General features: G+C 41.1%; 44 protein-coding genes, 3 tRNA genes and 3 pseudogenes (2 of these 50 only partly in view). 22 read left to right on the top strand and 28 right to left on the bottom strand.

What is annotated here, in order from left to right; genetic code table 11:
* Nucleotides 1-1561: the 5' portion of a type IV-A pilus assembly ATPase PilB gene (pilB, locus tag F927_RS09125; RefSeq protein WP_005083851.1), read on the bottom strand. It extends 155 nt beyond the left edge of the window; the window shows 1561 of its 1716 coding nt (coding positions 1-1561); it begins with the start codon at nucleotides 1559-1561; the stop codon falls past the left edge of the window.
* Between the two features lie 375 nt (nucleotides 1562-1936).
* On the opposite strand from pilB, the gene tpiA reads away from it, so the two are divergent.
* The 13 genes and pseudogenes from tpiA to F927_RS17210 all read left to right on the top strand — a co-directional run bounded on the left by tpiA (nucleotide 1937) and on the right by F927_RS17210 (nucleotide 11042).
* The gene (gene tpiA, locus F927_RS09120) at nucleotides 1937-2728 is read left to right on the top strand and encodes a triose-phosphate isomerase (protein ID WP_005083849.1); all 792 of its coding nucleotides are present in this window, start codon (nucleotides 1937-1939) and stop codon (nucleotides 2726-2728) included.
* Between the two features lie 12 nt (nucleotides 2729-2740).
* The gene (secG, locus tag F927_RS09115; RefSeq protein WP_004637686.1) at nucleotides 2741-3070 is read left to right on the top strand and encodes a preprotein translocase subunit SecG; all 330 of its coding nucleotides are present in this window, start codon (nucleotides 2741-2743) and stop codon (nucleotides 3068-3070) included.
* 61 nt (nucleotides 3071-3131) lie between these two features.
* Nucleotides 3132-3216, top strand: a tRNA-Leu gene (locus F927_RS09110).
* Nucleotides 3217-3259: 43 nt separating this feature from the next.
* A tRNA-Met gene (locus F927_RS09105) sits at nucleotides 3260-3336 on the top strand.
* Between the two features lie 87 nt (nucleotides 3337-3423).
* Nucleotides 3424-3500, top strand: a tRNA-Met gene (locus tag F927_RS09100).
* A gap of 205 nt (nucleotides 3501-3705) precedes the next feature.
* Nucleotides 3706-4230, top strand: a complete 525-nt coding sequence (gene rimP, locus F927_RS09095; RefSeq protein WP_005083847.1) for a ribosome maturation factor RimP — start codon at nucleotides 3706-3708, stop codon at nucleotides 4228-4230.
* Between the two features lie 37 nt (nucleotides 4231-4267).
* The gene (nusA, locus tag F927_RS09090) at nucleotides 4268-5752 is read left to right on the top strand and encodes a transcription termination factor NusA (protein ID WP_004637688.1); all 1485 of its coding nucleotides are present in this window, start codon (nucleotides 4268-4270) and stop codon (nucleotides 5750-5752) included.
* A 10-nt stretch (nucleotides 5753-5762) separates the two neighbouring features.
* The gene (infB, locus tag F927_RS09085) at nucleotides 5763-8465 is read left to right on the top strand and encodes a translation initiation factor IF-2 (protein WP_005083845.1); all 2703 of its coding nucleotides are present in this window, start codon (nucleotides 5763-5765) and stop codon (nucleotides 8463-8465) included.
* Entirely contained in the window at nucleotides 8465-8863 is a 399-nt protein-coding gene (locus F927_RS09080; RefSeq protein ID WP_004637691.1) for a ribosome-binding factor A, read from the top strand. The genes infB and F927_RS09080 overlap by 1 nt, the downstream gene beginning before the upstream one ends.
* 195 nt (nucleotides 8864-9058) lie before the next feature.
* Nucleotides 9059-9496, top strand: a pseudogene (locus F927_RS16850) (hypothetical protein); the annotation flags it as partial.
* Between the two features lie 5 nt (nucleotides 9497-9501).
* A complete protein-coding gene (locus F927_RS09070; RefSeq protein ID WP_005083842.1) occupies nucleotides 9502-9843 on the top strand; it encodes a hypothetical protein in 342 nt (113 codons plus the stop codon).
* Between the two features lie 271 nt (nucleotides 9844-10114).
* Nucleotides 10115-10873, top strand: a complete 759-nt coding sequence (locus F927_RS09065) for a hypothetical protein (RefSeq protein WP_017394648.1) — start codon at nucleotides 10115-10117, stop codon at nucleotides 10871-10873.
* Between the two features lie 25 nt (nucleotides 10874-10898).
* Nucleotides 10899-11042 carry a hypothetical protein gene (locus F927_RS17210; RefSeq protein ID WP_004637695.1) on the top strand — a complete coding sequence of 48 codons (144 nt, stop codon included), beginning with the start codon at nucleotides 10899-10901 and terminating at the stop codon, nucleotides 11040-11042.
* A gap of 263 nt (nucleotides 11043-11305) precedes the next feature.
* Here F927_RS17210 and F927_RS09060 read toward each other — a convergent pair whose 3' ends face one another.
* The 18 genes from F927_RS09060 to F927_RS08975 form a co-directional block, all read right to left on the bottom strand.
* Nucleotides 11306-11671: a Na+/H+ antiporter subunit G gene (locus F927_RS09060; protein WP_005083838.1), complete on the bottom strand. Its 366-nt coding sequence runs from the start codon at nucleotides 11669-11671 to the stop codon at nucleotides 11306-11308.
* Nucleotides 11672-11682: 11 nt separating this feature from the next.
* Nucleotides 11683-11958, bottom strand: coding sequence for a monovalent cation/H+ antiporter subunit F (locus F927_RS09055; RefSeq protein ID WP_004637697.1), 276 nt, complete (start codon nucleotides 11956-11958; stop codon nucleotides 11683-11685).
* Nucleotides 11955-12482, bottom strand: a complete 528-nt coding sequence (locus F927_RS09050) for a Na+/H+ antiporter subunit E (RefSeq protein WP_004637698.1) — start codon at nucleotides 12480-12482, stop codon at nucleotides 11955-11957. Before F927_RS09050 ends, F927_RS09055 begins: the two co-directional genes overlap by 4 nt.
* Nucleotides 12482-14293: a monovalent cation/H+ antiporter subunit D gene (locus F927_RS09045; RefSeq protein WP_005083836.1), complete on the bottom strand. Its 1812-nt coding sequence runs from the start codon at nucleotides 14291-14293 to the stop codon at nucleotides 12482-12484. Before F927_RS09045 ends, F927_RS09050 begins: the two co-directional genes overlap by 1 nt.
* A complete protein-coding gene (locus F927_RS09040; RefSeq protein WP_005083834.1) occupies nucleotides 14293-14661 on the bottom strand; it encodes a Na+/H+ antiporter subunit C in 369 nt (122 codons plus the stop codon). Before F927_RS09040 ends, F927_RS09045 begins: the two co-directional genes overlap by 1 nt.
* Nucleotide 14662: 1 nt before the next feature.
* Nucleotides 14663-17506: a monovalent cation/H+ antiporter subunit A gene (locus F927_RS09035; protein WP_005083831.1), complete on the bottom strand. Its 2844-nt coding sequence runs from the start codon at nucleotides 17504-17506 to the stop codon at nucleotides 14663-14665.
* 246 nt (nucleotides 17507-17752) lie between these two features.
* Nucleotides 17753-19135, bottom strand: a complete 1383-nt coding sequence (locus F927_RS09030; RefSeq protein ID WP_005083829.1) for an AAA family ATPase — start codon at nucleotides 19133-19135, stop codon at nucleotides 17753-17755.
* Nucleotides 19136-19249: 114 nt separating this feature from the next.
* Nucleotides 19250-20758, bottom strand: a complete 1509-nt coding sequence (locus F927_RS09025; RefSeq protein WP_005083827.1) for a UvrD-helicase domain-containing protein — start codon at nucleotides 20756-20758, stop codon at nucleotides 19250-19252.
* Nucleotides 20759-20767: 9 nt separating this feature from the next.
* Nucleotides 20768-21535 carry a bifunctional phosphoribosyl-AMP cyclohydrolase/phosphoribosyl-ATP diphosphatase HisIE gene (gene hisIE, locus F927_RS09020; RefSeq protein ID WP_005083825.1) on the bottom strand — a complete coding sequence of 256 codons (768 nt, stop codon included), beginning with the start codon at nucleotides 21533-21535 and terminating at the stop codon, nucleotides 20768-20770.
* Between the two features lie 91 nt (nucleotides 21536-21626).
* Nucleotides 21627-22007, bottom strand: a complete 381-nt coding sequence (locus F927_RS09015) for a VOC family protein (protein ID WP_005083823.1) — start codon at nucleotides 22005-22007, stop codon at nucleotides 21627-21629.
* Nucleotides 22008-22032: 25 nt separating this feature from the next.
* The gene (locus F927_RS09010) at nucleotides 22033-23349 is read right to left on the bottom strand and encodes an FAD-dependent oxidoreductase (RefSeq protein ID WP_005083821.1); all 1317 of its coding nucleotides are present in this window, start codon (nucleotides 23347-23349) and stop codon (nucleotides 22033-22035) included.
* A gap of 210 nt (nucleotides 23350-23559) precedes the next feature.
* Nucleotides 23560-24357 carry an ABC transporter ATP-binding protein gene (locus F927_RS09005; RefSeq protein ID WP_004637708.1) on the bottom strand — a complete coding sequence of 266 codons (798 nt, stop codon included), beginning with the start codon at nucleotides 24355-24357 and terminating at the stop codon, nucleotides 23560-23562.
* 11 nt (nucleotides 24358-24368) lie between these two features.
* On the bottom strand, nucleotides 24369-25277 hold the full coding sequence (locus F927_RS09000; protein ID WP_005083819.1) for an ABC transporter permease: 909 nt from the start codon (nucleotides 25275-25277) through the stop codon (nucleotides 24369-24371).
* Nucleotides 25278-25363: 86 nt separating this feature from the next.
* Nucleotides 25364-26743: a CmpA/NrtA family ABC transporter substrate-binding protein gene (locus F927_RS08995; protein WP_005083817.1), complete on the bottom strand. Its 1380-nt coding sequence runs from the start codon at nucleotides 26741-26743 to the stop codon at nucleotides 25364-25366.
* 304 nt (nucleotides 26744-27047) lie between these two features.
* The gene (locus F927_RS08990) at nucleotides 27048-28667 is read right to left on the bottom strand and encodes an ABC1 kinase family protein (RefSeq protein WP_005083815.1); all 1620 of its coding nucleotides are present in this window, start codon (nucleotides 28665-28667) and stop codon (nucleotides 27048-27050) included.
* A gap of 12 nt (nucleotides 28668-28679) precedes the next feature.
* Nucleotides 28680-29348 (bottom strand): ubiquinone biosynthesis accessory factor UbiJ, encoded by a 669-nt coding sequence (locus F927_RS08985; protein WP_005083813.1) that lies wholly within the window; start codon nucleotides 29346-29348, stop codon nucleotides 28680-28682.
* A gap of 10 nt (nucleotides 29349-29358) precedes the next feature.
* Nucleotides 29359-30300, bottom strand: a complete 942-nt coding sequence (ubiE, locus tag F927_RS08980; RefSeq protein WP_005083811.1) for a bifunctional demethylmenaquinone methyltransferase/2-methoxy-6-polyprenyl-1,4-benzoquinol methylase UbiE — start codon at nucleotides 30298-30300, stop codon at nucleotides 29359-29361.
* Between the two features lie 191 nt (nucleotides 30301-30491).
* Nucleotides 30492-31199, bottom strand: coding sequence for a DUF8198 family protein (locus F927_RS08975; RefSeq protein ID WP_005083809.1), 708 nt, complete (start codon nucleotides 31197-31199; stop codon nucleotides 30492-30494).
* A gap of 205 nt (nucleotides 31200-31404) precedes the next feature.
* On the opposite strand from F927_RS08975, the gene pap reads away from it, so the two are divergent.
* Entirely contained in the window at nucleotides 31405-32823 is a 1419-nt protein-coding gene (gene pap / locus F927_RS08970) for a polyphosphate:AMP phosphotransferase (protein ID WP_005083807.1), read from the top strand.
* A 29-nt stretch (nucleotides 32824-32852) separates the two neighbouring features.
* Here the strand turns inward: pap and tcuC are convergent, their stop codons facing one another.
* Both tcuC and F927_RS08960 read right to left on the bottom strand, forming a co-directional pair.
* Nucleotides 32853-34184, bottom strand: a complete 1332-nt coding sequence (gene tcuC, locus F927_RS08965) for an MFS transporter (RefSeq protein ID WP_005083806.1) — start codon at nucleotides 34182-34184, stop codon at nucleotides 32853-32855.
* Between the two features lie 182 nt (nucleotides 34185-34366).
* Complete coding sequence (locus F927_RS08960; RefSeq protein ID WP_005083804.1) at nucleotides 34367-34867, bottom strand: hypothetical protein; 501 nt, start codon at nucleotides 34865-34867, stop codon at nucleotides 34367-34369.
* 205 nt (nucleotides 34868-35072) lie between these two features.
* Here F927_RS08960 and F927_RS08955 point away from each other — a divergent pair, with 205 nt between their 5' ends.
* From F927_RS08955 to recD, 3 genes are all read left to right on the top strand, one after another.
* Nucleotides 35073-38723 carry an exodeoxyribonuclease V subunit gamma gene (locus tag F927_RS08955; protein WP_017394649.1) on the top strand — a complete coding sequence of 1217 codons (3651 nt, stop codon included), beginning with the start codon at nucleotides 35073-35075 and terminating at the stop codon, nucleotides 38721-38723.
* Nucleotides 38724-38726: 3 nt separating this feature from the next.
* Entirely contained in the window at nucleotides 38727-42440 is a 3714-nt protein-coding gene (locus F927_RS08950; protein WP_005083798.1) for a UvrD-helicase domain-containing protein, read from the top strand.
* A 99-nt stretch (nucleotides 42441-42539) separates the two neighbouring features.
* Complete coding sequence (recD, locus tag F927_RS08945; protein WP_017394650.1) at nucleotides 42540-44285, top strand: exodeoxyribonuclease V subunit alpha; 1746 nt, start codon at nucleotides 42540-42542, stop codon at nucleotides 44283-44285.
* Between the two features lie 702 nt (nucleotides 44286-44987).
* Here recD and F927_RS08940 read toward each other — a convergent pair.
* Entirely contained in the window at nucleotides 44988-46286 is a 1299-nt protein-coding gene (locus tag F927_RS08940) for a serine hydrolase domain-containing protein (protein ID WP_005083794.1), read from the bottom strand.
* 237 nt (nucleotides 46287-46523) lie between these two features.
* Here F927_RS08940 and rpsO point away from each other — a divergent pair, with 237 nt between their 5' ends.
* The 3 genes from rpsO to F927_RS08925 all read left to right on the top strand — a co-directional run bounded on the left by rpsO (nucleotide 46524) and on the right by F927_RS08925 (nucleotide 50442).
* Nucleotides 46524-46793 carry a 30S ribosomal protein S15 gene (rpsO, locus tag F927_RS08935; protein WP_004637724.1) on the top strand — a complete coding sequence of 90 codons (270 nt, stop codon included), beginning with the start codon at nucleotides 46524-46526 and terminating at the stop codon, nucleotides 46791-46793.
* A gap of 253 nt (nucleotides 46794-47046) precedes the next feature.
* Nucleotides 47047-49134, top strand: a complete 2088-nt coding sequence (pnp, locus tag F927_RS08930; protein ID WP_171055766.1) for a polyribonucleotide nucleotidyltransferase — start codon at nucleotides 47047-47049, stop codon at nucleotides 49132-49134.
* 84 nt (nucleotides 49135-49218) lie between these two features.
* A complete protein-coding gene (locus tag F927_RS08925; RefSeq protein ID WP_005083789.1) occupies nucleotides 49219-50442 on the top strand; it encodes a magnesium transporter CorA family protein in 1224 nt (407 codons plus the stop codon).
* Between the two features lie 29 nt (nucleotides 50443-50471).
* Here F927_RS08925 and F927_RS08920 read toward each other — a convergent pair whose 3' ends face one another.
* Nucleotides 50472-50798, bottom strand: coding sequence for a chaperone modulator CbpM (locus F927_RS08920; protein ID WP_004637727.1), 327 nt, complete (start codon nucleotides 50796-50798; stop codon nucleotides 50472-50474).
* A gap of 11 nt (nucleotides 50799-50809) precedes the next feature.
* Nucleotides 50810-51109: pseudogene (locus tag F927_RS16845) on the bottom strand (DnaJ C-terminal domain-containing protein); the annotation flags it as partial.
* 65 nt (nucleotides 51110-51174) lie between these two features.
* On the opposite strand from F927_RS16845, the gene F927_RS08910 reads away from it, so the two are divergent.
* Nucleotides 51175-52340, top strand: a protein-coding gene (locus F927_RS08910) for an IS3 family transposase (protein WP_100223926.1) whose coding sequence is annotated in 2 segments (ribosomal slippage) — nucleotides 51175-51433 and nucleotides 51433-52340 — 1167 coding nt in all. Because the reading frame shifts where the segments join, the coding sequence is not laid out codon by codon here.
* 40 nt (nucleotides 52341-52380) lie between these two features.
* Here F927_RS08910 and F927_RS08905 read toward each other — a convergent pair.
* Nucleotides 52381-53049, bottom strand: a pseudogene (locus tag F927_RS08905) (DnaJ domain-containing protein); the annotation flags it as partial.
* Nucleotides 53050-53212: 163 nt separating this feature from the next.
* Between F927_RS08905 and F927_RS08900 the strand changes: the two are divergent.
* On the top strand, nucleotides 53213-53563 hold the full coding sequence (locus tag F927_RS08900) for a hypothetical protein (protein WP_005083785.1): 351 nt from the start codon (nucleotides 53213-53215) through the stop codon (nucleotides 53561-53563).
* Nucleotides 53564-53673: 110 nt separating this feature from the next.
* Here F927_RS08900 and hslO read toward each other — a convergent pair whose 3' ends face one another.
* The 3 genes from hslO to F927_RS08885 all read right to left on the bottom strand — a co-directional run.
* Nucleotides 53674-54546, bottom strand: a complete 873-nt coding sequence (gene hslO / locus F927_RS08895) for an Hsp33 family molecular chaperone HslO (RefSeq protein WP_005083783.1) — start codon at nucleotides 54544-54546, stop codon at nucleotides 53674-53676.
* A gap of 108 nt (nucleotides 54547-54654) precedes the next feature.
* Nucleotides 54655-56472, bottom strand: a complete 1818-nt coding sequence (locus F927_RS08890) for a cation:proton antiporter domain-containing protein (protein ID WP_005083781.1) — start codon at nucleotides 56470-56472, stop codon at nucleotides 54655-54657.
* 40 nt (nucleotides 56473-56512) lie between these two features.
* Nucleotides 56513-57671: the 3' portion of a primosomal protein N' gene (locus tag F927_RS08885; protein WP_017394557.1), read on the bottom strand. The gene runs 1067 nt beyond the window's last position; only the last 1159 of its 2226 coding nucleotides appear in the window; its start codon lies beyond the right edge, outside the window; the stop codon is at nucleotides 56513-56515.

Genomic DNA, 57671 nt, shown 5'->3' with positions numbered 1-57671 from the left:
CAGGCGTCACCTTCATGACCTCATAGATACCGACACGGCCTTTATAGCCTTCACGACATTCTGAGCAGCCGACTGGTTGAAAGATTTGCAATTCAGGGTCAGCTAAATCCTGTTCAGTAAAGCCGAGTTCTAATAAGCTTTGTTTGGGGATCTCTATGGGTGCTTTACAGTGTGAGCATAAACGACGGGCTAAGCGTTGTGCAATCACAAGATTGACCGAAGTTGCGATATTGAAAGAGGGAACGCCCATATTGCGTAAACGCGTCAGTGTTTCAGGTGCACTATTGGTATGTAGCGTGGACATCACCATATGACCCGTTTGAGCAGCCTTGATTGCAATTTCTGCTGTTTCTAGGTCACGAATCTCACCGACCATGATAATGTCTGGATCTTGACGTAAGAATGCTTTCAGCGCGGCAGAGAAGGTAAGGCCTGTCTTGGTGTTGACGTTAACCTGATTGATTCCTTCTAAGTTAATCTCCACTGGGTCTTCAGCAGTAGAAATATTGGTGTCTTCAGTATTTAGAATGTTGAGACCTGTATATAACGACACAGTTTTACCAGAACCCGTTGGGCCAGTAATTAACAGCATGCCTTGAGGTTTTTCAAGCGCCTCCATAAATAGAGCTTTTTGTTCATCCTCGTAACCGAGTGCCTCAATTCCGAGCATGGCGCTGGAAGGATCCAGAATACGGAGTACTAGCTTTTCACCAAATAGGGTAGGCAGTGAGTTGACACGAAAGTCAATCGCTTTGGTTTTCGAAAGTTTGAGCTTAATACGACCATCTTGCGGCATTCGTTTTTCAGAAATGTCCATTTGAGACATGACTTTTAAACGGGAAGCTAAGCGATTTGCCATTTGCAACGGTGGCGTCGCAATTTGTCTTAAGACACCATCTACGCGATAACGAACACGATAGGTTTTTTCATAGGGTTCAAAATGTAGATCAGACGCACCCATGCGAATGGCATCAATCAGTAACTTGTTGATGTATTTTACAATTGGTGATTCATCCCCTTGAGGCGTTTCATCACTTTCATCTTTCTGCGAATCTTGGCTGACATCAATATCTAAGTCAAAGTCTTCACTGTCACCAAAATCAAAACTTCCAGAGTCACCAAACTGCTGTTCAATCAGTTTTTCAAGTTTACTATGTTCGACGATAATCGGTTCAATATTGAGCTTGGTGTTAAATCGCATCGCATCAAGCGCGTCAATATTGGTTGGATTACTTGTCGCGACATAAAGAATTTGTCCGCGTTGAATGAGAGGGGCAACCCGATGCTTTTGAATTAATTTGCTGTCAGCAAGCTCACGAGGTAATAAAGCAGTATCAAAAACAGCTAAATCAAAAATAGGTTCGCCAAACTCTGCCGAGATTGACTCTGCAATAGTGAGTTGAGAGATACGATGATGTTCAATTAAATATCCAACAATATCTTGTTGTGTTTTTTTTGCTGTATCGATTGCAGTTTGCATTGTCGATGCAGACATATGACCATCTTCGACTAACCGTCGAATAAACCCCGAAAATTTTGGAGACGTATGTAATCCTGACATCTGTCCGCCTTATATCAAAATGTTTATAATATGTATCCTAAAAATTATACTTTTGTTATGCAAAAATACTACTAGAGAAAGTGTCGTTTTTGACTTGATTCATTGCTAAAACTTTGAACTAATCGAGTTTTTTGTCAATTAATTTTGTTTGTTGTATTCGATATTCACAACAAGATAAAAAGCCAAACCTAAAATTTGTGTTTTATTTCAGAGATTCGCCATTAGAAATACTCAAAATGTGTTGTCTCCTTTTAATGGATCAAGAGGAGGTTTTGCTCTGATTTAAATTTAAACAATAGAAAAAAACTGAATTTTATAAAAATCCGTGTAAAATATGCAGCATTTTTGAGAAATTAACATTAAGGTAGGCGAAGTATGTCGAATTCGACTATTACCCCATGGGTTGTCGGTAATTGGAAAATGAATCCAATGCATGCGAATGCTGTCCAATTAGTACAAGAATTTAAGCAGTTATTACAACAGCAAGACATTGATCCTACAAAATGTCATATCGGCGTTGCACCGATTTCAATCGCATTAACTCAAATTCAAACTCAGTTAAAAGATGCTGCTCGACCGATTTATACGGTAGCACAAGATGTTTCTCGTGTTGCTGGAATAGGTGCTTATACGGGTGAAGTCAGTGCCGAGCTTTTAAAAGATAGCGCAATTGAATTTGTGTTGGTTGGGCATTCTGAACGCCGTGAATTATTTGGTGATGATGTTGCAATTTTAAAAGCAAAGTTACAAAACGCTTTGAATGCGGGTTTAACCGTGATTTATTGTGTGGGTGAAAGTTTAGAGCAACGTGAGCAGGGACTTGCTGAGCAAGTGGTATTGCAACAAATCTGTGATATCGCGCCTGTTGTGCAAGCAGAACAGTGGAAAAATGTTGTGATTGCTTATGAGCCGATTTGGGCGATTGGTACGGGTAAAACTGCTTCACCAGCAGATGCGCAGGCCATGCATGCTAAAATTCGTGAAGGTTTGAAGCAAATCACATCGTCGGGTGCAAATATTGCAATCCTATATGGTGGTAGTGTAAAAGCAGAAAATGCGGTTGAGCTTGCGGCTTGCCCAGATATTGACGGTGCTTTGGTGGGTGGTGCATCTTTAAATGCACAGTCTTTTTACCAAATCGCAAAAGCATTTGCACAAAGCAAATAACGAGGAATAGAGATGTATAGTTTTATACTCGTTGTACACATTATTTTAGCAATTCTGATTATTGCTTTGGTCTTAGTACAACAAGGTAAAGGTGCTGAAGCAGGAGCATCATTTGGTGGTGGCGGTGCGGCGACTGTATTTGGCGCTTCTGGCGCTGGAAACTTCTTGACACGTTTGACTGCAATTTTTACGGCTATATTCTTTGTGACCAGTCTTTCATTGGCTGTCATGGCGAAAAAAAGTACGACGGATGCGTATAGCTTAAAAACTGTTCAAAGTTCTAGCTCAGTTCCAGCTGCATCGACTGAAACTTCATCAAATGCACCGAAAACGACAGAATAAGTCGAATTAGCACTTTCCTTTTTTGAATTAAAGGAATAGAATGCGTCCCACAAAGAAAGCTGCGGTGGTGGTGGAATTGGTAGACACGCTACCTTGAGGTGGTAGTGCTTTCGGGCGTGGGGGTTCAAGTCCCCCCTTCCGCACCAAGCTTAATAACCAGTAAGTTTGGTGTATGCAGTGATTTGTTGATGCGGGATGGAGCAGTCTGGTAGCTCGTCGGGCTCATAACCCGAAGGTCGTTGGTTCAAATCCAGCTCCCGCTACCATTTGATTAAGGTGCAACTTAATCAAGCAATGGTGAAGAAAACTCAAATTGACTTTTTTTCATAATTGTATATAATTTTGCACGTTGATGCGGGATGGAGCAGTCTGGTAGCTCGTCGGGCTCATAACCCGAAGGTCGTTGGTTCAAATCCAGCTCCCGCTACCAAGTTTCTAAAAAGAGGCTCACAATAAGGTGGGCCTTTTTGCACAGTGGACTTCAGTTTTCTGTGTAACATAGGGGCGGTTACGCCCTTTTTTATTGGTTGTTTAGCTATCGTGTAGTGTCGATATGAGCCGGATACGGCGCAAGATCAAATTATCGTGTTCACTATACGGTTATTGATTGGCTCGCATGAGAGCAACGAGAGTAAATGAAACTATCAAATAAATCTCAAGCACTATTTGATCTAATCGCACCAGCGGTTGCTGCCTGTGATGTAGATTTGTGGGGAATTGAATTTCTACCACAAGGTAAACGCTCATTACTACGCATTTATATCGATAAAGCGATCGATGAAAATGCAGAACCAGTTCTGAATGAAGATGGCGAAGTTGAAGAAGGGCGAGGTATTGGTGTTCAGGATTGTGTACTTGTGACACAACAAGTGGGTGCTATGCTGGATGTCCATGATCCGATTTCAGGTGAATATGCTTTGGAAGTCTCTTCACCAGGTTGGGATCGTCCATTCTTTCAGTTGTCACAAATGTCTGGGTATATTGGACAACAAGTTGCTTTACGATTAATTGCTGCTGTCGAAAACCGTCGTAAATTCCAAGCGAAGTTACTTTCTGTTGATCTGGAAAATGAAATGATTCAGGTGGAAGTAGAGGGTGGTCAAGTGCTTGAAATTGATAGTCATAATATTGATAAAGCAAATTTAATCTATCAAGACTAATATTAACTTAATTTTATAAGAAATCGGTAGGTGACTTATGGGCCGTGAAATTCTTACCGTTGCAGAGACGGTTAGTAATGAAAAAGGTGTTAGTCGTGAGGCGATCTTCCAAGCATTAGAGCAAGCCCTAGTTGCAGCGACGAAGAAAAAGTTTTACGAAAATACACATGCAGAAGAAGCTCAACTCCGTGTTGAGATTGACCGTAAAACAGGTGATTACCGTACATTCCGTCAATGGACTGTTGTTGCTGATGAAGATCATGAAATGCCTGCATGCCAAGATGCGATTTCTGATGTAGACCCTGCACAGTGGTCGATTGGTGATGTGCGTGAGCTTGAAGTCGAATCGATTGAATTCGGTCGTATTGCTGCACAAATTGCAAAACAAGTGATTGTACAAAAAATTCGTGAAGCTGAACGTGCGTTGGTTGCGGATGCGTATGAGTCAAAAGTTGGCGAATTGATTTATGGTGAAGTGAAAAAGCAAACTAAAGATGGCTTTATCATTGATCTAGGTGACAACGCTGAAGCGTATTTGGCACGTGAAGAAACCATTCACAAAGAAATCTTGCGTCCTAAGCAACGTATCAATGCGATCTTATATAATGTAAATCGTGAAGGTCGTGGTGCACAGTTATTACTGTCACGTGCTCGTCCTGAAATGTTGATCGCGTTGATGAAAAAAGAAATTCCTGAAATTTCTGAAGAGATCATTGAAATCAAAGCGGCTGCACGTCAACCAGGTGTACGTGCTAAAATTGCTGTCAAAACCAATGATCACCGTATTGATCCAGTGGGTGCATGTATTGGTATGCGTGGCACACGTATCCAAGCGGTACAGCAAGAACTCAATGGCGAACGTATTGACGTGGTGGTATGGTCTGACGATCCAGCGCAGTATATTGCAAGTGCTTTAGAGCCGGCAGATGTATCAGGTATCGTGCTTGATGAAGATGCACGCAGTGCAGATATCATTTTCGCGACCAATGATCAGTTAGCGCGTGCGATTGGTTCGCAAGGACAAAATGTTCGTTTAGCATCTGAGTTAACGGGTTATAAACTCGACATGATGTTAGAAGAAGAGTATCGTGCTCGTCAGCAAAATGAAGCACAACAATATCTCGATATGTTTGTATCACGTTTAGATATTGAAGAAGACTTGGCAATGGCGTTGGTTGAAATGGGCTTCACTTCATTAGAAGAGATTGCTTATGTACCAGCAGAAACATTTGATGAGATTGAGCTTGATGCCGATCTAGTTGAATTGTTGCAGAGTCGTGCGAAAGAAGCTGCTTTAACGGATGCGTTGAAACAGCAAGAAAATATTCAAGAGCCAAGCGCAGAACTTCTCGGTATGGATGGTATGACCACTGAGATTGCATATGCATTGGCGGCACGTGGTGTGATTACAGTTGATGACTTGGCTGACCAAGCAACTGACGATATTTCTGATATCGAAGGTTTAGGGCATGACAAAGCGGGTCAATTGATTATGAAAGCACGTGAATCATGGTTTAACTAGGAGATAATAGATGACGGACAAGTCGATTCAAGAGTTAGCGCTCAGCGTAGAACGTCCTGTAGAGAAACTCCTAGAGCAGGTTCGCGAAGCAGGTCTACCACAGCGTAAAGCAGATGACATTATTACCACTGAACAGCAAGATACTTTGGTCAATTATTTGAAAAAAGTTCATGGTCAAGAAAGTGGTAACACAGGAAAGATCGCGTTGAAACGTAAAACAACGAGTACTGCTAAAGTAACCAGTACATCGGGTAAAGCAAAAAGCATTAATGTTGAAGTTCGTAAGAAGCAAGTTTTTGCAAAGCCAAATCCAGAATTAATTGCTGCAGAAGCAAAAGCGCGCGCAGAAGCGGAAGCAAAAGCACGCGTAGAACAGAGTTCACGTGCAGAAGCTGAACAAAAAGCACGTAATCAAGCTGAACAGAAAGCCAATGCAACGCTAGAAGCAATGCGTGCGGCACACACTTCTGATAGCGCTACACAAGCACCTGCTAAAACTGCAGTGGTTGTGAAAAAGCGTAACAGTGATAAAGTAATTAAAGCACCTGTTGTGAAACCAACAGAAACTGCAGAGCAAAAGAAAGCACGTGAAGCACAAGCTGCTCAGTTGAAAGCGACTGAAGAAGCAGTACGTCGCAAAGCGGCTGAAGAAGCTCAACAGCGTACACTTGAACAGATGCGTAAAATGGCATCGAAATATTCAAGTGATGATGCAACGACTACGATTCGTGTGATTGATGATTCACCATTGGCTGCTGGTCTTGTTGGTCAGGCTTATGAAGATTCATTCAATCAAGAAGACCGTGAAATCAAACGTGGTGGCGCGAGCAACACACGTGGTCAAAAGAAAGGTCGTAATAATCAAGAAGAGCAAAGCTTTAACCGTACACATCACAAACGTGGCTTAAAAACCAGTCAGTCAAACAAACATGGTTTTGAAAAACCGGTTAAGAAACAAGTTTATGATGTGGAAATTGGTTCAACGATTGTTGTGGCTGATTTAGCACAGAAAATGGCGGTTAAAGTCCGCGAAGTCATCAAGATGCTCATGAAAATGGGTGAGCTTGTCACTCAGAACCAATCGATTGACCAAGATACAGCAGTATTGGTAGTTGAAGAGTTAGGTCATAACCCAATTCTAGTTTCTGATACGCAAGCAGAAGATAACTTGCTTGAAGCGGCTGAAGAAGCACGTGGCGAGCAAACTACTCGTCCTCCAGTGGTCACCATCATGGGTCACGTCGATCATGGTAAAACGTCATTATTGGATCGTATCCGTCGTTCTAAAGTGGCAGCGGGTGAAGCAGGTGGTATTACGCAGCATATCGGTGCTTATCATGTTGAAACTGAGAAAGGAATTATTACTTTCTTAGATACTCCAGGACACGCGGCGTTTACTTCAATGCGTTCACGTGGTGCCAAAGCGACTGATATCGTTGTTCTTGTTGTCGCTGCTGATGATGGTGTAATGCCACAAACAGCTGAAGCCATTGATCATGCGCGTGCTGCTGGTACGCCAATCATTGTTGCAATCAATAAGATGGATAAAGAGTCTGCTGATCCAGATCGTGTATTAAATGAATTGACCACCAAAGGTATCGTACCTGAAGAGTGGGGCGGTGATGTTCCAATCGCTAAAGTATCAGCACACTCAGGTCAAGGTATTGATGAATTACTTGATTTGATCTTGATTCAATCTGAGTTGATGGAGCTTAAAGCTTCTGCTGAAGGTGCTGCACAAGGTGTCGTCATCGAAGCGCGTGTTGACAAAGGTCGTGGTGCAGTAACTTCGATTCTTGTACAAAACGGTACATTGAACATTGGTGATCTTGTATTGGCTGGTTCATCTTATGGTCGTGTACGTGCGATGTCTGATGAAAATGGTCAACGTATCACGACAGCTGGACCATCTATTCCTGTTGAAATCTTAGGTTTACCAGAAGCGCCAATGGCGGGTGATGAAGTTCTTGTCGTGAATGATGAGAAGAAAGCTCGTGAAGTGGCTGATGCGCGTGCTGACCGTGAGCGTCAAAAACGTCTTGAGCGTGCAAGCGCAATGCGTTTAGAAAACATCATGGCATCGATGGGCAAGAAAGATGTTCCAACTGTGAATGTTGTGCTTAAAACTGATGTACGTGGTACTTTAGAGGCATTGCATGTTGCGCTAGATGAACTTTCTACTGATGAAGTGAAAGTACGCGTAATCGGTTCAGGTGTTGGTGCGATTACTGAGTCTGATGTGACGCTTGCTGAATCTTCAGAAGCAGTATTGTTAGGCTTCAACGTACGTGCAGATAACACAGCACGTCAGAAGTCTGATCAAGATGGTATTGATATTCGTTACTACAGCATCATCTATCAATTGATCGATGATGTAAAAGCGGCAATGAGCGGTAAGCTTGCTCCTGAACATCGTGAAACGATCTTGGGTGTTGCGCAAGTACGTGAAGTGTTCCGTTCTAGCAAGTTTGGTGCAGCGGCAGGCTGTATGGTGATGGAAGGTGTGATTCACCGTAACAAGCCAATCCGTGTCTTACGTGATGACGTGGTTGTGTTCCAAGGTGAACTTGAGTCTCTACGTCGTTATAAGGACGTGGTTGAAGAAGTTCGTGCTGGTATGGAATGTGGTCTTGCTGTGAAAGGTTATAACGACATCAAAGAACTCGATAAGATCGAGGTTTATGATGTCCAATTGGTTAAACGGAGTCTTTAATGGCGGGTAGCCAACGCTTAAAGCGCATGGCGGATTCGGTACAACGTGAGTTGTCTGAGCTGATCCGTCAAGAGCTTAAAGATCCACGTCTGGGTGGTCTAGTGACCATCTCAGCCGTGAAAGTTAGTGCTGATATGGGATATGCTGAAGTTTATGTAACCGTAATGGGACGTGAGCTTGGTGATGATCAAAGTGAAGCAGCGAATAAAGAAACTTTAGATGTATTGAATAAAGCATCAGGTTTCTTGCGTCATGAATTGAGTCGTCGTATTAAAACCCGTATCACACCTCGCTTGCGTTTTCACTATGACAAAACCAATGCTTATGGCAATTATATGTTTGGTTTGATTGCTGAAGCTGTCAAGGATTTGCCGGAACAAGAGCAAGATAAAGAATAAGTTTAAAAAGCCACCTTCGGGTGGCTTTTTAATACATGAGTTTTTGGGGATGACTGATAAATTGTATTTTTAAGAAAATTAAGAATAATTAAAGAGAATGAGTACTCATTTAAAAGAAATTTTGCTATCTAAATCAAAAACATATACAGACTGATTTGTATGAAAAAGAAGTAAGTCAGCGTAAAATATTGCAGAAGAAAAGCTGAAACAAATGTCAATGAAAATGAATGGCGTACATCTCAAGTCCCAATCTTACAACTGAAACTTCCGTATTCTTTTATTGCAGATGAAGTGGTGTATTCACTCAACTACCGCAAGAATCCGCTACCAGATACAATCTTTGGTGGACGTTTTCTGATGCACATTTGGCCTCGACCACTAATGTGGGCATTTGAATGGCATGATACTTCAAAGGATTTAATTCTAAAACGAGGTGAACCTTTATTTTACTGTCAGTTTGATAGTTATGATCCATCACGCACGATAAAACTGCTACAGGCTGAGAAAACACCTGAACTTATGCACTATATGGATCAAATTTCAGGTGTGGTGAATTATGTCAATCAAACATTTAGTTTATTTAATGAAGTGGAAAAGGTTAGACCTAAGAATTTGTTAGCAAATAAGAAGTAAAATTTATGCGTAGTGGATTAGTAAAGAAAATTCTATTTAGTTTGATTGTACTCGGTGTGATTAGTTTTGAGTTTTTTATTGTTTATGCCATACATTTTAGATCTTATGAATTTTTAGGTCTTTGGGAAAGTTTTGGCATAGAACAAACACAGTGGTCTAGATTTGTGTTTGATACAGCACGATTTTGGTGGTGGTTACCAAAAATGAGTGTAGTTTTATGGGTATATACATTAAAAAACTTTCAAATAAAAACTGTGCTACTGACCCTAATATTTAATCTACTTATTATTTTTTCTTTGCTTTGGGCAATATATGAACCTACGATGATAATTGATTTATCTAAATAGTTATAAGCTTAGAGGAGTGAGTATAAATGAAAATAATGGTATATCAGTAGTACGTGTCGATGTGTTTAGAAAATAGACACAAGTTGATTCCTATTTATATTATATCTCATTGCCATCTGCTCAATTCGCCTACTTTATCTAATAGATAAATAAAGAAAGTTTAATGACCAATTAATTATAAATTAATTAGTGATTAAATTTAAGAGGAAGTGATATGTATAAAACGAAAATACTTTTATTAAGTATAATTTTATTATTCCAAGGAGCATGTATGCAGAAAAAAGAACCTCCGTATATACCACAGGAGGGTGAAGTTGTGACATGGAAACAAAATAATCATTTAATTGTTAAGGCTAAACTTGGAGAAAGAAGAAAACATATCGTTAATGAACATTGTCCTAAATGTGAGCGAGATTTCTACAAACCAGAACGAGAGCATTATCTAGGGCAGTTTCCGATAGATTATAAGCCTGAAAAATTTTCAGAAATCAGTGTGGTAGAAGCAGAGAGCTTACCACTACCATATTCTGATGGACAACTTGAATTTGATTTAATACTTAACGGTTCGACTGTACAGGCAACGGATCGGAGTATATATAGTGAACAAGGGTTAGATAATAAAGATCAAGTCAAAGTGAGGATATTTAATGAAAAGTTTAATAGCCGAACTGTGGATGTTTATAAGAGTTATCAGGACTCAACCAAAGATTCAAATTTTGATATGGTAGAGGCAAAAAGGTGGAGTGAACAGTATGGTGTAAATTGCTGGTTCTTTTCTAAAACAAAGAGTTTGAGATGTTATGGTCAATCTAGTCATGAAAAATCTATGGGTATTTTATTTAAACACATGGGAGGAGAAGGAAACTGGATATTTGCAGAATCATGGGAGCCTTTATATGGAGGTATTACAATCAGATGGAATATAGATAAACGTAACTTCCATCGTTGGAAGGATGTAGATGCTGCAATATGGCGACTACTTGAAACATGGAATGTATCATCATTACATAAAAATATCGAAGAAAATTAATTTTTAAAATTTAAGGAATATAGATGTGAGTATACAATTAACAGATGTACAATTAAGAAAAATAAAAGAATTTATTGAAGTTTTGGGAAATGAAAAACCAAACTATGCAGGTATGTATCAATATATTTATGATGAAATTTATAGATTACCGCCTAAAAGAAGCGATTAGATCATTTATTCTTTTAGTGCAAGATACTTATGGTGTGTTAGTTAAGAGTATGAATCATAATATTTATTGCTAATAGTTTAACTAAAGTTGCGAATCTTGCTAATAGATTGTGGGTTAATATTGATGATTTTAATAAAATAGCAGAGTCTTTGAATCCAAGGTACGACAGTGGATACGTAAAAAAAGTCTCTTGTTTTGATATATCTGAAATAAAAAGACCAACTAAAGTTGGTCTTTTTTGACTTAGATTCGTTTGTAAAAGATTAATCTTTTTTGCGACGATAATGCTGCCAAGGAAGCGGGCGATTCAAGGCTTCAGGGACGTCTCCACTATTTGAACGTAAGCGTAAATGGATTGCTGCTTGTGCCATTAAATTTGCAGATACAGGTGCTGTGATAAATGCAAAGAAGGTAATCAGCAATTCAGCAGCGCCAAAACGACCATGAGCAGCACCGAATACCATTGCTGCAATCAAAAAGCTACCTAAGCCCAATGTACTTGCTTTAGTTGGTGCATGAAGACGCATAAATAAGTCAGGTAAACGAATCATACCAATTGATCCGACCAACATAAAAAATGCGCCAAATACCACAAAAAAAGAAATGATGATTTCTAGGGTAAGTTGCATTATTTATCTCCTTAATCAATCACATGCCCGGTTGTGAAATAACGAGCAAGTGCAGCGGTAGAAACAAAACCAAGCATTGCAACCAAAAGAGCGCCTTCAAAGAAATTGGTACTGGCCCAGTAAATTCCTAATAGTACAATAAGACATGTCGCATTGAGGAATAATGTGTCCAGTGCAAGCAAACGATCAATCACAGACGGGCCTGCAATTAGACGGATCAAACACATGAACATGGAAATGGTGATTGTAATCAAACCAATACCCAGTGCATACGGTAAAATAGTCATTTGCTCGCTCCCTCTGGTATCTTCGCGCTGAAGATTTCAATTAAAGGCATTTCATAACGCTTTTTAATTTCTTGAACATCAACCTCTGTATCCTCACAGTTAAGTGCGTGAACAAGAATATCACCACGTTCTTGATCGATTCCTGCAGAAACCGTACCTGGTGTCGTGGTGATAATCATTGCGAGTAAAGTGTTGACTTGTTCATGTTCAGTGTCTAAAGGAACACGATACCATTTGGGTTGCAATTTTTTCATTGGACCCAACACCATTCTTGCGACACGGAAATTTGAAATCACAATATCCCATAGCACCACAAAGAACAGTTTGATTGCTGCTCCAAACTGAATACGCGGGGTGTAGGCGATAAAAGGTCGCACCAACACTGGAATGATTACGGCTAATATGAAGGCAAATGTAAGACTCGATATATGCACGCTATTTGCCAACATTAACCAACTGACAAAAACCAAGCACGAGACAAATGGATGTGGAAAACAACGATGAAGCAAATTAAGTTTTTGCATTAGTGTTCCTCCATTGGCTTGAGCTGGGCTTCATTTGGAATCGTAGGAGCTTCTAAAATCTGTTCAGCAATTTGACGTTGCTTATACTCAGAAATATGTTCGCCTTGTAAGCTGGCTTTTGAAATCACATCAGGGATGAGTATCGCATTGTGATCTTCAACTTCACCGCCATATTTTGTTTCAGGAATATAGCTTGGATCAAAAGGTTGTACGCTGATCGCGCGTCCTTGAGAATCCTTTTTCAAGATGGCTTCATTATAAAGTGCGTGGTCTTGAATTTGCTGTGCTGTCGCAACGGCATATTGCTGAATTGGTGAGGCAAATACCACATATGCCATCAAACCAGCGAGTAATAGATAAATGGCTTTATCATTGCGGTTTGGTGCGACCTCTGGTAGTGCCAAATATTCAGCATGTGCAGGCTCTTTCGGGTTCTGTTCAGGTGCGCTCGCACGCCAGAAAAGAATGAAACCGACACGGGTAAAGGCAATAATACTCAGTAAGCTCACGATCAATACGATGGCAATAATCCACGCTTGATAAGGACTTTCTGCTGTTGCTTGCAATATAAAAACTTTACCTAAGAAACCACTAAATGGTGGTAGACCCGCCATCATGAGTGCAATCGTAAAGTAGGTAAATGCAGCCGCTTTTTCCTGTTTCATCTTTGGCGAGACTTTTAAGTGATCTTTGAATGCTCCTCGTTGAGAAGTGATCCAACCACAAAACAGGTAGAATGCAGCAGCAATTAACGTACTGTGAACAACATAGTACAATGCGGCTGACCATGCTTGCGTATTAAACATCGCAATTGCAATCAAGAGTGTACCAATTGACGACAAGACCATAAAGCCAACAAAGCGGCGTAAACGATCCGCGCCGAGTGCACCAATTACCCCATAAATCGAAGTAATTAGACCAATTACCATTAAACAGTTCTTAAAAATACTTTGTGCCATGGCATCATCAAAGACCGTGCCATTTACACGTAAAATGGCATAAATTCCGACTTTGGTCATGATGGTAAAGATCGCTGCAACAGGCGTGCTGGCAACAGCATAAGTTTTTGGTAGCCAAAATCCAACAGGAAGCATTGCGGCCTTAATTCCAAACACCACAAACAAGATTAAGCCACCAGCAATTGCTAGTTTATGTTGATCGCTATCTAAAGTTGACATCAGGCGACCAACATCCGCCATATTCAAACTTCCTACGCTGCCATAAATCATTCCTAAACCAACAAGGAAAAGGGCAGAGGCGAGTAAGTTGATTGTGACGTAATGAACACCGAGCTGAAAACGTTGACGACCTTGACCATGCAACAGGAGTACATACGACGCCATCAATAAAATTTCGAAGAAGACAAATAGGTTAAACAAGTCACCTGTTAAGAAGGCGCCTGAAATCCCCATAAGCAAGAAATGGAACATGGCATGGAAATAACGACCACGTGTATCCCAGTTTGCGCTGGCATACCACAGCACAGGTACAGCAAGTGCATAGGTCAACGCCAACATAAATGCGGATAAGCGATCAAGGACCAATACGATACCAAATGGTGCCGACCATTCACCCATCTGGTAAACGGTGATTTGTCCAGTATTGGCAATCACTAAATAACTTAGTGCTGTGATCAATCCTAAAATAACAGAAATCAGACTGATGCCACGTCGCCAAGGTTGTCGCCAATCTTGTTTTAAAGACCCTGAACCAGGATTGCCCAATATTAATAACAAAAAGCTCGTAAAAGCAGGAATTAAGATACTAAGAATTGGAGTATGAGTCTGCCAGAAGTGGTAGAAATCAAACATTATGGCTCATCCTCACGTGGTTCATAAGTCAAGGTTGCTTCTTCTTTGGAGTCAACATGGTCTGACCCCGACTCATAGCGACTGCGTAAAGCAAGTTGCACGATAAATGCTGTTGTCGCAAAGCCGATCACAATAGCAGTGAGTACGAGTGCTTGTGGTAAAGGGTCAGAAACTCTTGCCGTTTCAGTCAGCACGGCAGGTGCATTGACTTGGGTTCGTCCCATTGCAAATAAAAATAAGTTAACGGCATAGCCAATCATGACCAGCCCGAGAACCACAGGGAATGTTCTAGCACGCAGAATCAGATAAATTCCGGTCGCAATCAGTAAACCAATTCCAGAAGCGAGTAAAAATTCAATACTAAGCATATTATTTGTCTCCACTTGGGATTGGTCCAGACATACCAGAGTGACGTGAGTCACCTAGGACCGAAATCAACAGCATGGTGGCACCGACTACGGTGATATAAACCCCTAAGTCAAATGGCAATGCAGAAGCTAAATGCATTTTTCCAATCAATGGTGGCTCTACGTAGATATGTGCGCTGGTGAGGAATGGGCGTGCCCAGAACCATGCACCAACACCTGTCAAGCCAGCAATCATTAAGCCTGAGCCAATCCAAATTTCGTACAAACGCCCAGATTTGGCTTTAAGCATGCGTTCTGTTTGATCCTGCCCCAACGCAATATACTGAATAATGATTGCCATTGAGGTGACTAGACCTGCAATGAATCCGCCTCCTGGGTAGTTATGCCCACGCAGAAAGATGTAGACACTGATCACCAAGGCAAGCGGTAAGATCCACGACGCTGCAATACGTAACATGAGCGGAGATGGATTGAAACGATAGGTAAGACCTTGAGTCACGGTCGTACCATGCGCACGCATACCATCCATGAGACATAAAGCACCAATCGCAGCAATACCAAGAACAGCAATCTCACCGAAGGTATCGAAACCACGGAAATCGACGAGAATCACGTTGACGACGTTAGAACCGCCTCCTAGTGGGATGGATTGCTGTAAGAAGAACCATGAGATTGAATTATGTTCGCGGGTAAGCAATAGCCACGTAATCCAACCAATGCCTAAACCACCTGCAATTGCAAGACTCGCATCTCTCCAACGACGTGGTCGGGTAGATTCATACGGTGTTAACTGCGGCAATAAAGACAAGCTCATTAACAATAGAATCGTAGTAACGACATCTACCGTGATTTGGGTTAAAGCTAGATCTGGCGCAGATAAACCGATAAACGCCATTGTCACGACTAAACCGACTGCACCACTGATCAGAATGGCTTTGATCCGTTCGTGATGGAACCACAACATCATCCAACAGCCAGAGAACAGTATCAACCAAAGCACGATCGCTGCCCAAGGTGCGTGATTAAGCTCACGCGTACCTGTGGTTAAACCTTGATTGAACAAAGGTATTGCGACCATCACAATGCTGAACAGTACGATTAAAAGTAGATAGAGCTGTAATGAACCAGTCTCAGTTTTTTGTTTGATTTTACGGCTTGTGAGTAATAAATGTTTTAGGAACAGTTCAAATAATACTTTTCCTTGCCATTTACCCAAATGAGGATCCAAATCAATTTTGCGAATACGGCCATCTTTCGCGAGTGCAAAATAAAAGATCGTACCACCGACGAGAGCGATTAAACTCATAATTAACGGCGCATTCACACCATGCCAAATCGCCAGATGTGTGCCAGCAAACTCAGGTTGAGCTAAGCTTGCGCGTGTAACGCTATTGACAAAGGTTTCTGCCAGCAGTGCAGGGAAGATACCCACCAAAATACAAAGCACAGCAAGAATAATGGCAGGTAAACGCATACCAATATGAGGCTCGTGAGCATCTTTATGCGGAACTTGTTTACCAATCTCGCCATCGAAAAACACACCATGGACTAAACGGATTGAATAACTCACCGCAAAAATACCGGCAAGAGTTGCAATCACAGCTGAAACCAACATGACTGGGCCTGACAAGTTTGCCAATAACTCAGTAAAGAACATTTCTTTGGAAAGGAAACCATTGGTCAGCGGAACGCCTGCCATTGATGCTGCTGTGATCATGGTCAGTGTTGCGGTAAATGGGAGTAGTTGCCAAATCCCACTGAGTTTACGCAGGTCACGTGTTCCTGTTTCATGGTCAATGATACCCGCAATCATGAACAATGCTGCCTTAAAGGTTGCATGGTTGATGATATGGAAAATGGCAGCCGCAACTGCAAGGGGCGAACCGATACCGAGTAGGCACACGATCAAACCTAAGTGACTGATGGTGGAGTATGCCAAGAGACCTTTTAAATCTTCTTTGAAAATGGCAAAACCAGCAGCCATACAGAGGGTAAACAGACCGACAAAAGTTACGATATTGTGGTACAACGCTGCACCAATAAAAATAGGTGCTAAACGAGCGAGTAAGAAAATACCTGCTTTAACCATCGTCGCTGAGTGAAGATAGGCCGAAACAGGTGTTGGTGCAGCCATCGCATTGGGTAACCAAAAGTGAAATGGGAACTGTGCGCTTTTGGTAAATGCACCAAGTAAAATCAGTAATAAAGTTGGTACGAAGAGTTCATGCTGTTGAATCACATCTTTCATCAATACCAATTGATCGATTTGGTAGGTTCCTGTGATTTGTCCCAATAGAACAAAACCACCTAGCATTGCTAGACCACCCATACCTGTAATAGTAAGTGCCATACGTGCGCCACGTTGAGCTGCATCGTATTGACTCCAGTAACCCACCAACAAGAAGGACGAAATACTGGTAAGTTCCCAAAAAACCAACAATAAAATGAGATTGTTAGAAAAAGAAATCCCCAACATCGCTGCCATAAACAACATCAATAATTGATAAAGTTTACTCAGGGAGTTTTTAGGACTGAGATAATAATAGGCATATATAAAAATAAGGGTGCCGATACCGCTAATCAGCAGACCAAACAATAAACCTAAGGCATCTAGGCGGAAACTTAAATTAATACCTAACTGTGGTAGCCAATCCCAGCTTTGTAGTAAGGCATTGCCTTGAAGAACTGTTGATGCCTGAGTTAACAGTAAAATAAAACAACTCAGACTGATGCCAATCGCCCCAATCGCAGCCATGCCACGTGAAATACGGTGCAAGTATGGGATTAGGGTGGTGCCGAGTATGAGCGGTAATAAGATAATAATCGGTAGCACACTGGTATCCATGGCGATGATATAGGTCAGAAACCTAAGGGTGAAATTTATTCAAGACTTACAGGCGTTCAAAGAGAATGCCAAAGCTTTAAATCTTGAAGCCCAATCAAGTTAATAGAGCAGTAAGTCGTATTGCGCAACTTAATAATAAAAAGCGATTTATCTTACTATAAAATGAACAAAAAAGATTGGCTTATTACACGAAAAACACAGATCAATAGGTAAAAAAATATGCCGAGCGGTTGGATTTTTTGGTAATTAAGAAGAGCTTCGTTGCGGTGTATCGTCGATTCTTAATAAATTGAGTAACTCACTTTTTTCTTGTGGGTCAAGCTCTTGAATTTGATTAAATAATGTATCCACTTTATTGGACGGTGTCGCTGCCTCTAGTAAGTTCGGATTGGGCGGTTCAGTTGGCTCTATGGGTTGGTATAATTCGTTATAAAGTTCAGAAAATTGCTGTTGGGACTGTTCTAAGTCGATCGGGAAAATTTCCTTCATATCGAGTTGTAAGCATTGATAATGCAAGGCGTGCTCAAGTAACTCATCACGATTGCCTGTGGCAATGATTTGCAGACGCGGGAATGCTTGATGTAAGCGCTCCAATATTTCAGCACATAGATTTTGATCGAGTTGTGTATCAATTTGATCAATCAACAAAATGCCTTCACCCTCTAAGCATGGTTCAAAACAATTTTGGTTCAGTAAGCAGAGACGGCGACTAATATCCCCGACGAGAGCGATCAATGTCTTTTGTGATGCTGATAGCTGCTGGAATGGTAGTACCTGATCGTCATAACGAACCATCAGTTGTAACTTTGGCACATATTGAACGTAGATATCTTTGAGTTCTGGAAATACAGTGGTTAAGCTTTTTTTAAGGGCGTATAAGTTGGGTGCAGACAGTTGTTTGGGGTGATTCACCAGTTCCTGCTGTAATTGTTCCAACATCTCAGATTGATTATGTTGGTTAAAATCATTGCCCATTAAACGTCTGACGATATGAGCCGAGTGAGCATTTTCAACATCACTAATTTCCCTAAACCATTCGAAGAAACGTGAAAAGGTGGTGTAGGGGATGGCGGTCAAGTCATAGGCTGACATTTTTTGTAAGATGCCCGGTACATTTTTACTTTGTAAATTTATCTCTTGTACAAAACGTTCAGCAGGATAATAGGCAATCAAAGGTAAACCAAAAAGTGGGTCTTGTTGATTGGTTTTTTGATATAAGCTTACCATTTGATCGAGTTGTTGGGTTTCTACTTGGCTAATTCCAACACCTTGATTATTATAAGTTTTAAAAAGCTTCCAGATACAGCTCTGAGTGTTAATAGCTTGTGCTGAGCTACTCTCGGTTAAGTTGCTGTTTAGCTCACTGCTGAGTTGGACTTGGATTTGGACTTTAGCTTGTAATCGAGTCAGCATGATGTCTTGGTCTGCAATCACCACACCTGCCGTCCGAATATCTTTATAGCGTGCTGAGAACCAAGACAGGGCATGATAGATATTTTTTAAAACTGTTGTTTTGCCTGTGGCTTGATCACCCAAGATTAAAGTGATCGGATGTTGTGCAGGAAAAAATTCAAGTTTTAAATCACGAAACATACCGACATGTTTAAATTGAACCGATTCGATTTGCATATGCTCACCTTGGGATCTATGGTTTTCTTCAACCAGCGTTGCCTGATCAGCTAAAACGACATAAACAAGGCATGAAGCGCAGGTAATCTAAACAGACCCGAGTCAAGTGCGCTTTTAACCTGCGGACTGACGAAGAGTTGAGGGAGCGCGTTGTTTTAGCTTTAATTGTTGTATTAAGTCATAAAGATGATGGATATTTAAACTTACTTTAGCACGAGTACAGGCCACGTAAAGTAATCTTAATTCTTCATCTGTAATTTTATGTTCTAGTCCATTTATTTTAAATTGGTAATCATCTTCGATATGAACGCGATTCCACTCCAATCCTTTCGCTTTATGCGCGGTTGAAATCACATAATCCGCTTGTTCAATTGGAGTGATTTTTGCCAAAGCTCTTTTGAGCGGTTCAGTTCCATGATCATCGACAAGTTTAACCAGCGGTTTGATATCACTGCCATCATTGGTTTCGCAGTATTCATGTACATCATGCCAAGAGTTAAACCAAGCCAGCTCAGGGACATCTGTGATGCGTTTACCTTGTTTAAGCAAACTGGCAGCATCAACAAAACGACTCAGCTTCTGATGATCGGCTTGTAGACTGACTTTATCTCCATGTACCAAACCGGACAGTAATAATTCCATGGCTCTAGCATTGGTACGGCATAAAATCGCATCACGCATTTTGGTATGTGGTTTATTGACCACGCTTGATTTCATGTTTGGATTGCCGAGCAGCGGAACCGTTTCGTTTAACGCACCCAGTAGGCAATTTGCTACATCAGCAATTGCCTCACCAAAACGAAATGATGTGGTCAAACGACTTTCATGTAATGGCATCTGTTGCATTGCATTGACGGCGCCACGCCATGCATAGATTTGTTGATGTGCATCACCAACATAAATGACTTGTGTACTTTTCTGGCGTAATAAAATCCCCAGCATCAGTGGGTCAGCATCTTGAGCTTCATCAAACAAGACATAGTCCGCAGGGATATTGGGTTCTGAAAGAGCCCAAAGCTTTAGATAAATATCATGTCCAATACCAGCTTGATGATTCTGATCAATTGATTCTAACCAACGACGTTCTACCGCAGGGTAAAGGTGCTGTTGTAATGCTTCGATATCATCTTGGTGTAACCAACTGGGTGCTTGGATATGGCGAGGTGCTGGGTATTGTGAACTGGTCGAGCAAAAATAACTGACAGCATTGGCAACGAGGCTCGCAAGTCGACTTGGCATCAGTACATATTTTTCATAACGCCCGCCCATGAGACGACGAAGAGTAATCGGCTGTAGGCGATATTCTTTGGCAATAAAACTTGGACTTAGGCGTGGTAAGCGTAATTTGTCGGTTACACCACGTGGCACGCTGCGAAAGGCAAGAGAGTGAAAAGTTCTGCAATTCACATTGCCATGAAATTTGCTTTGCGCTTCAGATGCGATGGCTTTATTAAACGCCAAGTACATACCACGCCGTTCAGGCATGGCATCACTGATCATTTGTAAGGTGGTGGTTTTACCTGTGCCAGCATACGCAATCACTTTAAAGGATTGTCCTAGGCGAGCATTGTCTATGGCAATCGCTTGCTCATAGGTGGCTTTGGGTTTTTCGATAGTCGACACAGGCTCTCGTTACGCTTCTTTGCTACGGTTGGCTTTTTCAACAAGGCCAGATAGTCCTTGACGGCGAGCCAGTTCATCCAATACTTCTTGTGGTTCAAGGTCGAAATAACCAAGCATAACAATACTATGGAACCATAAGTCTGCAACCTCATAAATCAGGTCATGCTTGTTTTCCAATGAGGCTTGGATAGCATAGTCTTTGGCAGCAATAATGCTTTCGACGCTTTCTTCACCGACTTTTTCTAATATTTTATTGATGCCTTTTTTATACAGGCTGGCGATATAAGAATTATCTGCTTCGGCTGTTTTACGCTGTTGCATCAAACGACCCAAATAAGCAAGTACATCGACTTGTTCATTTTGATTGTGCGTATGGGTTTCTGTTTTAGCAGATGCACCGTAAATAGCAGTTGGATCTTTCAGTTGAGCATCAACAACTTCCCAGCCTTGTGGCGTGAGCTTACGATAGAAACAAGACTCACGACCTGTGTGGCAGGCGATTCCACCATGTTGTTCAATTTGCAGAATAATTACATCCGCATCGCAATCCAAACGAATTTCATGCACTGTTTGGAAGTGTCCTGATTCTTCGCCTTTGTGCCACAACTTTTGACGTGAGCGTGAGTAATACACTGCCTGATTTTTTTCAGCAGTTAGTTGTAAAGCCTCACGATTCATCCACGCAACCATTAACACTCGACCAGTTTGATGATGTTGTGCAATCGCAGGAACAAGACCATTGGAATCAAATTTAACTTCATCTAACCAGTTTGACATGAGTGAAAATCCATTTGGTGGAAAGCCGTTAGTGTAGCGTTTGTGGCTATGGTTGGCTATGCTTATAGGGTAAAAAGTCGAAGATAGAACGTTAAAGATAGTTCGAGATTTCAATCAAATTCTGATCTGGATCACGCAGGTAAATGGATAAAATTTTTCCCATTGCTCCAGTTCTTTCGATTGGACCTTCAATAATCTCAATATTCAGCTGTTGCAGATGTTCAATCACTTTTTCCAGTGGTGTTTCAGCAATAAAACATAAATCGGCAGAACCCGCAGTTGGTTGAAATGCCTTAGGTTCAAACGCTTTGCCCACTTGATGCAGATTGATTTTTTGATTGCCAAATTTTAGTGCTTTACGGTTTTCGGCAAAAGTAATGACTTCAAAATTCAGGCCTGATCGATAAAACTGACAGGTGATTTCAATATTAGCGACGGTCAAAACCAAGTGGTCTAAATGGCTAATTTTCATATTTAATTCAACTCTCTTTATTTCTTTATTCACATTCAGGTAAGGATTGATTGTTTGTAATTAAACGATTTTCATGGCGTTGATACTCAGCAATTTGCTGATAACTCATTTGTTGAAGAGGTCCTTTTTTTAAGCCTGAAATGGTGATTGCCATTTCTTTACGGAAATAGGGGATTTGATACATCCACGGGAAAATCAAGTCACGTAAACCACCCGCCCACCAGTGATCTGACTGATAAAGTGGTGTCAGCAAACGGCTGAGAAATTGATAGAACTGGGTCGATGAGCTGCGTTGTAGATGATAGTGTTGCCACAATATCGACCAGTCAATTTGCTGATTTTTCTTGGCAGTTTGTAGCGATTGCGAAAAAGCCCATGCATCTAACAGTGCCATATTGGCACCCTGTCCGAGTTGTGGACTCATGGCATGGGCTGCATCCCCAATCACACCAATTCGACCTTGTCCAAATTGTGACATCACTACATCACGATATTGTGCGGATAACCACTGCGGTTGATTTTGTTCCTTCGATACAAGCTGCTTGAGCCATTCTGCGACTTCAGGCCAACGATCTGAGACTTGTTTTAACCATTGTTGTTTTGCAGATTCATCTTTTAGGAACGATTGTAGTTGCGATGTTGGTAGGCTCCAAAACACACTGGAAAGCCGTTGTTGTGGTGCGGTAGGAACAGCACCAGTAGGAAGAATCCCCATCATAATTTTAGCGCGATCATAAAACTGATGTAGGATTTCAGGATTTAAGCTTAAACATTCAGGTACGATTGTCCATGCGGCGCCCCAAGGATAAGGCTGATCGATTTTAACCCATGCTTTGGGGCGAAGTTGGCTGCGTGCACCGTTGGCAATCAATACAGCGTCAAAACAATCATCAAAACGGTGCTGTTTGAATAAACCCAATACTCGAACCTCGTTTTGTTGCTCTTGGATTTTTTCAATACAATGGCTCATTCGCCAAGTCACTTGACTGGAATATTCAGCCAACTTTTCAGTTAAGACATGACATAAAGTGGCACGATGAATCCCGAGACCAAAACGGTGAGCTTCGGCTTGATGATAATGACTATTTACCAATAGACGCTTATCGGCAAGTTGTCCTTCTAAACCTATGACTTTTGCACCGAGCTTTAAAGCTTGATCAAGGATGCCAAGATGTTCAAATACAGCTAAACCCGCGGGTTGTAGCAGTAAACCTGCGCCAACAGGAGAGAGTTGATCCACCTGTTCAAAAATAGTGACTCGATGACCTTCACGAGCCAGTAAAATGGCTGTCGCTAGTCCCGCAGTACCAGCACCAATAATGGCAAAATGAGCTGTGTGCATGTATGTTTAAATCAACTTTTTGCGTCGTTATCTCTGTAATTAAATAATAATTTTGTCTTATGGTTGGTTAGGATGCCGTATTTGAATAGTACTGGTTTTAATAGAGAAGTCAAAGTCTCGCAATAGATAGATATAGCGCGCATTACAAAAAAGCCTATATGGCACGTCTTATAAAGACGCATCATACAGGCATATCTAAATCAGTAGATACTAAGCTTCAGCATGTTTATGCTTATGATGCAAGAAAGCAAGTACTTCACCTCGATAATGATTGAATTGCGCATCTTCAGCTAATGCGAGACGATCACGTGGTCGGGGCAGATCAACTGTTAAAATATCACCGATGGTTGCCGCAGGACCATTGGTCATCATCACAATTCGATCAGATAGTAGCACTGCTTCATCCACATCATGTGTGATCATGATCATGGTGTTATTCAGCTCAGCCTGAATTTGCATGAGTGCATCTTGTAGGTTGCTGCGCGTGAGGGAATCCAATGCACCGAACGGTTCATCAAGCAATAAAACCTTGGGTTTCATGGCGAGGGCACGCCCAATCCCGATACGTTGCTTCATGCCGCCTGAAATTTCATTGGGTAATTTGTCTTTAGCATGCAACATATTGACTTGATTAAGATTGTGAATAATCCAGTCATGGCGTTCGGCTTTGGTCATCGTGGTTTTGAATACCGAATTCACTGCAAGCTCAATATTTTCATAGCAGCTTAACCAAGGCAGTAACGAGTGATTTTGAAAGACCACAGCGCGATCACTGCTTGGAGAGTTGACTTCTTTACCGTCGAGTAGAACCACTCCTTGAGTGGCTTGGTATAATCCCGCAACGATATTTAAAACGGTTGATTTACCGCAACCTGAATGTCCAATTAATGAAACAAACTCGCCTTGATGAATGTCTAGGTGAATATCCTGTAAAGCCGTGAAGGTTCCACCACTGTCTTTTTCGAACACCATATCGAGATGTTGTAAAGAAAGATATGCTGTACTCATGAATGAACTCCTTAGCGCGTGGCAAGTGATTTGTCCCAGCTAAAACGGCGTTGTAGCATGAGCATAATGCGATCGAGGGCAAAGCCAATAAGGCCAATAGTAATGACTGCGACAAAAATTCGTGAGGTAGAGAGACTGCTGCCATTTTGGAACTCATCCCATACAAATTTACCCAAGCCCGGATTTTGAGCGAGCATTTCCGCTGCAATCAGTACCATCCAACCGACACCGACGGATAAGCGTAAGCCTGTAAACACCATCGGAATAATGGCTGGCAATACAATTTTGGTGAGATGGGTATACCACGATAAATTCAGCACTTTACTGACATTCATAAAATCTTGGCTAATTTGCCCCACACCGACCATAGTGTTAATGAGGGTAGGCCAAATGGTGCACATGGCAACAGTGATGGCTGAAATGACAAATGATTTTGATAGCCCTTCGATTGGGTGGACATATAAAGAGGCCACCAATAGGCTCACGATGGGTAGCCAAGCAAGTGGGCTAATGGGTTTAAAAATTTGAATCAGTGGATTTAAAGCGCGATAAAAATTAGGACTGAGCCCACAAAGTAAACCGACTGGGATTGCAATCATCGAAGAAATGAGACATGCAGTGAGAACTGTCTTTAAGCTCGTCAGAATTTGATCAATAAAGGTCGGTGGCGCGCTAAAGATTGCGGTTGATCCTTCTGGTAAATTGGCATAAAAAGTTTTAGCAGCTTCGCGCTGATTAGAAAACTCGGACATTAGCCCTTTAAAAGCATTTAACACTTCAACGGGACCGGGTAGATTGCCGATATTGGTTTGGATTTGTTGAGATGCACCTTGCCACACCCCGAGAAATGCAAGAATTGCAATAATCGGAAGGACGATACTGAGAATAGAGTGACGTGCCTTTACTGATAATTTTTTCATGAAAATTCCCCCTATAACATCAATTTAGATTTGGCTAGATAAGTGTGCCTTTGTCATGGCGACACTTATCTCATGTTGGTAGAGAATTATTTCAGGCCAATTTTAAAAGACGCCAAGAATGCATTTGGCTGGTTGGCATCAAAGCGCACACCATCCAGTGCACTGGTTTCAGGTGCTTTGATATAGCTCGCAGTGCTAAAGTCAGGGAAATCTTCAGCCTTCATTTTTCCTTCAGCAATGAGTTCTTTTGCTGCTTGTGCATAGATTTCTGGTTGATAGGCTTTCTTGGCCATATCTAAATACCATTGGTCTGGCTTGGTTTCTGGGATATGTCCCCAACGACGCATTTGGGTCAACCACCAAACTGCATCTGAATAATAGGGAATGCCATATTGACCTTTATAAAAGATATTAAAATTGGGTACAGGGCGTTTATCACCTGCTTCAAATTCAAATGTTCCTGTCATACTGTTGGCAATCACCGCCTCATCTGCACCCACATAGTTGGGTCTTGAAATAATTTTGACGGCTTCGGAACGATTGGCATTATTGTCTTGATCTAACCAATACGATGCACGGATTAATGCTTTGACAACTTTAACTGTGGTGGTTGGGTTTTTCTCTGCAAAGTCTTTGGTCATACCAAATACTTTGTCTGCACCATCTTTCCACATTTGATCTGAGGTGGCGACAGGGACTCCAATTTTTCTAAACACGGCTTGCTGGTTCCACGGTTCACCCACGCAATAGCCCATGGTTGTACCCGCCTCCATCGTAGCAACCATTTGTGGTGGGGGAACCACTGAAAGCATGACATCTGCACCTTTATTGCCCGAGGTGTCGTTAGCATCATAAACACCAGGATTGACACCTCCAGCAGCTAACCAATAGCGCATCATGTAGTTATGTGTACCTACAGGAAAGGTCATCCCTAAATTAAATGGCTTCCCAGATGCTTTGGATTGGTCGGCTGCACCTTTTAGGGATGCAGCACTAATCGGGTGCTTCGGTTTGCCATTCTCCATACTCAATTGTGGTTTCATTTGTTGCCAAACAGTGTTGGAAACAGTGATTGCTGCGCCATTATAAGAAAGGGTAAATGGGGCAATGATTTCTTTATTACCGGTGATGCCTGTCATTGCACCAAGAGGCATCGCCGCGAGCATATGTGCGCCATCTAACTCACCGCCTGCAACACGGTCATACAAGACTTTCCAGTTAGATTGTGCTTCAAGCTGTACATTTAATCCTTCATCTTGGAAATAGCCTTTTTCATGGGCAATTGCTAAAGGCACCATATCTGTCAGCTTAATAAATCCAAGTTTAAGATTGGTTTTTTCAGCGCCAGTTGCTGTGTTTGAAACGGCATCCTTTGCTGTTTCTGGTTTTTTCCCACATCCGCTGAGCGATAAGACGACAGCAGTCATACACATCGTTAGACATGTTGATTTGACGAAATGTGACATAATCGTTAGACCCCTATTTTGATATCTCTTGGTCATCAGCTTGGTGATCTATGCTGATTGATATTTTATTTTTGCTTGTGAGCGGTGTGATAGGGGCGTGCAAAAAAAAGACAATACAAAATCATGATGACGCCCTCACAACTCAATCCATATATATGGACAAGCAGTTCTACGGGCATCATTGGCCGTGAATTAAAAAAATCACCTTTGATTTTTTATAATTATGAAGTAGCAACTTGTATGCCAAATCATCAAAGGTCTATACATTATTGTTTTATAATTTAAGTGTGAAATACCAAAACTACTATTTAGTCATACGCCAAAGCGCTAGTAGACTGCTTAAAACGATCAATACAATTGAGATAAACCAAGGGCTTATAATTGCAATCGTCAGCATAATCAACATGGTGCTACCAAACATCCAGCTGCGACGTTGTTGCTGTTGCATTTGTAAACGCATTTGTTGAATTTCTTTGAGCTGTTTGTCATGCCATGCAGATTGATTTTTTAAACCATTGAGACTATCAATCAGCAGACTCGGTAGATCCTGAGCGCCCAATAATAGATCAGGAATTTGTTGCCCAATCTCTTTGACATTTTTTACTGGGTTCATATTGGCTTTGACCCACTCAGTCAAAATAGGTTTTGCCAATTTCCAGATATCAAGCTGAGGGTAAAGGTCTGTGCCTAAGCCTTCAACATGAACCAACGTCTTTAACAACAACATCAGTTGTGGTGGAATTTCCAAATGGAATCGACGTGCAATATCCATCACCTGAATCAAAATGCCTGCGAAATCCAATTGATCCATTGGTTTTGATACCATTGGACCGACAGTACGACGCATTTCTCTTGATAATGCATCTTGATCAGTGCCCGGTGGAATCCAGCCTGCTTGATGCACGATCTGAATCAACTGCATGAAGTTACTGTTCATGACGGCAAGTAGCATCCGCGCAACCGTCATTTGATCGGACTTGGATAATTCGCCCATGATGGCACAATCTAGTGCAATAAAACGCGGATTGCTTGGGTTAATGGTTTCAACAAAGACATTACCCGGATGCATGTCTGCGTGGAAAAAGTTGTCACGAAATACTTGAGTAAAGAAAATGGTCAAGCCTTTTTCTGCCAAATCAGCGCGATCCATGCCAAGACGATCAAAGGTCGCGATATCTGAAATAGGAACACCGGTGATACGTTCAGCCACCATTACATCTTTACTGTCCATGTACACTTCAGGCACATACATCATGCTTGAGCCAGTAAAGTAGTGTCGCATACGACGGGTATTGTCTGCTTCTAAGCTTAGATCCAGTTCATTTAAGATAATTTGGCGATAATCTTGAATAATTTCAGATAAATGTAAGGCTCGAGCAGCCTCTAAACGATTTTCTAGCCAATCACCAAGCCATGCTAAAATTTCAAAATCTTGTAGGATTTGACGACGAATATCAGGGCGAGTGACTTTAACCACGACTTCACGACCATCATGCAACGCCGCGGTATGCACTTGGGCGATGGATGCAGCAGCGAGCGGTTGCTCATCAAAACGCAAGAATAAGGTGTCAACATCCGCCTTTAGCGACTCTTGAATACGCTGCTTAGCAAGTTGTGTGTCATAGGGTTTTACGCGGTCTTGTAATAACACCAGTTGTGATAATACTTCAGGTGGAATTAAATCGCGGCGAGTTGAAAGTAATTGACCGAGCTTAATCGCTAACGGTCCCATATCTTCTAATGCTTCTTTGAGCTTAAGTGGATTCTTTTTCTCACGACTTGACCACGCAGCAGGGTGCATTTTGATGACATTTAATGCATGGCGTGCTTTTACTGGTAATTCTTCCGCAGGGAACAAGGTATCAAGGCGGTAATGTGCTGCAATACGCCAGAGTTCAAGTAACCGTGTAATATGCGGAATCATATGAAATTTTACCTAGTCTTGTGTGGGATTAAACTGAGATTGTAACTGCTGAAATTTTGCTTCTAAACGATCTAATTCTTGATTGAGCTGACGAGTCTCTCGATTCAGATCATCCATTTGCCAACGCGGAGCAAATAAACCGCTATCTTCTTTGAGCGCATCTTCGACAAAGAATAAATGACTTTGCAACGAGCGTTTTATGTGTTGAGGCGCAAGCTGAATTTTCCCTAACTCATGTGCGAGTTGTGGTCCAATCCAAGGGGATAAATGTGCTGCCAGATCTGGTTCGGCTTGTTGCATGATCCGTTGAATATCTTGCAATAAGTGATAATCACCTTCCAGTGGAATATTGCCAATTTGATCCATGTCGCTGAGTAGCAATTTGACTAAAGCCACCACGTTTTCAACATGTAAAGTTGCGGTCGCATCGACTATTTTATGTTGAGGATCTAAAGGACGTTGTTCAAAAATAGAAGCGGTTTGACTCTGTCCTGTGACAGTGGGTTCGAGACGAACTTTATTTTCATCAAAAAACACATCAACAGAAAGTTGCGGACTGTCGATCACAACTCTCAATAGTTGACCTTGTAGCTGATTGAGTTGAATACGTGTAATCGCATCCAAATCAATCATTTGATGAATGATACGTTCGACTGCACCAAGTGCTAAAATCGACCACATATCTTAAGCCTTACAATTTGAATCCGCGGTGAACTGCAACAATACCACCTGTTAAGTTGTGGTAGTCACAGCTTTGGAAGCCTGCATTTTCCATCATGCCTTTGAGGGTACGTTGGTCTGGATGCATACGAATTGATTCTGCAAGATATTTATAGCTTTCAGAATCATTTGCCACCAATTTACCCATGATCGGAAGTGCGGTGAATGAGTAAAAATCGTAGAGTTTTGAAAATGGTTCAAAAACAGGTTTTGAGAACTCAAGTACCAATAAACGACCACCTGGCTTAAGTACGCGGTACATCGCTTGTAAAGCCGCATCTTTGTCCGTCACGTTACGTAAACCAAAACTGATTGTCACTAAATCAAAACTATTATCCGCAAATGGTTCTAAAGTTTCTGCATTGGCCAGTACGAAATCAACATTGGTACAACCTGCATCAATTAGACGGTCACGACCAACGTTCAGCATTGATTCATTGATATCTGAAAGAACAACATGTCCCTGAGGGCCAACTTCACGGCTAAACACTTTGGCTAAGTCACCCGTACCGCCAGCGATATCTAGCACGTGCTGACCACGACGAACGCCTGACATATTGATCGCAAAGCGTTTCCATAAACGGTGAATACCAAATGACATCAGGTCATTCATGATGTCGTATTTGCTCGCCACGGAATGGAAGACTTCTGCAACTTTTTGTGCTTTTTCATCACTGCTTACGGTTTGGTAACCAAAGTGTGTGGTTTCACCGACATTGCCTGTATTGGCACCACGCGGCAAGTTGTATTTCGGTACTGAACCTGTAGGTGTCGAAGCAAGACCTTGTTGTAATGATTGTTGCTGACCTTGTGGTGTGCCTTGAGGCAGTGGCGAGCTTAGGAATGGACTGACTTTGTCTGAACTTGGTTTTTGCTCAACTTCTGGGGTAGGCTGTTGGTTTTCGTTAGACATTGTTTTCTCCTAAACTTTCGTTCTAGCGGCACGAATCAGCATGCATAATGACAGATTTTGTATTTTTTTACAGGCTTTGCTGCGTAATTGTTATGAATAATATACAGAAACTCATTTTCCCAAAAGTTTTTTTAAATTGAATTGGCGAGTGATAAATCTCCCTCTACATTGAGAGGGAGCAATGCATCACTTTAAGCTTGGAACGGGTTTGGATGTCCAGCATGGACTTTATCAATAATTTCACGTTCTTTTTCTGTAAAGGTTTGGATAAAGCTGGCTGCTGACTTCATCGGTTTCATCGCTGCAAAACCTTCTTGAATAAAGGCATACATGCGTTCAAATTGATATTTATTGGCGATCCCTTTACACATTTTAAACGCAGCATACATCATGGTCGAGCGCATATATTTGTCTAATGTTAGGCCTAGCTCATCCAGTAACTGTAATTGTTCATATCGAGCTTCACCTTGATCTAATTTGATTAAGGTTTGACGCATGATTTCATCTGTGAGCGGTGTGTCCAAAGGGTAATCTTGTAAGAGCTGAATCGCGACTTGTTCATCCAATTGTGTTGCGAGGACTGCAAGACTGACCGATTTGGTTCCTGTTTTGATTGCATTTTCAGGGAGCAGGCTTTCTGCTTTATGCGCATATTTCAAGAGACGTTCGATTTGCTGAGCCATGGCATCAAAATCAGGTCCGCCATATAACCGATTTAAAAAATACTGAGCCATCAGTTGATTCTCAGGCAGGGCAAAAAACGCTTGGTGTGTAGCCGCGATACGAGTCTTCATCCATGCTTGAACTTCATGCAGACGTTGTGCAATCGCTGGATCTTGGTGGTAATTTAAATTTTGATATTTTAATAAAAGATCATCAAATGCAGCGAGTTTTGACATATTTGAACTCTATGAAAATAAAACCATGAAATCATAGGCTGCATCATACCCAAGAACTATGACAGCATAAACGTTAAATGTTTAACAATTGGTCACTGTGGCTATACACTGACAATATCTACAGAAATTGTACATTTGTGTTTCTAAACACCAAAGCAGTTATGACTATACTCGATGTTATTAAATCATGCACTTAGGGTGAAAAATGAATGCGCAAACCCCTGTATTTGAATTGCGAGATGAAGATGAGCTGTCTTTAGATTTGATCGAAGCACAATATGCTTTAAGAGAGAGTCGGGACCAGAAAAATGCAAAAAGTGTTTTGGTCTTGGTCAGTGGGATTGAGTTGGCCGGAAAAGGTGAAGCCGTTAAACAATTGCGAGAATGGCTGGACCCTCGTTATTTGCGAGTAAAAGCGGATGCTCCTCAGCGCTTATCAAGCGATCAGGCATTTTGGCAGTCTTATACTCGATTCATCCCCGCAGAAGGACAAATTGTGGTGATGTTTGGCAATTGGTATAGCGATTTACTTGCAACCGCGATGCAGGATCCCAAAGCATTCAAAGACAGTACCTTTGATCAATATGTTCAGAAGATGCGTGATTTTGAAAATGATTTGCGACAAAATCATGTCCATGTGATCAAAGTTTGGTTTGATCTCTCATGGAAATCCTTACAAAAGCGTCTAGATCAGGTTGATCCATCTGAACAGCATTGGCATAAATTGCATGGATTAGATTGGCGTAATAAAAAACAATACGATACTTTGCAAAGCTATAGTCAGCGATTTACGGATGATTGGTTCATCATTGATGGTGAGGACGAAAAGCGCCGTGATCAATGTTTTGCTCAATACATATTACAAACTTTACAGGCTTTACCAGAGCATCCAACACAAGTCGAGCAGACATGGCAACAGGCCAGTATTCCTAAAGAATTATTAGTACCAGATCAGAACGTATTGGAAAAAGAGCAATATAAAGATCAGTTAAATGAACTCACCCGTAAAGTTGCTGAGGCGATGCGTTGTGATAAGCGGAATGTCATTATTGCCTTTGAAGGCATGGATGCTGCGGGCAAGGGCGGGGCTATCAAACGTATCGTCAAAAAACTTGATCCACGCGAATATGAAATTCATACCATTGCAGCACCAGAGCGTTATGAGTTACGTCGTCCATATTTATGGCGGTTTTGGAATAGATTGAATGATAGTGGCAAAATCACCATTTTTGACCGAACTTGGTATGGACGTGTCTTGGTGGAGCGAATTGAAGGTTTTGCATCCACAGTGGCGTGGCAACGTGCCTATGATGAAATCAATCGGTTTGAACAGAATCTAACGGATTGTCAGACGGTGATTGTCAAAATCTGGTTAGCAATCAGTAAGGATGAGCAAGCGCGTCGTTTTAAAGAACGCGAACAGACCTTGCATAAGCGCTTTAAAATTACGGAAGAAGATTGGCGTAACCGAGATAAATGGGATCAATATTTAGAAGCCGCCGCAGATATGTTTGAACAAACGGATACTGCAAATGCGCCTTGGCATGTGATTGCGACAGATGATAAATACACTGCAAGAATTGAAGTTTTGAAGGCGATATTAAAACAGCTGAACGTTGATTAATCGTTCAGCTGTAAAAGGTGCAAACGCTTTTATTTATCAGAAATAAGTGCAGCGTGTTGATCAATTGAATGTTGATGGGTTGAGACGTTGCCACGAATCATTTGCTGTTGGCGGAAAATAATTAAGGTGGCAATGAAGCTAATGATTGCAGCAAGCATCAACCAAAAGGCTGGCATACTTTTGCTACCAGAACTTTGTACCAGATAGGTCGCAATCATTGGCGTTAGCCCACCAAATACCGAGGTTGCTAAACTATAAGCAACCGAGAAACCTGCGATTCGAACTGAGCTTGGCATGATTTCAGTGAGAGAAACCACTAGTGCACCATTATAAAAACTATAAAGTAGTGATAACCACAGCAATGCGAGCAGCATATGAGCCAAACTGATGTCATGGGCTAACCAGTTCAGTAAAGGATAGGCACTCAGAAAAATCAGTACCGAGGTGATAATCAGTAATGGTTTTCGACCAAATTTATCAGAAAGATGACCGCCAATAGGGAGGAGCAAGAAGTTGCTTGCGCCAACCATGACGGTTGCAATTAAACTTTCAGTGCTGCTGAGATTAAGGACTTCTTTACCATAGGTCGGTGTGTAAACAGTAATGAAATAAAACATGGTGGTGGTGGTGGCAACCATACACATTCCAAGCAACACAATTTTCCAGTTTGCCGCCAGTGTGCGCATGATTTGCTGCGTGGTTGGATGTTCTTTGCGAGCACTAAATGCTTCAGTCTCTTGCAATGATTTTCGTAACCAAAAAATGAAAGGAATAATTGCGCAACCGACGAAGAACGGAATACGCCACGCCCACGCATCGACTTGTGCCTTGGTGAAAATGAGACTGACAATATAACCCAACGTAGCGGCAAAAATGACAGCGACTTGTTGGCTTGCGGATTGCCAACTGGTAATAAAACCACGATTATGAGGCGCTGCGATTTCTGATAAATATACTGAAACACCGCCAAGTTCTACACCTGCTGAAAATCCTTGAGCGAGTCGACCGATGAAAATAAGAACGGTGGCTGCAAACCCAATGCTGGCATAACCAGGCGTCAGTGCAATCAATAATGAACCGGCTGCCATAATACTTAAGGTGACCATTAAGCCTTTGCGTCTTCCGATGCGATCAACGTAAGGACCAAGGACCAAAGCACCAATTGGACGCATTAAAAAACTCACCGCAAAGATCAAAAAAGTTTTCATCAGTGCGGCATAGCTGCTATCAGCGTGGAAAAAGGTTTCTCCTATGGCTTTTGCGTACAGCCCAAATAGAAAGAAATCATATTGTTCGAGAAAGTTCCCACTTGTGACATTAAAAATGGCACGTATTTTTGACGTTGTTTGTCCGTGTTGCACAACGACTCTCCATCATTTATTTGTCATCGTGGGATGGAGAATAAAAATACAATCTTGATCTAAACTTAAAAAATTAAGTGAATATTAACGTTTCTGTGGTTTTTGTGTATGTGATCGCCGTCCTTTGAATCTATCGTTTCAAAGGACGGCGTTGATGAATGTTTTATTAGGTCGGAGCAAAGTTAGTTCGGGGCAAGACTTTTCTGTTGGATTCTTTTCGCAAGGTTATAACAGTCTTGGATGTGTAATTCGGTAATTTTTTTCATCATAAAATAACCTAAACTTGCAGCAACGATTTGCCCGCCTAAAGGAATAAATTTGGTGACTTGCTTGGTTGCGATTTTTGCAAAAAAGCCGTTAAAGGATTTTTTCATAGCAGTACGCGCGACCAATAAGCCTGAAAACTCAAATCCACGCTTACGAAGTTCATTCCAATGAATTTTTTTAGTTTCAGGGTCATATACACTGATGTGTTCGGGTGCAAGACCAAAACGGGTATTAATCTCTGGAATAATGTGAGTGAGCATACTGAGATCGACCACCACATCAAAGAAAGGAATCGGAACAATCGCTGCTCCTGCTGAGTAATAAGCAGTTTTTTTGGTACGTTCTAAGCATTCTTGGCGAATTTGTTCCAAATTTAAATTTGGGTCAATAAAGTCAGGCGCTTTTTCAATTTTCATAAAGTAATACCTAAGTTTGTCCCTTGAATATTGGATTTTGAAGTGTATATATAACGAGTAAGCAATCCATTATTCAATCGTATTTAAAATAAATTTATATTTCATGTTGCCTAACGTGACATAGTTCTACAAGCTTGTATAGTGATGATTGTGTACGAATTTGTGCATAAATAGGGTGTTTTTGATCAATGGGGTTCAGTTAAGCATGGGTATTCATGTTATTCAAAGTCAAAGCCTTGAGGTGTTATTAAAAGGCGTGATGACAGCAATTACCCAACCAAGTCACTCTCCATTGCAAGTATTTCATACGCAGCATTTTATTGTGCCGAGTCCTGCTCAAGAACAGTGGCTGACCCAGAAGATTGCTGAACAGCAGGGAATGACGGCAAACTATCAGTTTCATCATCGTATTCGCGGATTTCAATGGTTTGCCTATCAACAGGTCCTTGATAATAAGGAAAAAGTACGTAAAGCCAATATTCCACGTCTGATTTTAAAATGGCGTATTCATCAAGCTTTGCAACCCTTTATTCAGGCTGAACAGATCACTCTTGAGCCTGAACATCCTCTCTATTCGATTGTGCAACGAATTTATGATAGTGCGGACCAGTTGCAACAAAGCACTGAAAAGCAACTCAAAAAACAAAGCATGTTGTATTGGGTCGCTGAGCAAGTTTCGCATTTATTTAATAACTATATGATCTACAGGGGACATTGCCAAAGAGGCTGTGGTGATGCTTGTACGTGCTCGACCAATTGGCTTTCGACTTGGGGGCAAAATAAAGCACTCGATATCGAAAATTTGATCTCAAAAACGGATCAGCAGATCTCAGCATTTAGCTTACAACAAACGCAACAATTAGAGGCATGGCAGCGTTGGCTATGGCAAAACCATTTTCATGATGACTATGTGGAAATGCAAACTATCGATGCGGAGTTTTGGCAGCTTTTAGACAACCAACAGAGCCGTGCACAAGCATTGGCGCAATTACCAGCACAAGTGATTGTGTTTACCTTATTAGATTTGCCGCCCAGTCAATTACAGTTTTTACGTCGTTTGGGGCAATATCTGGATGTGGTGATTTTGCACTATAACCCTTCACAAGAGTATTGGGCGGATAGTGTCGATCCGTTGTGGAAGCAGCGTTATGACTTGGGAGTGAAAGAACGTTTTATTGGCAAAAATCCAAAAGCCACTGACGCTGAAATCTCAGCATTTTTTGAAAGTTTTAGTTTAGGTTTTAATGCGTTAAATCGTGAATCGCGACATCCGCTTTTGACGCGTCTGGGTAAACAAGCACGAGATCATTTCTCCTTGTTGTCACAATTGGCTACAGGAGAAGAAGGGAGGTGGGTCGATGCTTTTATTGATCATTTTCCTGAAACCTTATTAGGCAAGATACAGTCTGATATTTTTTATTTAGCCGAACCTAAAGCCGAACAATATAAATTGGCTGCTGAAGATCATTCGGTTCAAATTCATGTGTGTCACTCCAGTTTAAGGCAGCTGGAAGTCCTCAAAGAGCAATTAATTCACTGGTTATCACAAACGGATGCAGTACCACGCCGTCCGAGTGATGTCTTGATTTTAACGCCAAATTTGGCGGAATTAGAACCTCTGATTCGCAGTGTATTTCCTGCGGTTCCAAATGAACACGATGTATTTTTACCCGTCAAAATTGCAGGCGTGGCGCAACTGGATGCTTTAAATGCTTGGCGTGCAGTAGTGGGCCGGTTGCAACTGACGCAAGGTCGCTTTACTCAAGATGATTTTGCCGATTGGCTCAATCTTGCTGCGACCCAACAACGCTATGGTTTGGATTACACACAAACCCAGCGGGTTTTAGATTTACTCAATGATGCAGGCTTTAAACGTGGTTTAGATGAAGCACATCTCAAACAAACACTTAGTGCTGAGGATAGGGATTACCGCTATAGCTTTAAGTTTGCTCTAGATCGTTTGGCATTAGGTATTGCTGTACCTGCACATGTGATGGTGCAGCAAACCTTGAGTTATGCGTTGGTGCAGCCCAGTGATTTTGAATTGATTGGTATTCTGATTCAGATGTATCAGGATCTGTCTGCGCGCCGAGATTGGTTGGTGGTGCATGAACAGGGACAGCGTTTACCTGTAGAAATATGGTTAAAACGACTTAAAGAAGATATACAAGAATTTGAGCAAGCTGACATTGTGGCATTAAAAACCGTTCGTGAGATTATTCAAAAACAAGAACGTATGCTGACTTTGGCAAGCTATTATGATGATGCTGAAACACAGCTTCGCCAAATATCTTTACCGTTGCCTTATATCCTCGAGGAAATCCAACGCACTTTAGAGAGTCAATCTGCGCAAGTGGAACCCACAGGACAAATCACGTTTAGCCAAATTGGACAGATCCGCCCGATTCCTTATCGCTTAATTGTGTTGTTAAATTTAGATACAGGTAAATTTCCAAATCGCGATAGCCATATTCCATTTGATTTGATGGATGCACTACGCCAACAACTGGGTGATCGTTCTCGTTTAGAAGATGATCAAGGGGCTTTTCTGGATGCGGTGCTATTGGCGCAAGAGCAATTATGGTTGTTCTATAATGGCTTTGATATTAATGACGGTGAGGTCCGAGAACCTTCAAGTATTTTGCAAGGTTTCCGTGATCACTTGGCATTGGTTGTGAAAGCCCCTCTCTCTAAATCTCTCCCAGAGGGAGAGACTTCCTTTAATTCTTTTGGGGAAGACTATGAGAAACTCCAGATTCCACCACAGCTCTACCCACTTTATCATCTGCATCGCTTGCAACCTTTTGATCCACTCGGTTTTTTAGCAGAGCAAAGTTATACGCGTTTTCAAGATCATTGGTTTAAAGTGGCATCACAAATTCAGCAAGTCAAAGGTGAGCGCCAAACTTGGGTCAATAGTACTTATCCAATTGAGCTGAATGAAATGGTGGTCTTGGACAGCCAGCAATGGATTCAAGATATCACCTTTCCAGCAAGACTATATCTAAAAACATTAGGGGTAGAGAATCTAAGTGTCACTGACTTGGTTGATCAAAACGAGCCTTTGCTATTAGATGGTTTAGGTAAATATGCAATTCGCCATTTTTTACAGCAACAGGATAATCAAGCGACGCCAGCAGTTTTGCAAGATCAGTTGCCTGTAGGGAAAGTGCAGCAAAGTGCTTGGCAACAAAGTTGTCTAGAGCAACAGCGTTTGTTGGAGCGACTACAACAATATGCAGTCGCACCGACTGAAACAACGCAGCGAGTTTGGCGCATTTCCAAACAACTGCAAATGAGTTGTGTGACTCCGAAACAAAATACACAAGACTGGGTCAGCCTAGATGCATCGAGTGCACGTGCTAAACGCTTCGCTAAAGTGTGGCTGGAATATTTACTGTGGTTGGCGATATTGAATCATGATTCAGCAGCCTCGAAGCGCCGTATCGTAGTGTTTAGCGATCAGACTGTGATTTGCGAAGGTTTAAGTGCTCAGCAAGCGCAGCAGTATTTACAAGCATGGTTACAACTTTGGCAAACTGGGCAACAACAACCAGTGGTGTTGCCAGCAGCTTTACTGCTTAAGCCTTTGGAAAAAGGCAAACACTATGATTGGGTTGAACAGGGTAGCCAGCAGGTTTTAGTCGAAGACAGCCAAAAGCAGGTGTTGAAAGATTGGAATGATACTGGTGATTTTTCAGGTTTTGATATGACACAAAACGAGGCGTGTAAACTGCATCGAGATTGGCAATTCATTCTACAAGAACAAGATGCGAGCGCATTATTGCAATACGCTTGTGATCATTATAGTTATGCGCTGTATCAACCCATTTTTGAATTTTTACGCGTGGAGTAAGGCATGAGTTCAAAATTTCCTGTGTCTTATCAACCCATTTGTGATATTCAATTTGAAGGTCTACATCTGATTGAAGCATCGGCTGGAACGGGTAAAACGTATACTTTGTCGAGTTTGATGGTTCGCATTTTCTTAGAAAAATATTTGCCTAATCAAGTGATTGCGACGACCTTTACCCGCGCTGCCGCCGCAGAGTTAAAAAGCCGTATCCGTGCTCGATTGATTGAAGTACAACAATATTTAGAACCAATGCGAACGGTATTGGAAAGTGATATTTACATACGTGCAGCGCAAGAATCTGATCCGTTGAAGCAGCATTTACTCAAAACTTTTGCTCCGCGTATTGCCTATGCCTGTGAACGTTTAAAACTAGTGATCGACCAATTAGATGAGCTATTCGTGGGAACACTGGATAGCTTTAGCCAAAAGTTATTGCGTGAGTTTGCCTTTGAAAGTGGCAAGATCGAACGTGCTCAAATCACTGAAGATGCGAAAGCTTATACACGTCAATTGATCCATGATGTATTACGAGAATGGATTCAATCACAACCCCAACATGTCATTGATGCACTTTATAGTGTGGGGGCACTTAAAAGTGTGGATCATTTTGTCGGGATGGTTGAGAGCTCTTTAAATTTTAGCTCTGCACAATTTAAATTACCTGACATGCCTGAAATTGAGCTTGCTCAATTACAACAGTGGCAACAACAAGCACAGCAAATAGACCTCAGTACTTTGGCTGAATATTTTAATTTAGATGGCGCATATTATTCTCATATTAATGGTACTTCGTTTCGTAACAACGCTTTCAATAAGCTCTTTTGTGAGTCTTTACCGCAGCTATTAAAAGCGCTCGCAGATCCGCAAAATATACAGGTCTTTGATAGTTATTTTTCAGATGCTCGAGAAACTGTTTTTAAATTTTTAGACAAGCTCGACAGTCAGAAGATTTTTAAAAAATGTCCCGCTGAAGTCTCGGATGGTTTTTATCAGCACCCTACGATTCTACACATTCAAAAACTTTGCCATTCTGTAAAAGAGACACAACAACAATTTGAACAATTACAAGTGTATCTAAAAGCGTATTTGTGTATTGAAGTCAAAAAACGCTTACCGCAAGTGTTACAGCAAAAAGGCGAAACCACTTTTGCCCAACAAATCAAAACCTTGTCAGAAGCATTAAAAGGTGAGCAAGGTCAACGTTTTGCGGTATTTGTACAGGCACGTTATCCGTTGATTTTGGTGGATGAGTTTCAAGATACTAACCAAGATCAGGATGATATGTTGGCGACCATTTGGCGACATCCACAACGTTACCAAAAAGGCTGCATGATCATGGTGGGCGACCGTAAGCAGGCAATTTATGGTTTCCGCGGTGGTGATATGCTGACCTTTTTAAATGCTTATCAAGACATTATGTCGAAGCAGGGTCGTGAATATAAGCTGATTCATAACCATCGCTCAGTCAAAGAGTTGGTTGAAGTTGTGGATGTGTTATTTCAACGGCAAATGGATTTTGGTGAGCAGGTACTTTATGACCCAATTCAAGCGGGTTCACGCCCGCATCCTGCATTGATTGAAAATGGGCAACTCAACCCTGCACCGTTACGTTGGTTACAACTACAAGATGGTAATGAACAAGCAACCCAAGTGGCTTGGAAGATTCAAAGCCTACTCAATCAAGCCCATTTGCAACAATTATATCTAGATGGAGACAATCACCAAGTCATCAGTGAAGATGACATTGCGGTTCTTTCACGTAGTCATCGTCAATTAGATGAAGTTCAATATGCTTTAGAGCGATTAGGCATTCGCGTCAATCGTCCATCAAAACGCAGTGTGTTTGATTCAAAGATCGCGCAAGATGTTGGCGCATTACTCACCGCATTGTTGCATCCTTATGATGAAGCCAAATTAAAACGTGCTTTACTCAGCCGTTTATTTGGTTTCGATCTGTCACAACTAGTCGCACTTGAGCAAAGTGCAGAAGGGCTGAGTCATTATATTCAGCAGTTCGATGACATCCGCGAAATGTGGCGCAATCAAGGCTTCTTGGTGGCATGGCAACGTTGTTTAAATCAATTTGAAATTTGGCAGCAATTGGTCGCAACCCAAAGTAAAGATAATGAACGGGCAGTGGTCAACTTACGCCATCTCACTGATATTTTGAGTCAGCACAGTGAGCATGTTCAAGGCATCCACAACCTCTATCATTGGTATTTAAAACAACTCCATTCTCCAAGTGACCGAGAGTGGGAGCTGGAGCATAAGCTATCCAGTGAAGCGGGTGTGCAGTTGATGACCATTCATCAATCCAAAGGTCTAGAATTTAAAATTGTATTTTTACTTGGCGCGAACAAAGCATTTTCTGAAATGCAGAAGACCTTAAATTTCTCCACCACTGAAATTCAAATCCCTGAGACAGGACAGACTCGAACCCAACGCGTTGTGGCAATCGCAGATAAAAACTTTTTGCAACAAACTGAACTCGATCAGCATCAGCAACGTGCGCAGGCTGAGCAAAATCGATTATGGTATGTGGCATTAACGCGTGCGAGTCACCGTGTTTATGCGATATTTGAACCTGAAAAAGGCGATAAAAATAAATTATCAGGTTTGGCATTTTGGAAAAACCACGGAGATATTTTTCAGCATCCATATAGTGTTGAAGATCATTTGTTGTTGGAACGCCCAGCTTCTTTACGAACACAAGAAACTCAGCCAGAGCGATTATTAGCCGCTGAGCCTTTACCTACACAACGTTTTTATGCGCGTGGAAAAACCAGTTTTAGTTATTTGGCACAGCATCTTAAGCATAAAGCCAATCGCCTTGATCGCTTAGCGAATGCGGATCAACAGTTTGATCAGGCTGAAGATGAAATCAATCTCTTAACAGTTGAAAGTGTTGCGGTATCACAGCCGATTGCTTGGATTAAACAATATTTTCCAAAAGGGACGTTGGCAGGAAATTTCCTGCATGAGATTTTTGAGCAGATTGACTTTCAGCATCCTGAAACATGGATCGAGGAAATTCGCCGCCGTTTTAAGAATACTTATCAAGGTTTATGGGTCGCATTATTAGAACAATATCAGCAACATTTTCCTGAGCAAGAGAATGCTGAACAGCAGTTATATCAGTGGATTGCGTTGTGGTTAGCAGATGTACTGCAAACACCACTCAACCAAGGTTTTCAATTACAACAATTAGTCGCAGGACAGTATTTATCAGAGTGTCCATTTTACTTAGCCTTATCCGATCGTGTGTTAGCGATGCAGCGCGTACAACAGTTATTTGAAGAATATGACATTCAAATGCCTGAGTTTATTGATGCGAAATCAGCACGTTATTTGAATGGTTCGATTGACTTGGTTTACTTTGATGGACAGCGATACCATATTGCTGATTATAAGAGTAATTATTTGGGTGAGAATCAAGCAGATTATCAATCTACACAAATTGCTGAAAGCATGTCTTTATCCAGTTATTGGCTTCAAGCCGCTTTATATTTGGTGGCATTGCACCGTTATTTAAGCGTGAAATTGCAAAATTATCGTATCGAGCAGCACTTGGGTGGTGCGTCTTATTTATATTTGCGTGGTATGAATGGACAAGCAGATCAAGGCTATTTTTATTGGAAACTTGAGGATGAGTTTGTCTTGCGTTTAGACGCAATATTGGGATATTTCTCTGAGGATAAACAAGGAAAAGGTGTGTAGATAAAATGGCTAAATTTAAATTAAACAAAATCTTATCTTGTGGATAAGCTTGTTTATAACCTTGTGGACAAGCGTGTGGGTAAGTTTGAGGATAACTCTGTGGACAAGCTAATCAGTGATCAGTCAGAACAAATGACTTGGATAAATATGTGGAGTCGTTATCTCACACAAGCCCCATTTTCTCAATCTGCTCAAGCAGATAGCGCTGCACAAGTGTTACAACAACTGATTGAAGCCAGTTTAAATGGCGATAGTTGTATTCAAGTTGATTTAGTTCAACTGGAAGCCTTGGGTGATTTAGCAATTCCAAGCGAAAAAGCAGCCACTCAAGTTGCCCCATGTGTCTACGATCAGCAGGGCTTGGCATTATACCGATATTGGCAGTTAGAACAACGCCTCGCACAGCAGATTTGCCGATTAAAGCGACAAATGACACCAGTAATCGATATTTCTGAATATGAATCATTGCTTGAAGATGAGTTTCAACAAGCTGCTCTGAAAATGGTATTGCAACAATGGGTCAGTATCATCACGGGTGGACCAGGTACAGGTAAAACTTATACCTTGGCACGTATCATTGCGGCACTCAACCAAATGATTCCTGATATCCGAATTGCTATGGCTGCACCCACAGGAAAAGCTGCGCAGCGAATGCAAGAAGCACTACAAAATTCATTTAACGATCCAAAATTGATTGCATCGGGTTTAGTGACTGATGAATTGCGTAATCAAAGCACACAAACCTTGCATCGTTTATTGGGAATGGGGAATCGACAAATCCCTCACTTTAACGCGAAGCAGCCCTTACCTTATGATGTGATTGTGGTCGATGAAGCGTCGATGTTGGATTTAAGTCTTGCCACTGCATTGTTTGAAGCTGTGCCTGATTCTTGTCGAATCATATTGTTGGGGGATGCTAATCAGTTGGCGTCCGTCGATGTTGGGTCTGTTTTAGCTGACTTACAACAAGTCGAGGGTTTGGCAGAGAATCGTGTTCAATTGCAAAATAGTCGCCGCTTTTCAGATGAAGCAAAAATTGGTCAATTGGCGCGCTTTATTCAGTCACAACAAGCTTCATCTGAATCGGTCTTAACTCAGCTTGAGCATGAGATTGTAAAGCCTGCTCCTTTGCAAGAAATGAGCTTGAGTAAAGAAATGCCTGATGCGATTCAGTTGGAATATCTACCTGAGCAATTGGATATAGAGATTGAACAATATCAGCAGAAATTAATGTATGGATTCAATGATTATGCTGAAATATTAAAATCTTATTTACATGCAGATCAACCAGAACAATACATTCAAGACGTGATACGTGTGTTTGATGATTATCGAATTTTGGCGGCAGTGAAACACGGCGCATTAGGTATTGAACAACTCAATCGCTATGCTGAGCGATGGTTGAATCAACAGTTTAAACAAATCGCTGTTGCAGAATGGTATGTCGGTCGTCCTGTAATGATGACTTATAATGATTATCAGCTCGGGATCTCAAATGGTGATATCGGGATTTGTTTTAAACATCGGACTCAAGCACAGCAATTTGAAGTATTTTTCCCTAGTTTAAATAAATGGATTGCAGCGCATCGTTTGCCACGTAATATGCAAACAGCTTTTGCATTGACTATTCACAAGTCTCAAGGCTCTGAGTTTACACATACCGCAATTGTGTTAGATGCAAATGCGAAAAAACTGCTTAGTCAGGAACTGATTTATACAGCAGTTACACGTGCTAAAAAAGTGGTCACGTTGCTGGCAGATCGAAATGCGCTGTTACAAGCCCTTACAGTACGCACAGTTCGTCGCAGTGGTTTAGTACAAAAGATCAATTTTCAAGGATTGTAAACTTATTCTTCAAAATTCACATTTTTGTAAGAAAAAGCTTACAAGGATTCGAGATATTGTCGCTAGAGCAATTTGCTGGTTTTTGAGATTATGAACACACAAAGAACCTAGCATGGAAAGTTAGGTAAATCGCAAAAAGAATAATAATAATGTCGTGATGACAGCGGGCTTACAGTGAAGTAAGTGATAAAAGAGGAAATTTACAGCCGCTAAGCCTTGTAGTTTTGGGAGAGACTACAGGGCTTTTTTATTTTTATCATTTCTTGAAGCAATTATCTAACAAAATATCGTTCATCAAATTCCATAAAGAGAACCGATAATATTGTGTGCAGTTTTTTGCATAAAAAATATTTTTACGAGATTGCAATGCTTTAAAACAACAATTTAAGTGGCAAACCATTGTTAGACAGTTTTTTTTAATTATTAAGTTAATTGTTATACAGAATCGTACGTTTTTGCTTACACGCAGATAAGAAAAATGCTATTTTTCTCCACAATTGATTGTGACAGAATAGTCGGTATAAAGAGAAGAGATTTTTTAATTAAATAACAAAAACGATGTGTAAATTGCATGCAGAGGGTAAAAGGGCAAGCGAATACAAAAAAGATAAATCATAAAAAGAAATTAAAATAAGAATAATAAAAACTTCAGCGCAAAAGCCCGAGTGTAACTTGGGCTTTTTTGTATGCTTGAATTATTGATTACACCAAATCATTTTCCGTACGATCAGTTGCAAACAATGAACGACGTTGATCCTTTGGAATCTTTAGACAGTTGGTTGAGATTTGATAGAGCGTCTTGGCTAAGGCTGGTAAATGTGTTCCCACCACTGATTTTCCTGTCGTGAGTAATGACACGCTGATGTCACGCTCAGGATCAGCCCAACATAAAATGTTAGAGAAACCGATATGACCGAATGCTTGTCCCGTCATTGGGCCAAACAAGCCGATCGGGTTACTACCTAACATTGGTCCAAGCGCATAACGCATCGGCGCGAGTAAACTGCGATCAATGCTGATTCCTGATGTCGGTAGTGTCGAACGGAAAACGGTCTTGGCACTCATAATTTGCTTACCTTGATACTCTCCACCACTCAGTAACATTTCAAAAAAGCGTCCTGCTTGCTCTGCACTGGTGTAAATATTTCCAGCAGGGCAAATTGTATCCATGAAACGGCTATCATTGGTAATATCGACTGCCATCTGTAGTCCAGCGCCGAGTACGTGTTCCAAGTAACGATCAGTACCTAAACTCGGATGAATCCCTGTTGCATAGTTCATTGCAACATCAGCACGATATTCTGGTTTCAAACCATAGTTGAAATAGTCCAATCCCATCGGTTTTTCGATCTGTTCAGCTAAAAACTCACGCACAGTTTGCCCTGTCACACGATGAATGATTTCACCCAAAATATAACCAGCGGTAACCGCATGATAGGCAAGGTGAGTACCCGAAGGCGAAACGGGTTTAGCTGCACATAGGCGTTTTAAAATTTCTTCTTGATCAAACAATAGTTCTGGTGTGACTTCGCCTTCAACGCGAGGAATACCTCCGCGGTGGGAGAGTAAATGAAATAGTGTCGCGCGGCGTTTGCCATTCACTCCATATTCAGGAATATAGTAACTAATCGGGTCAAGTAAATTGAGATCACCACGCTCATTTAACATATGAATCAGCATGGCAGTGACCATTTTTGAAGCTGAAAATAGACAGATTGGGGTATCAGGTGTACCAATTTTAGCATCGGCAGCCAAACCATCAGGCGAATTTCCCTGTGCATGGCCTATGCTACGATTAATTAAGATTTCCCCTTTGCGACGTAAACACAACGTAATCAGTGGATAGTTGCCTGTTCTATATAAAGATTCGACACTGGTCCAAATTTTGTCAACTTGAGCATGACTCATTCCACCAAGTTCTGCTGAAACTTCATCCTTTGAGCGAATGACTTGGCTGAGATCATGAGGAATATAACAGGTGTTAGCGGATAAAAGTTTCACGATTCCCTCGCATTTTTTCGTTTTCTTTCGTATCTGTCATAAACTGAAAACAGATTCCGGCTAGTGTGCATCTTTTAATCTGAGTTGTCAGCTGCCGAATTGCCCGCCAAGTTAAAACATTTTTGCAATATAACGACAGATCACTTAAAATAGGCGACTTGCTGTAGTGATGCACGGCAGTCAGTTCTCGTAACTGATCAATATCGTTTATTTTATTAAGCATCTCGGAGAAATCGAATGGCTTTAACTAACGCAGATCGCGCAGAGATCATTGCTAAATTTGCTCGTGCTGAAAATGACACTGGTTCACCAGAAGTACAAGTTGCTTTATTGACTGCACAAATCAATGATTTGCAAGGTCACTTTAAAGAGCACAAACATGACCACCACAGCCGTCGTGGTTTGATTCGTATGGTTAACCAACGTCGTAAATTACTTGACTACTTAAATGGTAAAGATCACGGTCGTTATGTTGCTTTGATCGGCGCATTAGGTTTACGTCGTTAATTCGATTTGGCTTTGTTTTCGGTATTTCGCATGTTGCTATGCTTTATCGCTGAAAAGAGAGTTTCATCTAATTCACATTAGATGATTTTTAGAAGGGGCGCTTGTTCGCTCCTTCTTTGCGTTTAACTTTTTTAAATTTTGGTCTAGTGTGATGGCTTCTAAGCTTTGTCATTTATCTATAATCGTTGTAGTCTGAATGCCAAACCTTAGGGGTCTCACTAGAATTAAAACTAGGAAAATACAATACATGTCTATGTTTAATATCATTCGTAAAGAATTTCAATTTGGTCAACACCAAGTTGTTTTAGAAACGGGTCGCGTTGCACGTCAAGCAAATACAGTTTTAGTCACGATGGGTGGTGTAACTGTTTTAGTCGCAGTTGTTGCGCAACCTAAAGCAAAAGCGGGTCAAGATTTCTTCCCACTTACTGTTAACTATCAAGAAAAACAATATGCTGCTGGTCGTATCCCAGGTGGTTACGGCAAACGTGAAGGCCGTGCTTCTGAAGCTGAAACCTTAATCTCACGTCTAATTGACCGTCCAATTCGTCCGTTGTTCCCAGAAGGTTACTTCAACGAAATCCAAGTGACTGCAACTGTGGTTTCTTCAGACAAGACCATGGATGCTGACATCGCAGCGATGCTTGGTACTTCTGCAGCATTGTCTATTGCTGGCACACCTTTCCGTGGTCCAATCGGTGGTGCGCGTGTTGGTTTGATCAATGGCGAATATGTTTTAAACCCGAACTTTGAACAACTTGCACAGTCTGATCTTGACCTCGTAGTTGCAGGTACAGAGTCAGCAGTATTAATGGTTGAGTCTGAAGCGAAAGAACTTTCAGAAGACCAAATGTTGGGTGCTGTGCTTTTCGGTCATGACGAAATGCAAATTGCGATTCAAGCAATTAAAGAGTTTGCTGCCGCTGCAGGTGCAAAAGAGTCTGATTGGGTTGCCCCAGCTAAAAATGAAGCGTTGCTTGAGCAATTGAAAACTGCGTTCGAAGCGAAGATTTCTGAAGCATATACCATTGCAGTAAAACAAGATCGTTATGCGGCACTAGATGCGCTTTATGCAGAAGCTGTTGCTCAGTTCGTTCCTGAAAATGACGAAACGGGTATTGCTGACGAAGTAAACGAACTATTCGAAGACCTCAAATACCGTACTGTGCGTGACAATATCCTATCAGGTAAGCCACGTATTGATGGTCGTGATACTAAAACTGTTCGTGGTATCGACGTTCAAGTAGGTGTATTAGATCGTGCACACGGTTCTGCATTATTCACACGCGGTGAAACTCAGGCGTTGGTAACAACAACTTTGGGTAACACACGTGATGCATTGATGGTAGATACCCTTGCTGGTACTAAAACTGACAACTTCATGTTGCACTACAACTTCCCTGCATACTCTGTAGGTGAAACAGGTCGTGAATCAGGTCCTAAGCGTCGTGAAATCGGTCATGGTCGTTTAGCGCGCCGTGGCGTTCAAGCAGTTCTTCCTGCGGCTGACCGCTTCCCGTATGTGATTCGTATCGTATCTGACATTACTGAATCTAACGGTTCATCTTCAATGGCTTCTGTATGTGGTGCTTCATTATCACTGATGGATGCTGGTGTTCCACTAAAAGCACCAGTTGCGGGTATTGCGATGGGCTTAGTGAAAGAAGGCGAACGTTTCGCAGTTCTTTCTGACATCTTGGGTGATGAAGATCATTTAGGTGATATGGACTTTAAAGTCGCAGGTTCTGCAAACGGTATTACTGCGCTTCAAATGGACATCAAGATCGAAGGGATCACTGAAGAAATTATGGAAGTTGCATTAAACCAAGCATTTGCTGGTCGTATGCACATCCTGAATGAAATGAATAAAGTGATTTCGCGTGCGCGTGCAGAGATCAGCGCAAATGCGCCGACTTTCGAAGTGATTAATATTAATCCAGATAAGATTCGTGATGTGATTGGTAAAGGTGGTGCTACCATTCGTGCTATTACAGAAGAAACTAAAGCTGCGATTGATATCGAAGACAATGGTACAGTTCGCGTATTTGGTGAAACTAAAGCTGCTGCTCGTGCTGCGATTGCAAAAATCCAAGCACTGACTGCAGAAGTTGAACCAGGTAAGATTTACGATGGTAAAGTGATTCGTATCGTTGAATTTGGTGCGTTCGTTAATATCATGCCAGGTACTGATGGTTTACTTCACATTTCGCAAATTTCGAATGAGCGTATTGCAAATGTGACTGACGTATTGAAAGAAGGTCAGGAGTTGAAAGTACAGGTTGCTGATGTGGATAACCGTGGTCGTATCAAGTTAACGATGAAAGACATCGAACAAGCTTAATCACTGTTTGAAATACAAAAAGTCCGCTTCGTGCGGACTTTTTTATGGCATGATATTTTTAATTTCAACCTAAATATGAGCACTATGCAGCTTTATTATTTCTATCGCCACAATAGTGAAAATACAATTTTTATGAGCGTACAAGAACAACAACAGCATACGCTTGAATTTCTATGGGTGGATAGCTTAAGGCAAGATTTAGTGAATCACTCAGAGACTTGGCAAAACAATATTTACGAGCAGACAGGCATTGTCTTGAATGAATTTCATATGCGAGATTTGTTGAATATTGAGCATCCATGTGCTTTTGATACCGTCGAAGAATATGATTTATTAGTCTTTCGTAAGCTGATTAGTGCGGATGATCAGATTTATGAAAATGATCCTGTGCTAGATGTACATGAGAGTGTATTTGGTCTTGCAACAACCCCAATGAGTTTTATCTTGACGCCACGAATATTGGTGAGTGTTCGTGAACAAGGGAATATGGCAGTTGAAAACTATGTTCAACGGTTACAAATGGTCATGGAGCGGGCGATTTTAGAACAAAACAAGCCTCGTAAATTACCGAGTACTCCAGCTGATTTGTGTTTACGATTACTCAATAGCATGATTGATGGTTATCTGAATCTACGTACGCCGTTAACTCGTCGTGTTGAATATTGGCAGCAACAACTATTACAGGGAAATCGTCGTTTTAAACAGTGGCATCAGTTGTTTCATGAAGATATGGCGTTTCAGCAAATCGAAAACTTATGTGAGGAACAAATCGAAACTTTGCAGGAGTTTCGAGATGAGTTGGTTGATAACTATCATCATGTTGTGGGTGAACGAAAATACAAAACGCAAGATATTCTTTTGGTTCGCCTAAATGATTTGATGAGTCATATTGAGCGTGTGCAAAAGCATACGCTTCGGTTGCGAAATGCGATTCAATCAGCAATTGATTTGCATTTTTCTGCAACGGCAAATCAGACCAATGAAAATATGCGTATTTTGGCGATTATCACGGCTGTATTTGCACCATTAACCTTATTGACGGGGATTTATGGAATGAACTTTGAGTTTATTCCTGGATTAAAATCACCTGTTGGATTTTGGATTATGCTGGGCGTGATGCTGATGACCACCATATTGCTGTTGTACTATTTCTATCAACAGCATTTAGTTGGACGAGGCGAGCGTAGTGTGATTGATTTGCTGGCGCAGCAGCACAAGCAACGTAATATTAATTTATTGTGGTTCTTGGATTATGAACCTATTAAACAAACTCTCAAAGAAGTGGAGAAAATGACTAAGCTGAAATAGCTTATCTAAGCTCAGTCATTTTCTTTTGTTCAATGAAAATGTTTGAGCTGTTTACGCAATTGTTGTACTTCATCAATCAAATCCAGCATGACAGCAACTGCTGATAAGCTCGCATCGAAATCACGTTGTAAGCGATATGCTCGACGAGCACGGGCAACATCTTCACCGATGAATTGATAATTTTGCGGCTCAACTGTGATTTGCAAAATATCGTAATCAATCAATTTGAGTACCCATTCAGTACTTTGACCGCATGCTTCTGCGAAATGTTCAAGATCAAGTGCCAATTGTTCATCAACGATTTCAACTTGGCAATGACCGTCATATTGAATTTCTTTGTATTGAATAGTTGTCATGATCTTGCTCCTTATGAGGTACGAGCTTTGAATGAAGAGAACGCTTCAGCGAATTGTTGATAAGCTTGTTGTTCTTGTTCACTCTGTGCAGCTGGTAAAACAATATTAATGATCAAATAAAGGTTACCTGCGGTTTTGCTGGGAATTCCTTTGTCTTTTAGACGAAGTTGTTGACCATTTTTTGCATTTTTCGGTAAATTGACTTTGAGCTGACCCGCAGGGGTACTGACTTCGATGCTTTGACCTAAGCCCGCTTCCCAAGGTGCAACATCAATGGTTTGATAAACGTCAGCACCTTCGACGCGGATTCTGATGTGTGCTTAAAAAACAGGAGGGTTTAACTTGGTAAACTATACATACTCATTAGGAGTTTACCATGAGCAAGAAACAGAAGACTTACACCGCAGAATTTAAAGCTGAAGCCATAAAAGCCATTGAAGAGAACCAAGGTAATGTATCGGAATCCGCTAGACAACTTGGCATTTCAATGCAAACCCTTTCGAACTGGAATAACAAAGCAAAGGCTGGAACTTTAGCAGGCACAAAACAGTATTCGCCCGATCTAAACGCCTTACTCGAAGAAAATAAGAAGCTTAAACAACAGCTCAAAACAGCTGAAATGGAACGTGAATTTTTAAAAAAGGCAGCAGCGTACTTTGCCAAAGAAAGTCAGTGAGGTACGCCTATATGAAATCGCAAAGCCACTTATTTCCGATTATTTTAATGGCTCGATTACTTCGTGTATCCGTTTCTCGCTTTTATGATTGGCTAAAGCGAGGCATGAGTAAAAGATCAATTCAGCGAAATCAGCAGACAATTTTGGTCAAAATAGCCCATGAAGAAACCAAACAAAGCTATGGCTATGTTCGATTAACCAAGCATTTACAAGCGCAAAGTATCAAAATAAGTATGTATGCTGTGCGCCAAATAAAAAAATCAAATCAGTTGTATTGTAAGCGCCATAAGCGTTTCAAAAGAACCACGGACAGTGATCACAACCGTTCTATTTATGACAATTTACTCAAGCAACAGTTTTCAATGACGAAGCCTAATCTTGCGTGGTCGAGTGACATTACCTACATTTGGACGGCTGAGGGCTGGTTGTACTTGGCAGCTGTCAAAGATCTTTACACGAAACAGGTTGTTGGCTATAGCTTAAATGAGCGCATGACAGCCAAGCTTGTTTGTGATGCATTGAATATGGCTATTCGCAATCAGAAACCTGCTAAAGATCTCATTGTACATTCAGACAGAGGCAGCCAATATTGCAGTAATGAATATCGAAACTTACTTGAGAAATTTGATTTTCAGGGTTCAATGAGCAAAAAAGGCGACTGCTTCGATAATGCACCGATAGAGAGTTTCTGGGGCATACTCAAAAATGAACTAGTCCATCATCGCAACTACAAAACAAGGGAAGAAGCCAAAGCGGATATTACAAAATATATAGAGTTATTTTATAATCAGCGAAGAATTCAAAAAGGCTTGGATTTTAAGACACCAAATCAAATGGCAGAAGACTTTTATCGGTTAGCTGCCTAGAATCTCCCAAGTGAAAGTCTCCTGCTAATTCAGCACACATCATTCTGTCTGTATCTTTGTATTGAATCTCAATATATAAGTCGCCATTTTCACCGCCATTGATTCCACTTTGTCCTTGACCTGTGAGGCGAATTTGTTGACCTTCTTTCATTCCTTTAGGGATTTTGACTTCTAATGTCTTGCGCTGAATTTCAGGTTCACCATAAACATTATAGGTTGGAATCTGTAAGGTAATTTGCTGTGTAGAACCTTGATAAGCAATACTTATATCCACTTGAATTGAGGCGTGTTGATCTTCACCCCGATAACTGCGTTGCTGACGTTGTGAGCGTTGTTGACCGCCACCAAATCCAGCACCGAAGCGACCAAATAGATCTTCAAAACCGCTAAAGTCGGCACCATCGCCTGAGCTTTGACGATAAAATTGAGAGCCATCAAATCCACTTGAACCTTGGTTGAATCCACCTGTTCGTTGTCCAAAACCAGAAAAACCCTGTGGATGATCCAGCATCTGGTCATATTCAGCTTTTTTATCAGCATTGCTTAAGGTGTCATAGGCGACATTGATCGCTTGCATCTTCTCTTCGGCATCTGCTTCTTTGCTGATGTCGGGATGATATTTGCGTGCGAGTTTGCGATAGGCTTTTTTGATTTCATCTGCTGAGGCATCGCGGGTCACGCCTAGTTCTTCGTAGTAATTCTTTGTCATTGTTTATCGTCATAATCTATTACTTTTCATTCTATTATTTGACGATTAAGCAGGAAAAAACAGAGGGGATGTGTGTTGATATTGTTTCAGCAAGAACCTTTATACTTCACAGCATAAGGGTCATCCCAAACATTTTAAATGTAATTTAAAAGTAGGTTATCAAATGAATTCTCAAGAATTTGCAGAGAAAATAAACGAATATATTGTCGATGAAAATTTACTTCTTTATAAGAAATTATTTTTTAATACAAAAATAGAGGATGTAAAAGATCCATACTGGCTAAAGGCACAATCATTATTTGATTCTTTGCCTGAGGATAATAAAGAAGTTTTCTTTGAAATAATTCATCAAATTATGGTTGATACTATTTCAACTTTTTTGGGCGTGCTTGATGGTACTAGTGATTTAGGTGAAGCTGATGATGAGTTTAATCTAAAAAATGGGGATGAAGTGTTAGATGGTTGTTTACAAGACTATTTTCTTTGTTTGATCGAGCAGAACAGAAAAAAATAATTTTAAAATATTGTTGAATGGAAAAAGTATAAAATTTGAAAGATGGTTACCACATGATTATATTTGAATGGGTAACCAACTTTAAAAACATTAATTTAAGCTAATACTAATTAACTCAAATGCTCACCAAACAAGCCTAAAGCTTCTTCAGCGGTAAACTCATAACGTGTGTTACAGCATTGGCAATCCATTTGAATTGGGTTTTGGATTTCAAGGGATTCATGTACTGCCGCTACACCAATTTGAATCAAAGCATTGGCACAACGCTCTCTAGAACAGGTGCAACCAAACTTTAATTGCTCGGCCTCTGGTAAACGCACTTCTTCCTCATTATACAAACGATAAAGAATTTCATTGGCTGACAGGTCGGTTAACTCTTCAGGTTTTAAGGTCTCAGTGAGCATAGTTAAACGTGGCCATAAATCTTCGTCAACGAACTCTTGTTCCTCTTCATTACGAGGAAGTAGTTGAATCAATAAACCACCTGAACGTTGACTATTGGTAGCTAGCACAATATGAGTTGGGATTTGTGCTGATAAATCATAGTATTGTATTAAACAACCTGCCAAAGTTGGTTGATCAAGTGGAACAATACCTTGATAACGCTCGCCATGTTCAGGTTCAATATTAATGAACAGAACAGGATTGGTTAATGATGCAAGCACAGTGCGACTATCAGTACCTTCAGCGAAACGAGGATCTTCTTCATAATCAGCCAAAGCACGGACTTCACCTAAATGGTTACACTCAGCCATTGCCCATTTGAACGTACCAGTTGCTTGAATTTGTAAGCTAATACGCCCTTGGATCTTCAAGGTGCTTGCAAGTAAAGCTGTTGCACTTAACATTTCACCTAATAAGCTTTGTACCGCAGGCATATATTCACGTTTCGCCAAAATGGTTTGTAGTGCTTCTTCCAAATGAACTATTTCACCGCGAATAGGACTATCTTCAATAAAAAAGCGTTGGCGTAAATCAGACATTTTTTTCTCCAGCTCCTCAAATGAGGAAAACAAAGCGGTGCTTTGCCTTGAAAGCTTATACGATGGTGAACGGTTATCCATTCAATAATGGTGTCATTTTACGAAAACTCAAGTTGTTCCATGCGGTGAATTTGCATCACTTTGTTGGTTTTGTTCATTGCTCATTCGATCAGTATTTAAAGTTTTTGTATTTTCAAATAAATATTCCAACTCTGCGATTACACTCGGATAAGCTTCAATTGAGTCAAAATCATCACCAGTCGAATAGCGTAAATCAAATAATCGCTGATCATGGCTTTGAAATTGTTCGATTTGGGCTTTAGCTTCTTCACTTGAAAGACCTGTCTCTGTCAAAGCCAGTTGCGCCATGCTCAAGGATGAGGCATAGGTTTCACGCCAGATATGCTGAATCCCCATATCTTTTAATAAGTGCGCATGATGACGATCACGTGCCCGAACAAATAAGACTAAATAAGGATAGTTTAGACGGAGGTGACGCGCCAGATTCATGCTGTCTTCAACATCATCAATCGCAAGGATCAGCAATTTACAATATTCGATCCCTGCTGCTCGTAGGTTTTCGACCTGAGTGACATCTGCATCAAAAAAGCGATGTCCATATTGCTCAATAAAATCAGCATCGGGTTGATTGCTATCAATCACACTCAAGTGTAGACCTTGTGCATGTAAGGCACGCGCAACCACTTGACCAAAACGACCAAATCCAACAATCAAAATTGGATGTTGGGGAATATCTGGTGTCTGTGCTGCCATTTTCTTATGCAATATTGGTAGTCGTTTGTTATTCACCAACCAGAAAACTAGAGGCGTCAGAAGCATCGAGCCAAAGATCACCCATAGCGCAGATTCAAAAATCGGTTGAGCAAGAATTTGTTCTGCGACAGCAATATTCAACAGGATAAAACTCAACTCGCCACTCTGAGCAAGGGCAGTGGCAGAAAGAAGGCTGAGTTGTTTGTGGCGCTGGTGATAATAGCTGATCGCTGCGATGACCACAGTTTTGATCAATACTAAAGAAAAGATTGATCCCAAAATCAAAAGTGGTGTTTCGAATAGGGGCTGTAATGAAAGATTTAAGCCGATTGCAAGGAACAAGAGTCCTAGCGCTATATCTTTATATGGATGAACAATACGTTCAACTTCAGTGTTGAATTCAGTATCTGCGAGTAATAATCCTGCTAAAAATACGCCAATTAAAATATGAATATTTAAAATATCCATGATGACAATAATAGAGAGGATTGTTACAAGACCTAATACAGGAATAAGTTCAATACTATTGCGCTTGGCTAAATAGCGAAACGCAGGTCGTATCAGAAAACGACTGGCTAAGAACAGTCCTGAAACTGTTGCAATGATGGCTGCAAAATACGCGATACCATGTCGTGTTGTTGCTGTATCATCCCACACAGGAAACAAGACAATAAATAATATCGCTACAAATACTTGCATCTGTATAGCACTTAAAATGGATTGTCCAAGTGTGCTATTTGATTTTTGTTGGTGATGAAGCAATTGTTGAACCAAGGTTACAGCGGAAAGTGCAAGCGCTACACCAAGAACGATACTGCTGGCAAAATCATTAAAGAGGAAAAAACAAATACTGGTTAAAATAAAACTGATGGTCAGTAAACTTAAGTCGCTGTTTTTTAAAATAGTATAGCGTTGTATCCACAGCTGGATTGGGCGAAATGCTAAGCCGAGAAAGAACATCAGCAAGAGCATGCCTAATTCGGTAATTTGAGTAATAAATTGGGTATCTGTGATCAGTGCAAAGCCACTTGAGCCGAGTAAAAGCCCAGCAATTAGATAACCCAAAACAGTATTTGAGGTATATCGTTTTGTGAGTGGGACAATAATTAAAGCCGCAGTTAGTAAAAAAATGATGGATAGCAGTAAGGACATCTATTGCCTCAAACTTTTCTGTTTTGCATATGGAATTAGACTAACTAAACTCTTGTGGATCAACATCGATGGATAGCCTGAGTTGGTGCTGACGAGGTAAATGTACCACTTGTTGCCACCATTGACGCAAATAAAAATGCAGTTTGGCGCGATCGGCCGACAAAATCACCATGTGGGCACGATAACGTCCAGCTTTACGTTCCATCGGTGCGGGAATTGGCCCCCAAATATCAACTAAATCGCCAGCCATTGTTCTCAGTTGTTGCGCAATATCCGCCAAAAAGTTCTGGCTATATTCTCGATCTTTCGATTCAACACGTACCAATACTGTATAACGATACGGAGGGAGCATTGCAAGTTTACGCTCAGCCAGCATTTGTTTAGCAACCGTACGATAGTCATGTTCAATTAATGTGGTGAGCATAGGATGATCAGGGCGAAGACTTTGTAAATAGACATTCCCTTTATGTTCGCCTCGTCCAGCGCGTCCGGCCACTTGTACTATTAATTGTGCGGTACGTTCAGGGGCGCGGATATCCACGCTCAGTAAACCAGCGTCAATATCTAAAATAGCCACCAAAGTTACATGTGGGAAATGATGTCCTTTAGCAAGCATTTGTGTGCCCAATAAAATACTCGGTTTATTTTGTTGGATACGGTCATAAATTTTCTGCCAACTTCCGACACGGCTAGTACTGTCACGATCAACTCGAATCACTTCATTGTGAGGAAATAACTCTTGTAAATGCTCTTCAAGTTTTGCCGTTCCAGCGCCAATCGTTTTTAAACTTTGTTTTTGGCATGCTGGGCAATGATCGGGGAGGCGATTGATGGTGCCGCAATGATGACAATGTAAATAATGATAAGGCTGAGAATGAAGGGTGAAATGCGCATCACAATGGGGGCAATTGGCTTGCCAACCACAACTTTCACACATCAGAATCGGTGCATAACCCCGACGGTTGAGAAAGATCAACACTTGTTCTTTGCGTTCTAAGGTGAGTTTGATTTGCTCAATTAAATTTTGGCTGATACCATGTTTTTTCTTGGCAATTTTTAAATCAATCACATGCATTTTAGGCAGGACAGCGACGCCAGCACGTTGATTGAGTTCCAGTAGATGTAGTTTGCCTGACTCGACCAGATGATAGCTATCGATACTCGGTGTTGCAGATCCAAGAATCACAGGACAATGTTGT

It is taken from the genome of Acinetobacter haemolyticus CIP 64.3 = MTCC 9819 (assembly GCF_000369065.1).
Taxonomy (GTDB): domain Bacteria; phylum Pseudomonadota; class Gammaproteobacteria; order Pseudomonadales; family Moraxellaceae; genus Acinetobacter; species Acinetobacter haemolyticus.
Note: the sequence above shows the minus strand (reverse complement) of the source record. Positions and strands in the feature narration are given on the sequence as shown.

Excerpts from the sequence above, each read along its gene's own strand:
- tpiA (WP_005083849.1), top strand. The coding sequence starts at position 1,937 with ATGTCGAATTCGACTATTACCCCATGGGTTGTCGGTAATTGGAAAATG.
- secG (WP_004637686.1), top strand. The coding sequence starts at position 2,741 with ATGTATAGTTTTATACTCGTTGTACACATTATTTTAGCAATTCTGATT.
- rimP (WP_005083847.1), top strand. The coding sequence starts at position 3,706 with ATGAAACTATCAAATAAATCTCAAGCACTATTTGATCTAATCGCACCA.
- nusA (WP_004637688.1), top strand. The coding sequence starts at position 4,268 with ATGGGCCGTGAAATTCTTACCGTTGCAGAGACGGTTAGTAATGAAAAA.
- infB (WP_005083845.1), top strand. The coding sequence starts at position 5,763 with ATGACGGACAAGTCGATTCAAGAGTTAGCGCTCAGCGTAGAACGTCCT.
- F927_RS09080 (WP_004637691.1), top strand. The coding sequence starts at position 8,465 with ATGGCGGGTAGCCAACGCTTAAAGCGCATGGCGGATTCGGTACAACGT.
- F927_RS09070 (WP_005083842.1), top strand. The coding sequence starts at position 9,502 with ATGCGTAGTGGATTAGTAAAGAAAATTCTATTTAGTTTGATTGTACTC.
- F927_RS09065 (WP_017394648.1), top strand. The coding sequence starts at position 10,115 with ATGCAGAAAAAAGAACCTCCGTATATACCACAGGAGGGTGAAGTTGTG.
- F927_RS09060 (WP_005083838.1), bottom strand. The coding sequence starts at position 11,671 with ATGCAACTTACCCTAGAAATCATCATTTCTTTTTTTGTGGTATTTGGC.
- F927_RS09055 (WP_004637697.1), bottom strand. The coding sequence starts at position 11,958 with ATGACTATTTTACCGTATGCACTGGGTATTGGTTTGATTACAATCACC.
- F927_RS09050 (WP_004637698.1), bottom strand. The coding sequence starts at position 12,482 with ATGCAAAAACTTAATTTGCTTCATCGTTGTTTTCCACATCCATTTGTC.
- F927_RS09045 (WP_005083836.1), bottom strand. The coding sequence starts at position 14,293 with ATGTTTGATTTCTACCACTTCTGGCAGACTCATACTCCAATTCTTAGT.
- F927_RS09040 (WP_005083834.1), bottom strand. The coding sequence starts at position 14,661 with ATGCTTAGTATTGAATTTTTACTCGCTTCTGGAATTGGTTTACTGATT.
- F927_RS09035 (WP_005083831.1), bottom strand. The coding sequence starts at position 17,506 with ATGGATACCAGTGTGCTACCGATTATTATCTTATTACCGCTCATACTC.
- F927_RS09030 (WP_005083829.1), bottom strand. The coding sequence starts at position 19,135 with ATGCAAATCGAATCGGTTCAATTTAAACATGTCGGTATGTTTCGTGAT.
- hisIE (WP_005083825.1), bottom strand. The coding sequence starts at position 21,535 with ATGTCAAACTGGTTAGATGAAGTTAAATTTGATTCCAATGGTCTTGTT.
- F927_RS09015 (WP_005083823.1), bottom strand. The coding sequence starts at position 22,007 with ATGAAAATTAGCCATTTAGACCACTTGGTTTTGACCGTCGCTAATATT.
- F927_RS09010 (WP_005083821.1), bottom strand. The coding sequence starts at position 23,349 with ATGCACACAGCTCATTTTGCCATTATTGGTGCTGGTACTGCGGGACTA.
- F927_RS09005 (WP_004637708.1), bottom strand. The coding sequence starts at position 24,357 with ATGAGTACAGCATATCTTTCTTTACAACATCTCGATATGGTGTTCGAA.
- F927_RS09000 (WP_005083819.1), bottom strand. The coding sequence starts at position 25,277 with ATGAAAAAATTATCAGTAAAGGCACGTCACTCTATTCTCAGTATCGTC.
- F927_RS08995 (WP_005083817.1), bottom strand. The coding sequence starts at position 26,743 with ATGTCACATTTCGTCAAATCAACATGTCTAACGATGTGTATGACTGCT.
- F927_RS08990 (WP_005083815.1), bottom strand. The coding sequence starts at position 28,667 with ATGATTCCGCATATTACACGGTTACTTGAACTCTGGCGTATTGCAGCA.
- F927_RS08985 (WP_005083813.1), bottom strand. The coding sequence starts at position 29,348 with ATGTGGTCGATTTTAGCACTTGGTGCAGTCGAACGTATCATTCATCAA.
- ubiE (WP_005083811.1), bottom strand. The coding sequence starts at position 30,300 with ATGTCTAACGAAAACCAACAGCCTACCCCAGAAGTTGAGCAAAAACCA.
- F927_RS08975 (WP_005083809.1), bottom strand. The coding sequence starts at position 31,199 with ATGTCAAAACTCGCTGCATTTGATGATCTTTTATTAAAATATCAAAAT.
- pap (WP_005083807.1), top strand. The coding sequence starts at position 31,405 with ATGAATGCGCAAACCCCTGTATTTGAATTGCGAGATGAAGATGAGCTG.
- F927_RS08960 (WP_005083804.1), bottom strand. The coding sequence starts at position 34,867 with ATGAAAATTGAAAAAGCGCCTGACTTTATTGACCCAAATTTAAATTTG.
- F927_RS08955 (WP_017394649.1), top strand. The coding sequence starts at position 35,073 with ATGGGTATTCATGTTATTCAAAGTCAAAGCCTTGAGGTGTTATTAAAA.
- F927_RS08950 (WP_005083798.1), top strand. The coding sequence starts at position 38,727 with ATGAGTTCAAAATTTCCTGTGTCTTATCAACCCATTTGTGATATTCAA.
- rpsO (WP_004637724.1), top strand. The coding sequence starts at position 46,524 with ATGGCTTTAACTAACGCAGATCGCGCAGAGATCATTGCTAAATTTGCT.
- pnp (WP_171055766.1), top strand. The coding sequence starts at position 47,047 with ATGTTTAATATCATTCGTAAAGAATTTCAATTTGGTCAACACCAAGTT.
- F927_RS08925 (WP_005083789.1), top strand. The coding sequence starts at position 49,219 with ATGCAGCTTTATTATTTCTATCGCCACAATAGTGAAAATACAATTTTT.
- F927_RS08920 (WP_004637727.1), bottom strand. The coding sequence starts at position 50,798 with ATGACAACTATTCAATACAAAGAAATTCAATATGACGGTCATTGCCAA.
- F927_RS08900 (WP_005083785.1), top strand. The coding sequence starts at position 53,213 with ATGAATTCTCAAGAATTTGCAGAGAAAATAAACGAATATATTGTCGAT.
- hslO (WP_005083783.1), bottom strand. The coding sequence starts at position 54,546 with ATGTCTGATTTACGCCAACGCTTTTTTATTGAAGATAGTCCTATTCGC.
- F927_RS08890 (WP_005083781.1), bottom strand. The coding sequence starts at position 56,472 with ATGTCCTTACTGCTATCCATCATTTTTTTACTAACTGCGGCTTTAATT.